This window comes from Kineosporiaceae bacterium SCSIO 59966 (assembly GCA_020881835.1).
Classification (GTDB): Bacteria; Actinomycetota; Actinomycetes; order Actinomycetales; family SCSIO-59966; genus SCSIO-59966.
In genome coordinates this window covers 2,875,922-2,933,592 of the sequence record CP052876.1, presented here as the reverse complement: position 1 = coordinate 2,933,592, position 57,671 = coordinate 2,875,922, and the positions used below count along the sequence as shown (strand labels likewise).

The following is a 57,671-nucleotide window of genomic DNA, read 5'->3' as shown; positions in this document are numbered from 1 at the left end:
CGGCGACGGCGAGCGCGGCGGCCCGGATCCGGTTGGGGAACATCTCACCGAGCAGCACCCAGACGACGGGGCCCCACGTCGTGCCGAAGGCGACGACGTAGAGGTTGGCGGCGACGAGGGCGACCACGCCCCACGGGTCGGGCAGCGACACGTCGTCCCCGGAGCCGGTGGCCTGGGAGAACGCGACCGCCATCGTCGCCAGGGTGAGCGCCATCCCCAGTGATCCGCCGAGGAGCATGGGCTTGCGGCCCACCTTGTCGACGATGGAGATGGCCACGAGGGTGACGACGACGTTGGTCACGCTCGTGATGACCGTGATGGTCAGCGCGTCGGACTCCTCGAACCCGACCGAGCGCCACAGCGACGTCGAGTAGTAGAAGATCACGTTGATGCCGACGAACTGCTGGAACACCGACAGCAGGATCCCGGTCCAGACGATCGGCGCCAGTCCGAGCCGAGGCCCGCGCAGGTCCCGGAAGGACGGCTTGTCCTCGCGACGCAGGCTGGTGCGGATGTCCGTCACCTTCTGCTGGACGGCGTCCACGCTACGGGCGCCCAGGACGTCGCGAAGCACTTCCGCCGCACGCCTCAGCTCACCCGTCGCGACGAGGAACCGGGGGGACTCGGGCACCTGGAGGGCGAGCAGACCGTAGGCGACGGCCGGGACGAGCTCGGCCAGGAACATCCACCGCCACGCCTCCAGCCCGAGCCACAGCTCCTCGGCGGCTCCGCCCGCGGAGTTGGCCAGGAAGGCGTCGGACAGCAGGGCGACGAAGATGCCGGTGACGATGGCGAGCTGCTGCAGCGACCCCAGCCGGCCCCGCACGTGCGCCGGGGACACCTCCGCGATGTAGGCCGGAGCGATGACCGAGGCGGCACCGACGCCCAGGCCCCCGACGAACCGCCAGGCGATGAGGTCCCCGACGCCGAACGCCAGCCCGGAGCCCAGCGCGCTCGCGGTGAACAGCGCGGAGGCGATGACCATGACTCGCACCCGGCCGAACCGGTCCGCCAGGGGTCCGGCGAACCACGCCCCGACCGCGCAGCCGAGCAGCGCCACGGACACGGTGAAGCCGATGAGGAAGCTGGACAGGCCGAAGTCCGCCTGGACGGCGTCGACCGCACCGTTGATGACGGCGGTGTCGAAGCCGAACAGGAACCCCCCGATCGCCGCGACCACCGAGACGAGGACGACCTTCGCCGTCGTCCTGTTCTCCAGGGTGCTCTGGCTGCTCATCGCGCCTCCCCGTGACCGGACGACGGCACCGTCGCCGCCGTGCCGGGCATCCTCCCCCCGGACGGCGGACCGCGCAGGTCGGCCGGACGACGTCCGCCGCCGGGGACGACGCCCCCCGCCGCCGGGAGCACGTCCCGCGCCGGTGGGCCGTCGTAGGCTCCGGCGTATGAGCCGACCGGGACCCCGCATCCGCTCCGCCCTCGACGCGCTGCCGGCCTACCGGCCCGGGCGCCCGCCGCAGCCGCGGGAAGGGCTGACGAGCTACAAGATCTCCTCGAACGAGAACCCGTACCCACCGCTGCCGTCGGTGCTCGAGGTGGCGCAGAAGGCCCTCGGCTCGATGAACCGGTACCCGGACATGTTCGCGACCGGGCTCGTCGACGCCCTGGCCGAGCACCTCGACGTCCCGGTGGACCACCTGGCCACCGGGACCGGCAGCGTCGGCGTCCTGGGCCAGATCCTGCAGGCCACCTGCACCGACGGCGACGAGGTCGTCTACGCGTGGCGGTCGTTCGAGGCGTACCCGATCGTCGTCGGGATCTCCGGCGCGACGTCGGTGCAGGTGCCGCTGACCGTCGACGCCCGGCACGACCTGGACGCCATGGCGGACGCGATCACCGACCGCACCCGCCTGGTCATCGTCTGCTCGCCCAACAACCCGACCGGTCCGGCGGTGCACGCCGACGAGATCGAGCGGTTCCTCGCCCGGGTGCCCGACGACGTCCTCGTCGTCATCGACGAGGCCTACACCGAGTTCGTCCGGGACCCGCAGACCCTCGACGCGCTGGAGGTCTACCGGGACCGGCCCAACGTCGCCGTCCTGCGGACCTTCTCCAAGGCCTACGGCCTGGCCGGCCTGCGGGTCGGCTACGCGGTCGCCCACCCACCGGTCGCCGAGGCGCTGCGCAAGACCGCCGTGCCCTTCGGGGTCCCCGGCGTCGCCCAGGAGGCCGCCGTCGCCTCGCTGCGAGCGGAGAAGGAGCTGCTCGAGCGGGTCGACGCCCTCGTCGAGGAGCGGGACCGGGTGCTGGCGGGGCTGCGGGCGCAGGGCTGGGACGTCCCGGACGCCCAGGGCAACTTCGTCTGGCTCGCGCTCGGCGACCAGACCGTCGACTTCGCCGCGATGTGCGAGCAGGAGGGGCTGACCGTCCGACCGTTCGACGGCGAGGGGTGCCGCTGCTCGATCGGCGAGACCGAGGCGAACAACCGGCTGCTCGCCCTGGCGGCACGGTGGCGGCAGCGCTGAGCCGCACCCGAGGCTGCGCCGCCGGCTGAGGAGCCCCGCCCGCTGACGAGCACCGCGGGCCGGACGACGTCCCGCCGGGCTCGTCCCGATTGGTGCCGACGTGGGGCTCAAGTCCGGCCCGTGAGCGGCCGAGGAGCAGGGGGAGCGGGTCCACGCACACGGATCCGAGTGGACTCCGGCGCGCCAAGGGGGAGGTCATCGTGGACGACGAGACCAGGACGTCCCGCCCGGCCACCACGCGCTCCGCTGCCCTGCCGACCACGCTGGCCGCCGCTGTCGCCTCGGGGTGCGTCGTGGCGCTCGGCCTCCTGGGCGCCGTGGCCGTCGGCGGCGGGGACCTGCCGGGCGGGACCGGGAGCCAGGCGCTGGCCGCACCCGGCGACGTCCTGCTCTTCGAGCCGCCCGACCGCGACGACGTCCCCGCCGGGCGCACACCGGCCGAGGCGCCCGCCGCCCTCGCGCCGGCCCCCGCCCCCGTGCCGGCTGCCACCTCGGTACCGGCGTCGGCGAGCGCACCGGTCGTGGCCGCCCCTGCCGCCGCGACGCCCGAGGCGGTCGACCCCACCGCGGCCCCACCCGTGGCGCGGGCCGTGCCGGCGCTGCTCACCCGGGTCGTCCCGCCCCCTGCCGCCGAGCCGGCAGCGGCTGACCCCCCTGCCGCCGAGCCGGCAGCGGCTGAGCCCCCTGCCGCCGAGCCGGCAGCGGCCGAACGAGCCGCGGGTAGGGATGACCGGAGTCGGGACCGGGGCCGGGACGACGACCGCCGCGGGCGAGGCTCCAGCGGTGAGGAGCGGACGTCGACGCCGGCGCCCTCCGGCGAGCTGCGGCTCGCCACCGCCGCCACCGGCTCCGACGCCGATGACGGCAAGCGCGGGAGCGGCAGGCCCGGGGACGGCAGGCGCTGGCACGACCGGCGCGACGACGACAAGCGCTGGGACGCCAAGGGTTCCGGCGCATGGAAGCAGCCCGCCCCCCACCGCGCGTCCGCGGGCAAGCACGAGACCCGGGGCCGGTCCTGGTCGGTGCACCGCGAGCGCTCCGACCGCGGCCACTCCGACCGGGACGGGCGCGGCCGCCGCGGCTGACGCCGGGCCAGGCCGTCGCCACCGGTGCACGCTCGCCCGGCCCGGCGCCGTCCCGGTGGGTGACGGCGCACCGGCGTTCCGTCGTCCCCTCCCGGCCGATACGGTGGGTGTGGCGCCTGTGAGCGGCGCCACGCCCCGGTCCGGCCTACCCGGCGCAGGTACGGGGCGACCGGCAGCGCCGGCCGGTGGGCGATCCCCGGGGCCGGCACCGACGAAGGAGAGCACGTGACCGACAGCGTCGTCGGCACGAGGACGGTCCGCCACGACGGACCGGAGCTCGTGCAGCTCCTCACTCCCGAGGGCGAGAGGGTCGAGCACCCGGAGTACTCCGACTACGCCGCCCACCTCGGCCCCGAGGACCTGCGCGGTTTCTACCGCGACCTCGTCCTGGTCCGACGGGTGGACGCCGAGGCGACGGCGCTGCAGCGGCAGGGTGAGCTCGGGCTGTGGGCCAGTCTTCTCGGCCAGGAGGCCGCCCAGATCGGCTCGGGCCGGGCGACCCGCCCCCAGGACTACGTGTTCCCGACCTACCGCGAGCACGGCGTCGCCTGGTGCCGCGGGGTGGACCCGGTGACCCTGCTCGGGCTGTACCGGGGGGTGAACCTCGGCGGCTGGGACCCCCACCAGAACCACTTCCAGCTCTACACGATCGTCATCGGCGCGCAGACCCTGCACGCGACCGGCTACGCCATGGGGGTCCAGCGCGACGGCGCGGTGGGCACCGGCGACCCGGACCGCGACACCGCGGTCATCGCCTACTTCGGGGACGGCGCGACCTCCCAGGGCGACGTCAACGAGGCGTTCGTCTTCGCCGCCGTGACCAACGCGCCCGTGGTGTTCTTCTGCCAGAACAACCAGTGGGCGATCTCCGAGCCGAACGAGCGCCAGACCCGGGTGCCGCTGTACCAGCGCGCCAGCGGCTTCGGCTTCCCCGGCGTCCGGGTCGACGGCAACGACGTGCTCGCCGTCTACGCGGTGACGAAGGCCGCGCTCGACCGCGCCCGCTCCGGCGACGGGCCGATGTTCATCGAGGCGTTCACCTACCGGATGGGTGCCCACACGACGTCCGACGACCCGACCCGCTACCGGATCGCCGCCGAGGTCGAGGAGTGGAAGCTCAAGGACCCGATCGCCCGGCTCAAGGCGTACCTGTCCCGCGGCGGGCACGCCGACGCGGAGTTCTTCGACGCCGTCGACGCCGAGAGCGACGAGATCGCCACCCACGTGCGCAGCGGCTGCCTGGCGCTGCCCGACCCGGAGCCCGAGTCGATGTTCGACCACGTCTACGCCGACCCCCACCCCCTGCTCGAGGAGGAGCGGGAGTGGTTCCGCGGCTACCACGCCTCGTTCGCGGCCGGTGAGGAGGTGGCCCGGTGACCCAGATGACGATCGCCAAGGCCGTCAACAGCGGACTGCGCCGGGCGATGGAGGACGACCCGAAGGTGCTCGTCATGGGTGAGGACGTCGGCAAGCTCGGCGGCGTCTTCCGGGTCACCGACGGCCTGCAGAAGGACTTCGGGGAGGACCGGGTCATCGACACCCCGCTCGCCGAGTCCGGCATCGTCGGGACGGCGATCGGCCTGGCGCTGCGCGGATTCCGCCCCGTCGCCGAGATCCAGTTCGACGGCTTCATCTACCCGGCCTACGACCAGATCGTCTCCCAGCTCGCGAAGATGGGGTACCGCTCGGCCGGCTCGGTGCGGCTGCCCGTCGTCATCCGGGTGCCCTACGGCGGCGGCATCGGCGCCGTCGAGCACCACAGCGAGTCGCCCGAGGCGTACTTCGCGCACACCGCGGGCCTGCGGGTCGTGACGTGCTCCACCCCCGCCGACGCGTACTGGATGATCCAGGACGCCATCGCCAGCGACGACCCGGTGATGTTCTTCGAGCCCAAGCGGCGGTACTGGGACAAGGGCGACGTCGACGTCGACGGCGGCTCCGACCGGGCCCCCCTGCACCGGGCGCGCGTCGTCCGGCCGGGGTCACAGGTCACCGTCGCCGCTTACGGGCCGATGGTGAAGACCGCGCTGCAGGCCGCGGAGGCCGCCGCGCAGGAGGGCAAGGACGTCGAGGTCATCGACCTGCGCTCGCTGTCCCCCCTGGACGTCGACGCGGTCGAGGAGTCGGTCCGGCGCACCGGCCGGCTGGTCACCGTGCACGAGGCCCCGGTGTTCCTCGGTCTCGGCGCCGAGCTCGCCGCCCGGGTCACCGAGCGCTGCTTCTACTCCCTGGAGGCCCCGGTGCTGCGCGTCGGCGGGTTCCACATCCCGTACCCGCCCAGCCGGGTCGAGGAGGAGTACCTGCCCGACCTGGACCGGGTGCTCGACGCCGTCGACCGCTCGCTGGCGTTCTGAGAGAGGGGGGACCGTGCCCGACATCAAGCAGTTCCGCCTCCCCGACGTCGGGGAGGGCCTGACCGAGGCCGAGATCGTCTCCTGGCGCGTCCGGCCCGGCGACACGATCAAGGTCAACCACCCCGTCGTGGAGATCGAGACCGCCAAGTCCCTCGTCGAGCTGCCCTCGCCGTACGCCGGAGTGGTCACCGACCTGCTCGTCGAGGAGGGGCAGACGGTCGAGGTCGGGACGCCGATCATCGCGATCGACGTCGACCCGGACGGCGCCCCGTCCGCCGACAGCCCCGCCGGGATGCCGGCCGCGGCCGCCGAGACCGTCCCGTCGTCCCCGTCCCAGGTGGAGACCCCGCCGGCCGAGGGGGCCGTCGAGCCGGGCATGGTCGGGGGGCCGGTGTCCGGGGGGCGGCAGTCGGTGCTCGTCGGCTACGGCCCGCGCACGACGGAGGCGAAGCGCCGCCCGCGCAACGTCGCGGCCGTCCCTGCCGCGCCGACTGCGCCCGCTGCGCCGACTGGGCCGGCGGACGGCGAAGCACCCTTCTCCGAGCAGGTCGCCGCCGAGCAGGTCGAGCCGGCGCCGTCCGGGGGCCCCCGGGTGCTGGCCAAGCCCCCGGTCCGCAAGCTCGCCAAGGACCTCGGGATCGACTTGTCTGCCGTCCGGCCCACCGGCCCGGGCGGGATCGTGACTCGGGACGACGTGCTGGCCGCCGCCGACGGCGGCGCGCCGGCGTCGTCCGGCGGTACCCCGGCCGCCGGGGGACGCCGGGAGACCCGGATCCCGGTCAAGGGCGTGCGGCGGATGACAGCCCAGGCCGTCACCCGCAGCGCGTTCACCGCCCCGCACGTCACCGAGTTCGTCCAGGTCGACGTCACCCGGACGATGAAGCTCGTCGACCGGCTGCGCGCCGACCGCGAGTTCGACGGGGTGCGGGTGTCCCCCCTGCTCGTCGTCGCCAAGGCGATGCTCATCGCCGTCCGCCGCAACCCGGACATCAACGCCTCCTGGGACGAGGACGCCCAGGAGATCGTCCTGAAGCACTACGTCAACCTCGGCATCGCCGCCTCCACCCCCCGCGGCCTCGTCGTCCCGAACGTCAAGGACGCCGACCGGATGTCGCTGCGCGAGCTGGCCGAGGCGCTCGGCGAGCTGACCCGGCGCGCCCGGGAGGGCCTCACCCAGCCGGCCGAGATGGCCGACGGGACGATCTCCATCACGAACGTCGGGGTGTTCGGCGTCGACACCGGGACGCCGATCCTCAACGCCGGGGAGGCCGCGATCCTGTGCTTCGGGCAGGTCCGGCAGATGCCGTGGGTGCACAAGGGCAAGGTCCGGCCGCGGTGGGTGACCCAGCTCGGGCTGTCCTTCGACCACCGGCTCGTGGACGGCGACCTGGGCTCCCGGGTGCTCGCCGACACGGCCGCCGTCCTGGAGGACCCCGCCCAGGCCCTCGTCTGGGGCTGACCCCCGGGCTCACCTTGTGCCCCTGTTGGTGATCATGCAATCCCGCCACCCCGCACGACCCACTCGTGATCATGCAGTCCCGCCACCCCAGGCCCCATCGCCCGCCCACAGAATGCTGGGTTGGTGGCGCGACACGCCGGCCGCGTCGGGCCAAATCCAGCATTCTGTGGGCGCGACGCGGGAGGCGCCACGTCGCAGCCCCGGGAGGGTTACGGGGTCACGGCCATCGCCTCGAGCACCCGGTTGGCGAGCGCGGTGTCACCGTCGACATCGACGGGCGTGCCGTCGGCGGGCCACCGCCCGCAGCTGCGCCGCATGAACGCCTCGGTCGTCAGGGTCAGCACCGCGTCCGGTGCCGGCGGCTCCTGCGCCAGCACGACTCCGGCCGGGCGGCCGTCGTCCCCCGCCGCGACGGTGACGGCGTCCCGGAACCCGCCGGCACCCTGGACGTCGAGGACGACCACGTGGCCCGGGTCGACCCGGGCACCGCGCGCGACGACCCGTGGCAGCCCGCGACGGATCCACTCCACCGCGACCGAGGCCGCCGCGGAGTCGAGGTCGCCGGGCCGGTCGAGCGCCCGCCGGACGTCCTGCTCGTGGGTCCACACGTCGAAGGTCCGCATCCGCAGCACGTCGACGAGCGCCATGGTGCTGCCGAGCGGGCTGACGGTGGGGGCACGCGGGTCGACGTCCGGACGGTGCAGCGCCTCGAGTCGCGCGGCGCGCACGGTCTCCAGCTCGTCGACCACCTGGGGGCCCGGGACGCCGCGGCGCAGGTCCACCGCCACCTCCACGCGCCGTCCGAGCTCGCCGTGCACGTGCGGCAGGTCGGGCACCTCGTGGTGCGGCTCGGGCTCCCCCTGCATCCAGCGCTCCACGCCGACGACGTGACTCAGCTGGTCCTTCACGGTCCAGCCGGGGCACTCGGTGGCTTGCGCGAAGTCGTCGTCGGAGCACCGGCGGCCGAGGTCCACCAGTGCTTGCGTGGCCTGGGCCCAGGCGGCGACCACGTCGTCGTACTCGCTCACGCTGGGGACGATAGTGCGCCGGCGACGTTCACGGTGCCGTGCCGCGACGTCGTAGCCTCGAGGCCATGCGCATCCGCGTGATCCAGCTGGCCTACACCGACGACGAGCCGGTCGACGAGCGCCGCGCGCGGGTCGCTGACCTGGTCCGCCAGCAGCGCGGCGCCGACCTCGTCGTGCTGCCCGAGCTGTGGGCGCCCGGCGGGTTCTCCTACCGGGAGTGGCCGGAGCGCGCCGAGCCCCTCGACGGGCCGACGGTCACCGCGGTCGCGGACGCGGCGCGGGAGATCGGCGCCGTCGTCCACGCCGGCTCGATCATCGAGCAGGCCGACGAACCCGGCCCCGAGGGCCGCGGCCGCTGGAACACCTCGGTGCTGCTCGGCCCGGACGGCAGCCGGCTGGCCGTCTACCGCAAGATCCACCGGTTCGGCTTCGGGGCCGGCGAGCCGCACCTGCTCGAGGCCGGCCAGGACGTCGTGACGGTGCCGCTGCCCGGCCACGGCCCGGACGCCGTCCTGGGCCTGAGCACCTGCTACGACCTGCGCTTCCCCGAGCTGTACCGGGCGCTGCTCGACGCCGGCGCCACCGTGCTCGCCGTCCCCGCGGCGTGGCCGGCCGCCCGGGTCGGCCACTGGTCCGTGCTGGCCCGGGCCCGGGCGATCGAGAACCAGTGCGTCGTCGTCGCCGCCAACACCGCCGGCACCCACGCCGGCACCCCGATGGGTGGCGCCAGCGCCGTCATCGGACCCCGCGGTGAGGTGCTCGCCGAGGCCGGAGACGCCGAGGAGGTCCTCGACGTCGACGTCGACCTCACCGACGTCGCCCGGGCCCGCCGGTCCTTCCCGGTGCTCGAGGACCGCCGCCTACGCTGAGCAGGTGCCGAACCGCGCCGTCCTCACGGCAGCCGCCGCGCTCGTCGTCCTGCTGCTGACGCCGTCGGCGGCCGCTGCCTCCACCACGGTGGTCGAGGTGGAGCCGGCAAACGGCGCCACCCTCGACCATGCGCCGGGCGCGGTGACCCTGACGTTCGACGCCGACCTGGACCCCGCCCGGTCCTCGGCGTCCCTCACCCCGCCCGGCCAGGACGACCGGGACGCCGTGGCAAGGGTCGACGGGCCGCGGCTCGTCGTCGAGGTGCCCACCTCCGCCGAGGGGGACTACGTCGTCTCCTACACGGTGGTCGCTGCTGGCGCGGACGCCGGGGAGGGCGAGGTGAGTGGCTCGGTGGGGTTCACCGTCGCCGCGGACGGCGCGACGGCACAGGCCGGTGGGACGGCGCCGTGGACGCTCGCGGCCGTCGCCGTCGTCGCCGGGCTGGTCGCGGTGCTGCTGCTGACCCTGCGGGGCTGGCGCACCTCCCGTGAGCGCGCCGAGGAGCCTGGGGGGCCCACGTGACCAGTCTGCGGGGGCCCCTGCTCGCCCTGCCGGCCCTGCTCGTCACCGCGTTCGTCGCGATGGCCCTCACCGGGGCCACCGCCGAGCAGCTGCTCGCCGACCCGGGCGCCGCCGTCCGTTGGGGGCTGCCCGCCGCCCGCGGCGTCGCCGACCTCGCGCTCGCCGCCACCGTCGGGGCGTTCCTGCTCGTGGCCGCCGTCCTGCCGCCCCGTTCCCCGGCAGTGCCGCGGGCGCTCACCGTCGGCCGGGCCGCGGCGGTGACGTGGACGCTGGCCTCGGTCGCGGCGCTCGTCCTCGGCTACGCCGACGTCGCGGGCCGGCCGCTCGGCGGCGCCGGGTTCGGCTCCGAGCTCGGCTTCTACCTCACCGAGATCGACCTCGGCCGGATGCTGCTGCTCGCCACGGTGCTGGCGGCGGTCATCGCCACCGCCGCGATGGCGGTCTCCGGCCCGGTCGGCTCGGCGTGGCTGCTCGCCGGCGTCGCGGTCGCGCTCGTGCCGATCGCCCTCACCGGCCACGCCGCAGGGGCCGCTGACCACGAGACGGCGGTCAGCGGCTGGTGGCTGCACCTGCTCGGCGTGTCGGCCTGGGCCGGTGGGCTCGGCGTCCTCGCGGCCCTCGCCGGCTCGCTCGGCCGCGACCTGCCCGCGGCGGCCCGCCGCTACTCGACCGTCGCCGGGTGGGCGTTCGTCGTCGTCGCGGTCTCCGGGCTCGCCAACGGCTCGCTGCGTCTCGACGGCCTCGCCGACCTGGCCACCCCGTACGGGCTGCTGCTGGCCACCAAGGTGGTCGCCACGGTCGCCCTCGGCGCCGCCGGCTGGTGGCACCGGCGCGCCCTGCTCGGACGCCTCGACCAGCCGGGGCCGCGGTCAGCGTTCTGGCGGCTCGTCACCGGCGAGGTGGTCCTCATGGCCGCCGCCGCCGGGCTCGGCGTCGCGCTGTCCCGGACGGCGCCGCCGGTGCCGCAGGCGCCGCCCACCGACCCCACCCCGGCCGAGCTGCTCACCGGCGCGCCGCTGCCCCCGCCGCTGACCGCGCAGCACTGGCTGACCGAGTGGAACCCGGACATCCTGTGGGTCACGGTCGCCGGCGCCCTCGCCGTCGCCTACCTGGTCGGCGTCCGGCGGCTGCGGGCCCGGGGGGACCGCTGGCCGGTGCACCGCACCCTGCTCTGGCTCACCGGACTGCTCGCGCTGCTCTACGTCACCGGCGGAGCCCCCGCCGTGTACGGCCGAACCCTGTTCAGCATCCACATGGTCCAGCACATGGCGCTCAGCATGGTCGTGCCGCCGCTGCTCGTCGTCGGCGCCCCGGTCACCCTCGCCATGCGTGCGCTGCCGCGGCGGCGCGACGGCTCCCGCGGACCGCGGGAGTGGCTGCTGGCCGTCGTCGAGTCCCGCTGGGTCCGGTTCGTGTCTCACCCCGTCGTGGCCGCCGTCGTGTTCGCCGGCAGCATCGTCGCCTTCTACTTCTCACCGCTGTTCGGGCTCGCGCTGTCCACCCACGTGGGGCACGAGCTGATGATGATCCACTTCCTGCTCGCCGGGTACCTGTTCGCCAACGCGCTCATCGGTGTCGACCCCGGCCCGTCGCGACCGCGCTACCCGCTGCGGATCCTGCTGCTGTTCGCGACGATGGGCTTCCACGCGTTCTTCGGCGTCGCCCTCGTCACCGGCGAGACCCTGCTGGCCGCCGACTGGTTCTCCTCGACCGGGTGGGGGATCGACGCCCTGGCCGACCAGCAGGACGGCGGTGCGATCGCGTGGGGGATCGGCGAGCTGCCGACACTGCTGCTCGCCATGGTCGTCGCGGTGCAGTGGGCCCGCAGCGACGAGCGCGAGGCCCGGCGCCGCGACCGTGCCGCCGACCGCGACCACGACCAGGACCTCGGGGAGTACAACGCCATGCTCGCCCGTCTCGCCGAGCGCGACACCGAGCGCGACACGGAGCGTGATAGGCAGTCCCTGTGAGTCCCGCAGAGCACCCCTTCGCCAGCCTCGACGACTACGTCGCCCTGCCTCGGGTCAGTGGCCTTGCGCTGTCACCGGACGGGCGACGCGTCGTCGTCGGCGTCGCCACCCTCGACCGCAAGCGGACCCGGTACGTCACCGGGCTGTGGGAGGTCGACCCGGACGGCGAGCGGCCGGCCCGCCGGCTCACCCGCAGCGCCAAGGGCGAGTCCGGGGCGGCGTTCACGCCGTCCGGGGACCTGCTGTTCGTCTCCGCCCGTCCGGACGCCGAACCGCAGGACGACGGGGACGACGAGGTGCCGGCCCTGTGGCTGCAGCCCGCCGGCGGCGGTGACGCCCGGGTGGTGGCGACCCGTCCCGGCGGGGTCGGCGGCGTCCGGGTGGCCCGCGAGGCCGGCACCGTCGTCCTGGCCTCCTCCACGCTGCCGTCGGCCACCGACGCCGAGTCGGAGCAGAAGGCCCGCAAGAACCGCAAGGACGCGAAGGTCTCCGCCGTCCTGCACGAGGAGTACCCGGTGCGGTACTGGGACCACGACCTCGGCCCCGACCGGCCCCGGTTGTTCACCGCGGAGCTGCCCGCGGACCTTGCCACCGGTGACGAGCGGCTCGAGCTGCGCGACCTCACCGGTCACGCCGGCCGCGCCCTGCAGGCCGAGGCGTCCTGGGACGTCACCCCGGACGGCGCGACCGTCGTCAGCACGTGGACCGTCCCCGAGGCGCGTGGCTCGGAGAGGTCCACGGTCGTCGCTCTCGACGTGGCCACCGGGCAGCGGCGGGTGCTGTGCGACGACCCGGACGTCGAGTACGTCGACCCCGTGGTGTCCCCGGACGGCCGGCACGTCGCGGTGGTCGCGCACCGCCGCTCGACACCTGACGTGCCGCCCGACAGCTGGCTCGCCGTCGTCCCGCTCGCTGGCGGCGAGGTGCGGGCGCTGACTCAGGAGTGGGACCGCTGGCCGCACTCGGCGCAGTGGACGCCCGACGGCTCCGCGCTCGTCGCGGTCGCCGACGACCAGGGCCGCGCCCCGCTGTTCCGCGTCGACGTCGCCACCGGCGAGGTCACTCGGCTCACCGCGGACGACGGCGCGTACAGCGACCCGCGGGTCTCCCCCGACGGGCGGTGGGTGTACGCCCTGCGCTCCGCGGTCGACGCGCCGGCCGCGCCGGTCCGGGTCCCCCTGGACGCCGGCTCCGCGGCGCCGGCGCAGCCGGAGGCGCTGCGCGGCCCGGCACCGGCGCCCACGCTGCCCGGGCGGGTCGAGGAGGTCACCACGACCGCGGAGGACGGCACCCCGCTGCGGGCGTGGCTCGCCCTGCCGGACGGGGCGTCGGCGTCGGAGCCGGCCCCGCTGCTGCTGTGGATCCACGGCGGCCCGCTCGGGTCGTGGAACGCGTGGTCCTGGCGGTGGAACCCGTGGCTCGCGGTCGCCCGCGGCTACGCCGTCCTGCTGCCCGACCCGGCGCTGTCCACCGGCTACGGCGTCGAGTTCGTCCGCCGCGGCTGGGGCGCCTGGGGCGCCGCCCCGTACACCGACCTGCTCGCCGTCACCGACGCCGCCGAGGCCCGCGACGACGTCGACGAGACCCGTACCGCGGCGATGGGTGGCTCCTTCGGCGGCTACATGGCGAACTGGGTCGCCGGCCACACCGACCGGTTCCGCGCGATCGTCACGCACGCGTCGCTGTGGGCCCTCGACCAGTTCGGGCCGACCACGGACGCGGCGTACTACTGGAAGCGTGAGATGACCGAGGAGATGGCCCTGGCCAACTCCCCGCACCGGTTCGCCGACCAGATCACCACCCCCGTGCTCGTCGTCCACGGCGACAGGGACTACCGGGTCCCGATCGGGGAGGGCCTGCGGCTGTGGTGGGACCTGGTGTCCCGCTCCGAGGACCCGGAGGGCCGCAGCCCGCACAAGTTCCTGTACTTCCCCGACGAGAACCACTGGGTGCTCACGCCGAACCACGCCAAGGTCTGGTACGAGACGGTGTTCGCATTCCTCGGCCACCACGTGCTCGGTCAGGAGTGGCAGCGGCCGGAGATGCTCGGCTGAGGCACTGCTGACCTCCCGCGGCAGGGACTGACCGATGAGACTTCTGGTCACCGGAGGGGCGGGGTACATCGGCAGCGTCGTGGCCGCCCAGCTGCTCGAGGCCGGTCACGACGTCGTCGTGCTCGACGACCTGTCCACGGGCCATGCGGACGCCGTGCCGGCTGGTGCCGAGCTCGTCGTGGGCAGTGTCGCCGACCCCGGCGAGGCCCTCGACCGGGGCGTCGACGCCGTCCTGCACTTCGCCGGCAAGTCGCTGGTCGGTGAGTCCGTGCAGCGGCCCGACCTCTACTGGCACACCAATGTCGTCGGGACCCGTCTGCTCCTGGACGCGATGCGCGTGCGCGGCGTCCGCAGGATCGTCTTCTCCTCCACGGCGGCCACGTACGGCGTCCCGCAGCACGTGCCGGTCGAGGAGAGCGAGCCGGCTGCGCCGACCAACCCCTACGGCGCCTCCAAGCTCGCCGTGGACCACATGCTCAGCGGCGAGGCGACCGCCTACGGCCTCGCGGCGGTGAGCCTGCGGTACTTCAACGTCGCCGGGGCCTGGCGCCGGTTCGGCGAGCGCCACGCCACGGAGACGCACCTGATCCCGATCGCACTGCAGGTGGCCGCCGGACGCCGGGAACGACTGTCGATCTACGGCGACGACTACCCGACGCCGGACGGCACGTGCGTGCGGGACTACATCCACGTCGCCGACCTGTCCCGGGCGCACCTGCTCGCGCTGGAGGCCCCGCAGCCCGGGCAGCACCTGGTCTACAACCTCGGCAACGGGGCAGGGTTCTCGGTGCGCCAGGTCGTCGACGTGGTGCGCGAGGTCACCGGCCACCCGGTACCGGTCGAGGTCGCGCCGAGACGGCCCGGTGACCCGCCGGTCCTGGTCGCCTCCAGCGAGCGCGCTCGGCGCGACCTCGGCTGGACGCCGGAGCGCCAGCTCGCGGCGATGGTGTCGGACGCGTGGGAGCTCGTCCGGTCGGATCCCGACTGAGCTGGCCGCCGGCGGACCTGTCGGCGACGCCGGGGAGAATCGGGGGGTGACCGCTGCTCGACGACCGCGCGTCCGCGCCCCCGAGCTCACCGGCCGGGCCTGGCTCAACACCGGCGGCGAGCCGCTGACCCTCGCCGCGCTCCGCGGCCGGATCGTGCTGCTCGACTTCTGGACCTTCTGCTGCGTCAACTGCCTGCACGTCCTGGACGAGCTGCGCCCGCTGGAACGCGAGTACGCCGACGTCCTGGTGACCGTCGGGGTGCACTCCCCGAAGTTCGCCCACGAGGCCGACCCGGACGCCCTGGCCGCCGCGGTCGAGCGCTACGCCGTCCACCACCCGGTCCTCGACGACCCCGAGCTGGTCACCTGGCGGGCCTACGCCGCCCGGGCCTGGCCCACGCTGGCCGTCGTCGACCCGGAGGGCTACGTCGTCGCCCAGCTCTCCGGCGAGGGCCACGCGCACGGGCTGCGGGTGCTGCTCGACGAGCTCGTCGCCGAGCACGAGACGAAGGGCACCCTGCGCCGCGGCGACGCCCCCTACGTGCCGCCCCCGCCGCCGCGGACCGCGCTGCGGTTCCCGGGCAAGGTGGTCCGGCTGCCCGACGGTGGACTGCTCGTCTCCGACACCGCGCACCACCAGCTCGTCGAGCTCGACGACGACCTGGAGACCGAGCGGCGCCGGATCGGCTCGGGCCGGCGGGGCCTCGTCGACGGCGCCGCGGACGTCGCCGCGTTCAGCGAGCCGCAGGGGCTCGCCGTCCTGCCTCCGGACGTCGCCGGCCGGGTCGGCTACGACGTCGTGGTCGCCGACGCCGTGAACCACGCCCTTCGCGGCGTCCGGCTCGCCGACGGGACGGTCCGCACCGTCGCCGGCACCGGCGAGCAGCTGCGTCGTCGCGGCGGCGGCGGGCCGGCCCTGGAGCAGGATTTGTCGACCCCGTGGGACGTCGCGTGGTTCGACGGGCGCGTCGTCGTCGCCATGGCGGGAGTCCACCAGCTGTGGGCGTTCGACCCCGACGCCGGCACCGTCGAGGTGCTCGCCGGCACCACCGCCGAGGGACTGCGGGACGGCGCCGCGCACGACGCGTGGTTCGCCCAGACCTCCGGCCTGGCCGCGGACCCGGACGGCCGACGGCTGTGGCTCGCCGACTCCGAGACCTCGGCGCTGCGCTGGCTGGTCCGCGGCGCCGACGGCTACGACGTCGGCACCGCGGTCGGCACCGGGCTGTTCGACTTCGGCCACCGCGACGGCCCCGCCGACGACGCGCTGCTGCAGCACCCGCTCGGCGTCGCGGTGCTGCCCGACGGCTCGGTCGCCGTCGCCGACACCTACAACGGCGCCGTCCGTCGCTACGACCCGGCCACCCGCACCGTCACCACGCTCGCCCGGGACCTCGCCGAGCCCAGCGACGTCCTCGTCGACCCGGACGGCGCGACCCTCGTCGTCGTCGAGTCCGCCGCCCACCGGCTGGTGCGTGTCGCCGTCCCGGCGCAGGCCCAGCAGGTGGACGGCGTCGCCCGGCGCACCGCCCGTCCCGAGCAGGACGTCGCACCCGGCCGGCTCGCGCTGCGGGTCGCGTTCACCCCGCCGACCGGGCAGAAGCTCGACGACCGGTGGGGCGACCCGACCCGCCTCGTCGTGTCGGCCAGCCCGCCCGGGCTGCTGCTGGCGGGCGCCGGCTCGGCGTCCGGACTGAGCCGGGACCTCGAGCTCGCCGGCGACGTCCCGGCCGGGGTGCTGCACGTCAGCGTCCAGGCGGCCGCCTGCGACGGCGACCCCGAGACCGGGGAGGTGCCCGAGCACGCCGCCTGCCACCTGTACCAGCAGGACTGGGGGATCCCGGTGCGGGTCGTCGACGGTATCGACGGTCTGGACGACGAGCTCGTCCTCGACCTGCGCGGGGTCTGACGCCGGAGCACGATGGCCGCCATGGCCGCCACCGCGGAGGATCTGGACGTCGACGGGGTCGCCGTCCGGCTGACCAACCCCGACAAGGTGTACTTCCCGGCGCTGGGCGCCGCCGGCGGCACGAAGCGGCACCTGGCCGAGTACTACCGCGCGGTCGCCGAGCAGGGCGCCATCGTCACCGCGTTGCGCAACAGGCCGACGTACCTGCAGCGATTCCCCGACGGCATCGACGGCGAGGAGATCTACCAGAAGCGGGTGCCGCGGCACGCCCCCGGCTACGTGCACACCTGCCGGGTGTCGTTCCCGTCCGGGCGGCACGCCGACGCCCTGGCCGTCGACTCGGCCGCTGCCGTGGTGTGGGCGGCCACGTCCGGCGCCGTGACCTTTCACCCGTGGCCGTCGCGGTGCGCCGACACCGAGCACCCCGACGAGCTGCGGATCGACCTCGACCCGCAGCCCGGGGCCGGGTTCAGCGAGGCCCGGCACGTCGCCCTCGAGCACGTGCGGCCGCTGCTCGACGAGCTCGGGATGGCGGGGTTCCCGAAGACGTCCGGTGGGCGCGGCGTTCACGTGTACGTGCGGATCCAGCCACGCTGGGGGCACCAGGAGGTGCGGCGGGCGGCGCTGGCCCTGGCCCGCGAGATCGAGCGGCGGGAGCCGGCCGCGGTGACGACGCAGTGGTGGACGGCGGACCGCCCGGACGGCGTGGTGTTCGTGGACTACAACCAGAACGCCCGGGACCGGACGATCGCCAGCGCCTACTCGGTCCGCCGCACCGCGCGGGCCACCGTCTCCACCCCGCTGACCTGGGCGGAGCTGGCCGACGCCGACCCCGACGAGCTGACGATGGCCAGCGTCCCGGCCCTGCTGGCCCGGCGCGGTGACCCGATGGCCCGGCTGGACGACGTCCACCACGACCTGGGTCCGCTCGTCGAACGCGCAGACGCCGACGGGCTGTGAGGCTAGGCCGCCTCACAGCCCGTCGACGGTGCTGCCCCGGGTGCCTTCCCCCGGGTGCCGCTCTGGGTTCTTGTGGCCGCCGGTCAGACCGGCGGGCGGTCGTCGTACGTGCGGCGCTCCTCGACGACCTGCCCGCGGGTCTCGCGCCGGCGCGGGCCCCACACGAAGGCAGTCATGACGAGACCGACGAGGCCGACGACGACGAGGATCCAGCCGACGACCTGGATGTCGATGCCCGCGACCTCGATCTCGACCGCCAGGGCCAGGATGAGGCCCAGGGCGAGCAGGAAGATGCTGACGCCGATTCCCATGCCTACCTCCGGTGTCCACGGGCCCGGACGGCCCGTACGCGGTGGCCATTGACCCGCGGCCACCGCGGGACCGCAACTCGAGGTGGCGGGTCAGCCGCCCCGAGTCAGCCGGAGGGTCAGCCGCCCTGGGTCAGCAGGAACGAGGGTCCGTCGGAGCCCTGCTGGGCGTCCAGGGTGCTGTCGGCGAGCAGCTCAGCGGTCTGCGGGTCGACGAAGACCCGCGCGCCGTCGTTGTCGACGACCTCGTCGCCGGGTTCTGGCGCAGGGGTGATGGAGACCTGGAGCTGCCCCGGCGTCGGGGCGGGCGCGATGCGCAGTCCGGCACCGTCCGGCACCTCCGGCTGAGCAGTCAGGTCACGGACGAGGGTCTGGGCGCTCGGGGTGAGGGTGAGCATGGTCGCTCCGATTCGCAGTCGACGGGGCCCGTGCGGGCCAGTCCTTGCGCCTCCACCGTGCCACGTCCCCGCCCCACCCCGTCAACCCACCCCTGGTCATCGAGTCGACAACCCCGTGGGTGATCAGTCGAAAATCCCCTCTTCGTGATCATGCAGTCCCGCTACCTGTGCCCCTGCCGCCCGTTCGCAGAATGCTGGGTTGGCGGCACGACACGCCGCAAAGGGTGTGACGAACCCAGCATTCTGCGACACGCCCGTGATCATGCATTCCCGTCACCCGCGGCGAAGGTGGCGGGATTGCATGATCACGGACAGGAGGCATGACGAGGGTGGCGGGATTGCATGATCACGGGCAGGTGGTGTGAGGGTGGCGGGATTGCATGATCACCGATTTAGGAGGGGTCAGAAGGCGGACTCGTCGACGTCCATGAGGAAGTTGTCGGTGCCCTCGGCGACGGCGCGGTCGGACGTGATCCGCGGCAGCACCGTCCGGGCGAAGAACCGGGCGGCGGCCACCTTGCCCTCGTAGAACTGCCGGTCCTGCGCCGACGCGCCCGGCAGCGCCGCGAGCGCCACCTCGGCCTGGCGCAGCAGCAACCAGCCGACGACGACGTCGCCGGCGGCCATGAGCAGCCGGGTGGTGTTCTGACCGACCTTGTAGACGTTGCGCGGGTCGCCGCCCTCGGCCCGCGGGTCGGACGCCATGAGCTGGCCGACCATGTAGCCGACGATGCCCTGGGTGTCCTCCAGTGCCTGGGCGAGCAGCTCGCGCTCGCGGGCCAGCTCGCCGCTGCCGCCGTCACCCTTGATGAAGTCCTGGATCTGCGCGGCGAGGTGTCCCAGCGCCGTGCCCTTGTCCCGCACGATCTTGCGGAAGAAGAAGTCCATCCCCTGGATCGCGGTCGTGCCCTCGTACAGAGTGTCGATCTTGGCGTCGCGGACGTACTGCTCGATCGGGTAGTCCTGGAGGAACCCGGAGCCGCCGAGGGTCTGCAGGCTCTCCGTGCCGAGCAGCACCCACGCCCGCTCGGACCCGACGCCCTTGACGAGGGGCAGCAGCAGGTCGTTGACCCGCACCGCCATGTCCTCGGGGCTGCCGGGCTCGAACTCCTCGTTACCGGCCGTGTGCAGCGCCCGGTCGACGACGTCCTGCTGGGTGGCAGTGAACAGCACGAGGGCACGCAGACCCTCGGCGTACGCCTTCTGCAGCATCAGCGAGCGCCGGACGTCGGGGTGGTGGGTGATGGTGACCCGGGGCGCCGTCTTGTCCGTCATCTGGGTGAGGTCGGCGCCCTGGACTCGCTCCTTGGCGTACTCCAGGGCATTGAGGTAGCCGGTGCTCAGTGTCGCGATCGCCTTGGTGCCGACCATCATCCGGGCGTACTCGATGATGCGGAACATCTGCGCGATTCCGTCATGCACGTCTCCGAGCAGGGTCCCGACCGCGGGGATGCCGTCCACCTCGCCGAAGCGCAGCTCGCAGGTAGTGGAGACCTTGAGGCCCATCTTGTTCTCGACGTTGGTGACGAAGGCGCCGTTGCGGTCGCCCAGCTCACCCGTCTCGGGGTCGACGTGGTACTTCGGCACGATGAACAGGCTCAGGCCCTTCGTGCCCGGACCGGCACCCTCGGGGCGGGCCAGGACGAAGTGGACGACGTTGTCGTAGAACGGTGCCTCGGCGCTCGTGATGAACCGCTTGACGCCGGTGATGTGCCACGTGCCGTCGGGCTGCTGGACGGCCTTGGCGCGGCCGGCGCCGACGTCGGAGCCGGCGTCCGGCTCGGTGAGCACCATCGTGGCGCCCCAGTGCTTGTCCACCATGTGACCGGCGAGCTTCTTCTGCTCCGGGGTGCCGAGCATGTACAGCACCTTGGCGAAGGAGAACCCTGCGGAGAACATGTGGACGGCGGGATTGGAGCCCAGGACGAGCTCGGCGGTCGCCCAGCGCAGCGACGGCGGGACCACGGTGCCGCCGATCTCCGCCGGGACGTCCATCCGCCACCACTCGGCGTCCAGGTACGCCTGGTAGCTCTTCACGAAGGACTCCGGCATCTCGACCTCGTGGGTGGCGGGGTCGAACCTCGGCGGACGCCGGTCGGACTCCGGCAGCGACTCGGCGAGCTCGTTCTCGGCCAGCCGGCCCACCTCGGCGAGGATCTCCCGGGCAGTGTCGGCGTCGACGTCCTCGTACGGCCCGGAGCCGAGCAGCTCCTGGCGGTTGAAGACCTCGAAGAGGTTGAACTCGATGTCGCGCAGGTTGCTCCTGTAGTGGCCCATGACCGCCGGTCCCTTCAACCAGACACACCCGTCCGCGGGCAGTTACCCGCCAGTAACACCATGATGCTACCCACGGGTAGTGAGGGCAAGACCCCGGGCCCGGCGGTGCTTGTCGATCTCGACCACGACCCAGGCGAGGACGGCGACGAGCGCGATCCGTAACCAGGTCTCGGCGTCCAGCGGGGCGGTCTGGAACAGCCGGTTCATCACCGGCAGGTACGTCAGCGCGGCCTGCAGCAGGACCTGCACGGTGACGCCGACGACGAGCCAGCGGTTGCTCAGCAGGCCGACGGTGTGCGCCGGGTGGGTCAGGGACCGGCAGCTGAACAGGTAGAGCAGCTCGACGGCGACGAAGACGTTGACCGCGGCGGTCCGGGCGGTCGCGGGGTCGGCGCCGGCGTCCAGCTCCCACTGGAACACCCACCACGAGCCGGCGACGAGCAGTGCCGACACGAGCAGGATCCGGGTGACGAGGTCCCCGGTGAGCAGCGGACGACGAGGGTCCCGCGGTGGCCGGGTCATGATGCCGGGCTCCTTGGGCTCGAAGGCCAGCATGAGCCCGAGCGCGACCGCGGTCGTCATGTTGATCCACAGGATCTGGGTCGGCAGGATCGGCAGCAGCCCGCCCGCCACGATCGCGACGAGGATGACGAGTCCCTCACCCATGTTCGTGGGCAGGGTCCACACGATGAACTTGGTGAGGTTGTCGAAGACGCCGCGACCTTCTTCGACGGCGGCCTCGATGGTGGCGAACTCGTCGTCGGTGAGCACCATGTCGGCGGCCTCCTTGGCCACCTCGGTGCCGCCGCGGCCCATCGCGATCCCGATGTCGGCCTGCTGGAGCGCGGGCGCGTCGTTGACCCCGTCGCCGGTCATCGCGACGACGTTGCGCCGTGCCTGCAGCCCGCGGACCAGGCGGAGCTTCTGCTCCGGGGTGACCCGGGCGAGCACGACGGCGCGGTCCACGGCGTCGGCGTACTCGTCGTCCGACATGGCTGCGAGGTCGGCGCCGGTCAGCACGTCGCCGGGCTGCGGCTCCCCCTCCAGCAGACCGAGCTGGCCGGCGATCGCCGTGGCGGTGGCGGCGTGGTCGCCGGTGACCATCTTGACGTCGATACCGGCGGTCCGGCAGGCGCGGACGGCTTCGACGGCGGCGGGCCGCGGCGGGTCGAGCATCGCCTGCAGGCCGGTCAGCACGAGCCGGCCGGCCAGGTCCTCCTCGGCCGGGGCCTCGGGGCCGTCGACCTCGGCGCCCGCGGTCGCGAGCACGCGCAGGCCGTCTGCGGCGAGCTCGTCGACGACCCGCAGCACCGCCTCGGCGTCCAGTGGCCGCTCGACGCCGTCCGCCCCCAGGGCGGCCCGGCACAGGGGGAGCACCCGCTCGGTCGCTCCCTTGCACAGCGCGACGTACCGGTCGTGCTCGACGTCCCGGTGCACGGTGACCATGTACTGGCGCTCGGAGCTGAACGGCGTCGTCGACGTGCGGGGCAGGCGCTCGGCGAGCTCGTCGACGTCCAGGCCAGCCTTACTGGCCACGGTCAGCAGCGCGCCCTCGGTGGGGTCGCCGATGACCGTGGTCCGGTCGTCCTCACCGCGGCTGAGCCGGGCGTCGTTGCACGCGGCGCCGGCGACCAGGCTCCAGCGCAGGGCGTGGTCGGCGTGGTGGTCGACCGTTTCGCCGTCGGGGGTCTCGACCCGGCCGTGCGGGTCGTACCCGGAGCCGGTCACCGCGAACCGGCGGTCCGGCGTCCACACCGTCCGCACGGTCATCTGGTTCTCGGTGAGGGTCCCGGTCTTGTCGGAGCAGATGACCGTCGTGCTGCCGAGGGTCTCGACCGCCGGCAGCCTGCGGACGACGGCCCGGCGCCGGGCCATCCGGGAGACCCCGATCGCCAGGGTGATGGTGACGGCGGCCGGCAGCCCCTCCGGGATCGCGCCGACCGCGAGCGCCACCGCCGCTACGAACATGTCGGCGACGTCGCGGCCCTGGGCGAGGCCAAGGGCGAACGTGCCGGCGGCCAGGCCGAGGATGATGACGGTGAGGACCTTGCTGAACTCGCCGAGCTGGCGAGTGAGCGGGGTGGCCAGGGACTCCGCCGAGCCGACCAGTCGGTGGATCTCACCGAGCTCGGTGCTCGCGCCGGTGGCCACGACGACGCCGGTTCCGCTGCCGGAGGTCAGCAGCGTGCCGGAGTACAGCATGTTGACCCGGTCGGCGACCGGCGTGCCGTCGGGCAGCGGCGGCACGGCCTTGGCGACAGGGACGGACTCCCCGGTCAGCGCCGACTCGTCGGCGGCGAGCTCGGTGACCTCGATCAGTCGCAGGTCGGCCGGCACCTTGTCGCCCGCCTCGACGAGCACCAGGTCGCCCGGGACGAGGTCGGCGGAGTCCACAGCGCGCTGGACCCCGTCGCGGACGACGCGCGCGCTGGTGCGAACCATCGACCTCAGCGCGTCGAGCGACGCCTCGGCGCGGGACTCCTGGATGAACCCGATGACGGCGTTGATGACGACGACCCCGAGGATGACGCCGGCGTCGACGTACTCGCGCAGCACGAGCGTCACGACGGCGGCCGCGAGCAGGACGTAGATCAGTGGGTGGTGGAACTGGCGCAGCAGGCGCAGCAGCGCCCCGCTGCCGGTCGTGGCGGGCAGCTCGTTGGGGCCGAAGCGCTGCAGCCGGGCCGCGGCCTCCTGCTCGGTCAGCCCGGTGCGGTGGTCGGTCTCCAGCAGCAGGACGACCTCGTGGGCCGTCATGCCGTGGTGGGTCCCGGATGTCGCCGTTGTCATGCCTCCAGGTTCGGCGTTCGGTGGCCGTAGGTGAAGGGACGATCGGCCTGCCCCGGACGGCGGCGGGTCGAGGGATGCTGCTGTGGGGATGCTCATGCGTGGCGGCGATCCGCTCCGTAACGGCGTCACGGACCGCGACCGCGCCGTGGCCAGTCAGCGGCGGGCCGTTCTTGACCGCTGCGCCGGGTCGGCGCACCCGTGGCAGGCGCGGTCGGAATTCATCAAATCTCTATCGGCACGCAGCAGGACGCAGCACTCGGCGACCTACAGTAGGGATACCCCCACGGGGTATGAGGGCGGGGGCCGTGCCGACGGCACGGCCTGGTGGTGCACCGTGCGCCTCGCCCGTGGGGGGGCCAGCTGCCGCCGGCAGAAGGCGGACGTCGAACAGGAGGTCGGACGTCATGGACGTGGTCGTGATCGCAATTGCGGTGCTGCTGACAGGGGCGCTGGGCTGGTACTTCTTCGGTCCACGCTCGTCCAGCCGGGCAGCGGTCGAAGGTGGGGTGCAGGCGCTGACGGTCGCGGTCAAGGGCGGTTACAGCCCCGACGTGATCGAGGTGGAGCAGGGTGTACCCGTCCGGCTCCTGTTCGACCGGCAGGAGGCGGGCGACTGCTCCTCGCGAGTGGTGTTCCCGGACTTCAAGGTCAACCAGAACCTTCCGGCCTACGCCACTACCGCGGTCGAGTTCACCCCGCAGCAGGTCGGCGAGTACGGATTCGCGTGCGGGATGAACATGCTGCACGGCACCGTCAAGGTGGTCGCCGGGTCCAAGGCAGCGTCGCGGACCGTGGGCTCGCCGACGGCGAGTGCTGTCACCGAGCCCCTGACATCGGCGCGCCACCCGCACGACGACACCACGCTCACCGGTCCACTCACGCCGCGCGCGCACGACACGTCCAGCGGACCTGATGACGGCGGACCGGGCGACGCGGAGGCGGCCGAGCGCGCCGCGGAGATCACTGACCTTCGCCGCCGGGTGATCGTCGGCGCGGCGCTCACCGCTCCCGTGCTGGTGGCGGTGATGGCGCACGAGCTGTTCGGCGCCACCTGGGTGCCCGAGCTCCTCATGCGGCCGTGGTTGCAGCTGCTGCTGATCGCGCCGGTGATGGTCTACACGGGGTGGCCGATTCACCGCACGGGCTGGCTGGCGCTGTCGCACCGGACCGCGGACATGAACTCGCTGATCACGCTGGGCACGATCGCCGCCTTCGGGTTCAGCCTCGTGGCAACGTTCGCCCCGAGCCTGCTGCCGGTCGACTCGCGCGAGGTGTACTACGAGGCGGTCGGGGTCATCCTCACCCTGATCCTGCTGGGCAGGCTGCTGGAGACGAAGGCGAAGGCCGGCACCGGCGAGGCGATCCGAGCCCTGATCGGCCTGCAGCCGCGCACCGCCCGCGTCGTGCGCGGCGGCGAGGAGCTCGAGCTGCCGGTGGACCAGGTCGTCGTCGGCGACACCGTGGTCATCCGGCCCGGGGAGAAGCTGCCGGTCGACGGCGAGGTCAGCTCGGGCGCTTCGGCGGTCGACGAGTCGATGGTCACCGGTGAGCCGATCCCCGTCGTCAAGACCGCGGGCGACACGGTGATCGGCGCGACGATCAACCAGACCGGCTCGTTCCGGTACACCGCCACCAAGGTCGGCGGGGACACCATGCTCGCGCAGATCATCAAGCTGGTGCGCGAGGCCCAGGGCTCCAAGGCGCCGATTCAGCGGCTGGCCGACAAGGTGTCCGGCTACTTCGTGCCCGCCGTGATCGCGATCGCCGTCTGGACGTTCGTGGCCTGGTGGCTGGTGGGACCGTCCCCGGCCGGGGTGCTGGGGCTGGTCGCGGCGGTCGCGGTGCTGATCATCGCCTGCCCGTGCGCGCTCGGGCTGGCCACCCCGCTGTCGATCACCGTCGGCACGGGCAAGGGCGCCACCGCGGGCATCCTGATCCGCTCGGCCGAGGCGCTGGAGACCGCCCACAAGCTCGACACCGTGGTGCTGGACAAGACCGGCACCATCACCAAGGGCGCCCCGTCGCTCACCGACGTGCTGCCCGCGGTGGGCTTCGAGTCCGATGAGCTGCTCGCCCTCGTCGCAGCCGCCGAACGGGACTCGGAGCACCCGCTGGCCGCGGCGATCGTCGCCGGAGCCCTCGACCGGGGGGTCGGCGTGCCGACAGCCGCTGCGTTCGACTCGGTGACCGGCCAGGGCGTGCGCGCCGGTGTCGGCGGGGTAGAGGTGCTCGTCGGGAACCGCCGGCTGTTGTCCGAGGCGGGCGTCGATGCCGCCGGGCTTCTGGCCGATCTGGACCGGCTGGCGGCCGACGGCAAGACGCCGATGCTCGTGGCGGTCGACGGCCGGCCCGCCGGGGTGATCGGCGTTGCCGACACGATCAAGGACGGCTCGATCGCCGCGGTCGCCGACCTGCGGGCGCGGGGCGTCGAAGTGGTGATGATGACCGGGGACAACCGGGCCACGGCCGCCGCGATTGCCCGCCAGGTCGGCATCGGCCGGGTCGTCGCCGAGGTGATGCCCGAGCACAAGGCTCGCGAGGTGCGGCGCCTGCAGGCCGAGGGTGGCATCGTCGGCATGGTCGGCGACGGCATCAACGACGCCCCCGCCCTGGCCCAGGCGGACGTCGGCTCGGCGATCGGCACCGGCACGGACGTGGCCATCGAGTCCTCGGACATCACCCTGATCTCGGGGAACCTGGGCGGCCTGGTCACTGCCATCGACCTGTCCCGGGCCACGATGCGCAACATCCGCCAGAACCTGGTGTTCGCCTTCGGCTACAACGCGATAGGCATCCCCATCGCCGCCGGCGTGCTGTACCCCGCCTTCGGGCTGCAGCTCAGTCCGATCATCGCCGCCCTGGCGATGGCCCTGTCCTCGCTGTCGGTGGTCACCAACGCCAACCGGCTACGCCGGTTCACCCCCGGACCCGCCGCGACCGCGAGCGCCGTCCCCGTCCGGACCACCGACCCGGTGGTCGAGATCGGACGCGACCACGAAGAAGAAGAGGAGAACCCCATGCACCACGACCACGACCAGCACGCCGCGACCACCGTCGTCGACCCGGTCTGCGGCATGAACGTCGACCCCAAGACCGCCGCCGCCACCCGCGAGCACGACGGCAGCACCTTCTACTTCTGCTCGCCCGGCTGCGCCGCGACCTTCGACGCCGACCCGCACGTCTACGGCCACCAGCACGCGCCGTCGCACTGACACCCGGCCGAGACCTGCGAGCTCCGGGACAGGAGGGACTGTCATGGCCGCCACACAGTCGGAGCGTGACGCCCTCCTGGCCCGGCTGCACCGGATCGAGGGGCAGGTGCGCGGCATCGCCCGGATGGTCGACGGGGGCGCGTACTGCATCGACGTCCTGACCCAGGTGTCCGCCACCACGCGGGCGCTGCAGTCGGTCGGGCTGCTCCTCCTCGACGATCACCTGCACCACTGCCTGGCGGAGGCCGCGCAGACCGGCGGCAGCGTCCATGAGGAGAAGGTCCAGGAAGCCTCGGCGGCCATCGCCCGGCTGGTGCGCAGCTGACCGGCCGCGGGGGCGCCGCGGCCTTGACCAGCCTGCTGCCCGAGATGTTCACGCATCGGTTCCACGTCTCACACGCGTCATCTTCCCGACGTGATCCCTGCCCAAGAAGTACTCCATGCCCAAGAAGTACTCCATGCCCAAGAAGTACTCCATGCCCAAGAAGAAGAGCCGTGTGCGACCTGCGACAAGGGTCCGAGGAGCTGGTCGGGGCGGTGGCCTCGATGCCGACGGCGTGGCGGGTGCGGGAACGGGTCGGCCCGGCGCAGCAAGCTGACGGTCCCAGTGGCGTGACGGCTGACCGTGACTCAACACGGCTGAGCAGCGGGGCGATTTTGCGAAGAGATGGTCTCCATTCTGCGACCACCGCGGAAGACGGCGGCCATCGCGGCCTCGGTGACGGCCGCGGCCGGTCGCAGGCGCGCCGTTGCGTCATCGCCCAGGCCCGTGAGGCCGGCGTCGCCTGCGGCCACGTGTCGGGTGAGGTACGAGTAGCCGTTGCCCGCCATGAGCTTGTGCAGCGACATCACCGGGAGCCACCTCCTTCCCTCGTCGACTATCGCCACCGGGAGGTGTGCGGTGGGAGCGAGAAGACGCCTCGCCCGCGCCCCCGCCGGCCCGAGTCGGGTCGAGCAGTCGACGTCAGCCTGCTCAGCGCCGATGGTCGAACCGATGACGGGAGCGCCCGGTCGCCAGAGAAGCGATGACGCGGCGCGCCGGAGCTGTCGGCGTCATCGGGCGCGCCACGCGCGTCATCGCGGTGGCGGCAGCGTCATCGGTTCGGTGCTTGCCCCTGCGCTGTGAGGACGGCCGAGTCGAGAATGCGAGCGCCCTGCACGATCAGCGCCGACGTCGAGCGTGACAGGGAGCGCTCGAGGAAGCTGTGCGGGGCCTCGCCGTGCTCCCAGTCCGTCGTGACGAGCGGCTGTCCCCCGGTGATCAGGAACGCGTCGAACGCGGCCACCCCGGTGAGGCCGGTCATGGTCGCGACGTCACGAGGGCTGAGTTCGCGCAGGATCATCGGGGCCGCACGCCCGTGGAACGGCTCTCCGTAGTGGTCGAGACGCTCCATCATCGACAGGTCGCTGCCGAGGAGGATCAGGAGAACGGGGCGTTTGCTGAGGTCGGTGTCCCATACGCCCTGGAGCTCGCCTGCGCCACTCGCGATCGCCTCCAGCAACCACGGGAGCTCGTCGATGACGACGGTGGCCGGCCCGTCCGTGGGGAGCGCGGCGCTGAGGATGCGGAGTGCGGCGGCCAGGGTGCCTGGTCCGGCGCCGTCCGCGACGGCGGCGTTCGGGAGGTTGCTGGTCGCTACCGCCTCCATGAGCGCGGCCAACTGCGCCGCCTCGGTAGCACCTCGCGCGGCTTGGAGGTGGACATGAGGGACGCGAAGCCAGACGTCATGGTTGCCGACCCTCCGTAACTGAACCCTCACAGAGAATTCTATTGCAGACGAGGGTTTGTTGCCGAGGGTCTGAACTTGGGTGGGCCCTCAGCCTTGGTGGGGATCGTCCCCGAGGTGCGCAGCGCGCCGTCGGGCCCCGTGTATACCTCGCCTGCCACCTCCCGGACGGGAGTCGGCGGACGGCGCCGGAGGCTCGGCGGTGGCGTCGGGATGCGGTCGCAGTCGTCATGGTCGGACCTCTTCGCTATGGCACGTTATGGCGCGAGCCGACCAGCAGAAGGGTCCCAGGGAGGTCCGACAGAGCCGCTGTACCGCTCTGACCTGCGAAAACGCGGAGCGGGTGACGGGAATCGAACCCGCACTGTCAGCTTGGGAAGCTGATGTTCTGCCATTGAACTACACCCGCGCGCCAACGCCCCGGGGGGCGTTGACCCCGGGCAGCATACCGGCCTGCCGCCGCGCCCTCCCACGGCCCTCCGACCGGACGTGAGCCACACCACAGGATCGCCGCAGATTGGCAATGTGACGGCCATCTCGCCTACGGTCGACAGCCGCGTGGCCACGGCTGTGCGATGCCGGGGCGCTGTCGCGGACGGCGGTGCGCGGTACCCGGCACATCGATCGAGGAGGTGTGACGGTGGCGGCGATCCGCGCCGACGGCGTCTACAAGGTCTTCGGCCGTCGGGCCGAGGAGGCGGTCCGGCGGCTCAGGGACGGCGCCACCCGCGACGAGGTGCTGCCGATGGGCGTCACGCCCGCGGTCATCGACGTCAGCTTCGAGGTCCAGCCCGGCGAGATCTTCGTCGTCATGGGTCTGTCCGGCTCCGGCAAGTCGACGCTCATCCGGATGCTCAACGGGCTGCTCGAGCCCACTGCCGGCACCGTCGAGGTCGACGGGGTCGACATCACTCGCGCCGACCCGGCCCGGCTCCGCGAGGTCCGGATGCGCCGGATGAGCATGGTGTTCCAGCACTTCGCGCTCCTGCCGCACCGGACCGTCCTGGAGAACGCCGCCTACGCCCTCGACATCCAGGGCGTCCCGCCGGCGGAACGGGCCGAACGCGCCCGTGAGGCTCTTGACCTCGTCGGCCTCACCGGCTGGGAGGACAAGTTCCCCTCCCAGCTCTCCGGCGGGATGAAGCAGCGCGTCGGACTGGCCCGCGCGCTCGCCGCCCAGACCGACATCCTGCTCATGGACGAGGCGTTCAGCGCCCTGGACCCGCTCATCCGGCGGGAGATGCAGACCCAGCTCGTCGACCTGCAGCAGCGGCTCGGCAAGACGGTCGTGTTCATCACCCACGACCTCAACGAGGCCATGTACATCGGTGACCGGATCGCCGTCATGCGCGACGGCCGCGTCGTCCAGGTCGGTACGGGCGAGGAGATCCTCACCGACCCGGCCAACGACTACGTCGCCGAGTTCGTCGCGGACGTCGACAAGTCCCGGGTGCTCACCGCCGGGTCCGTGATGGAGCCGGCGCGTGCCGTGGTGTTCTCGGGCGCCGGGCCGCGCACCGCGCTCACCGTCATGCGCGAGCACCAGAGCGGAGGCGTGATCGTCGTCGACCGGGACCGGCGGCTACGCGGCCTGGTCCGGGACAGCGACGCCATGGCCGCCGTCCGGCGCAACGAGCAGTCCCTGCAGGCGATCATCACCCCGGACGTCGCGAGCGTGTCCGAGTCGACCACCCTCGCCGAGCTGTTCGCTCCCTCGGCGGAGTCCGCCGTCCCGCTCGCCGTCGTGGACGACGACGGCCGGCTCCTCGGCGTCATCCCGCGGGTCACGCTGCTGGCCGCCATGGCCGGCAGCACCGAGGACGACCCCGCCGGCACCTCGGTCGAGCCGGTGGAGGTGGCCCCGTGAGCCTGCTGCTGGCCTTCGACCCGGCCAACCCGCGGCTCCCGCTCGGGGACTGGATCGCCGAGGCCACCGAGTGGCTGACCTCTACGTTCGAAGCCGTCTTCGACGGCATCAAGGCCGGCCTGGCACAGGTCTACGACCTGCTCAGCGGGGCCCTGGCCGCGCCGCCGTTCTGGCTGGTCATCATCGTCTTCACCGCGCTGGCCTGGTGGCTGCGCAGCTGGCGGTTCGCGCTGTTCACCGCGCTCGGTTTCTACCTCATCCGGGCCCTCGACCAGTGGCTGACCGCGATGGACACGCTGGCGCTGGTCATCATGGCCGCGACGGTGTCCGTCGTCCTGGCCGTCCCGCTCGGCATCTGGGCGGCCCGTTCGGAGACGGTGAGTCACGTCGTCCGGCCGGTCCTCGACTTCATGCAGACCATGCCGGCGATGGTGTACCTCATCCCGAGCCTGGCCGCCTTCGGCATCGGCGCCGTCCCCGGGATGGTGGCCACGGTCGTCTTCGCCATGCCGCCCGGCGTCCGGCTCACCGAGCTGGCGATCCGTCAGGTCGACCCCGAGGTGGTGGAGGCAGGGCGGGCTTTCGGCTCTCCGCCGGGCCGGATCCTGCGGCAGATCCAGCTTCCGCTGGCCCTGCCCACCATCATGGCCGGCGTCAACCAGGTGATCATGCTGGCCCTGTCGATGGTCGTCCTCGCCTCGATGGTCGGTGCCGGCGGCCTGGGCAGCGAGGTGCTCAGCGCCCTCGGTCGGGTGGACGTCGCCCGCGGCGTCGAGGCTGGCCTCGCCGTCGTCATCCTCGCCATCTACCTCGACCGCCTGCTGTCCTCGCTCGGCGACCGGGCGCCCGTGACCCGGGCCGCCCGTCTGCGCGACTGACCGGCGCCCTCTGAATGTCACACCCCAAGGAAAGGAAGTGCTCTGTGCGTCAACCGACGAAGCTCATCCGCACGACCGGCCTGCTCACGGGCGCCCTGGTGCTGAGCGCCTGCGGGGCGTCCAACACCGGCTCCGGTGACACCGAGGAGACCACCGACGCCGGCGGTGAGCAGACCGCGGCCGCCTCCCAGTGGAGCGACTGCGACATGACCGAGGGTCTCGCCCCCGTCCCGGACCCCGAGGGCACCGGTGAGGACGCCGACACCACCGTCGACATCGGGGTCTTCAGCGGCTGGGACGAGTCCTACGCCGCGTCCTACCTGTACGCCAACGTCCTCGAGGGCATGGGGTACACGGTGAACCTCACCGAGTACGAGGCCGCTCCGATGTACACCGGCCTCGCCGACGGGGACGTCGACATCAGCCTGGACACCTGGCTGCCGCTCACCCACGAGGACTACCTCGAGCGGTACGGCGAGGACATGACGAGCCTCGGCTGCTGGTACGACAACGCCAAGCTGACCATCGCCGTCAACGAGGACGCGCCGGTGGAGTCGCTGGCCGAGCTCAACGAGCACGCCGAGGAGTTCGGCGGAGTGCTGTACGGGATCGAGCCCGGCGCCGGCCTGACCCGCATCACCAAGGACGAGGCGATCCCGACCTACGAGCTCGACGACCTCGAGTTCCGCGAGTCATCCACCCCGGCGATGCTCTCCGAGCTGAAGTCGGCGACGGACTCCGGGGAGAACATCGTCGTCACCCTGTGGCGGCCGCACTGGGCCTACGACGCGTTCCCGGTCAGGGACCTCGAGGACCCCGAGGGCGCCATGGGTGAGGCCGAGTTCATCTACTCCTTCGGCCGCGGCGACATCGAGGAGGAGATGCCGAACGTCGCCCAGCTGGTCCGCAACTTCGTCTTCACCGACGAGCAGCTGGCCGAGCTGGAGAACCTCATGTTCAGCGAGGAGCACTACGCCGGCGAGGACCATGAGGCCGCCGTCGCCGAGTGGCTGGAGGCGAACCCCGAGTTCGTCGACCAGCTCAAGGCCGGCGAGCTGGGCTGACGCCCGCGTCGTCGTCCGGCGCCTGAGGTACAACCGCCGACCGTGCCGCTCCTTGGGGTGGCACGGTCGGCGCGCACCGTGGACGGTCCGGTCAGGGGCTGACGGGACGCTCCCACCTCACCCCCGGGAACCGGCTGAAGTCGTTGTCGTAGGAGACGATCTCGGCGCGGTGCTCCACGGCGAGCGCGGCCAGGTGCGCGTCGGAGACGAGGTTTCCTCCGCTGCCCACCTGCGCCAGCAAGGACCCCATGACGTCCAGGTGACGGGCGGTCGGGTGGACCACGTCGGCGCTCGGCTGGGACAGCCAGTCCTGGACGACGTCCACGGCCGCGCTCACGCTCAGCGGACGGGGAAACAGGTCCACCCGCGTGCTCAGACGCAGGAAGGCGAGTACCGGAACCCAGGCGAGGCCGACCGACGCGGCGCCGGACAGTGCGTCGTCCAGCCAGCCTCTGGCCTCCTCGTGGTGCTCGGCGTCCTCGTTGACGGCGTAGAGCAGGACGTTGCCGTCCACGAGCTTCACTTGCCGGCCCGCATCCGCCGCAGCAGCTCCTCGTCCTCGAGGTCCCCCGCCAGCTGCAGCGCCTTGTCGAGCGAGACCGTGGGGCGTCCCATCGGCGCTGTGCGCGTGCGGAACTGCCGCGGCGGGCGGCGACCCGCGAGCCCTTCACGCACCGCCTCGTTCAGGGCCTGCTTGAACGAGATGCCGCGTTCCTTCATCCGCTGCCGGAGCAGCTGCTCGGTGTCGGCATCCAGGGTGACCGTCGTGCGCATGTGACAGCCTAACATCATCGGGCGTGATGCCATGGCATCACTCGACGTCCCGCCGGGGGCCCCCTCCGCCTCGGTCGACTGGGTAGGTTGTCGGCGTGCTGCTGTCCGACCGCGACATCCGGACCGAGATCGACGCCGGACGGGTCGTCCTCGACCCGTTCGACCCGGCGATGGTCCAGCCGAGCAGCATCGACGTCCGGCTCGACCGGTACTTCCGGCTGTTCGACAACCACAAGTACCCGGTGATCGACCCGGCCCTCGAGCAGCCCGACCTCACCCGACTCGTCGAGGTGGGCCCGGACGAGGCGTTCGTGCTGCACCCCGGCGAGTTCGTCCTCGCCTCCACCTACGAGTACGTCACCCTCCCGGACGACCTGTCCTCGCGGCTCGAGGGCAAGAGCTCGCTCGGCCGGCTGGGCCTGCTCACCCACTCCACCGCCGGGTTCATCGACGCCGGCTTCTCCGGTCACGTGACCCTCGAGCTGTCGAACGTGGCCACCCTGCCGATCAAGCTGTGGCCCGGCATGAAGATCGGCCAGCTGTGCTTCTTCCGGCTCTCCAGCCCGGTCGAGCACCCCTACGGCAGTGACCGGTACGGCTCGCGCTACCAGGGCCAGCGCGGTCCGACCGCGAGCCGGTCCTACCTCAGCTTCCACCGCACCCGGGTCTGACCCGTGCCGGCCGCGCGCCGCCGCCCCACGCCGTCCGGCCGCCCCGACGGCTTGGACCGCAGCCGTGCCCACGTGCTCGTGCTCCCGGGCGGCATCGACGTCGAGGACGTCGAGCCGCTCGTCCGCCAGCGGGAGCCCGCGGTCGCCGCCGACCCGGGCGGCGGCCTGCGGATCGGGCGGCACACCAGGCTGCTCGGCCCCTTCGCAGCGGACGACGTCCTGCCCGCAGGGGCCCACCCCGACTGGGCCCTCGCCTGGGTGCTGGACTGCCCCGCCGAACGCGGGGACCCGCCGCTGCCCGGGATCACCGACCCCGACGGCCTCTACCGCGCCTTCCCGCACGGGCTCCCGGTGCGGGCCGAAGGACGGGCCGTGGGCCTGCTCGTCGCCCTCGCCCGCCGGTTGCGTGGCGCCGTCCGGGTCGCCGGCAGCGGACTGCTGCTGCGTCCCGACCCGGACGTCGCCGTCGACGTCGTCGTCCACGCGGCGCACCGGCTGGACCGGGACACCTTGCGCGCCGCCCTGGTCGCCGCCGGGGTCCCGGCGACGGAGCCGGACCCGGGGGCGCCGTGGGCCGGTCCCCCGCCGGACCTCGTCGAGCACCCCCCGGACGAGGCGGTCGCCGCCCTCCCGACCGAGGAGCGCGCGGCGCTGCACGCCCGCGCCGACCGGCTGGACGCCGAGGTGCTCGCCGCCGAGCAGGCCGTCCGGATCGGTGGCGAGCGGGCCGCCGGGACCGCGGATGCAGCGCCGTACGCCCTCGTCGTCGACATGGCCCGATCGGTGGACGACGCGGAGTCCGGGATCGTCGAGGTGCTCGTGCACCCCGCCGAGGACCTGCCGCCGGCGGTGGCGGGTCATCCGTGGGCGGGGCGGGCGACGACGTACGAGGTCCGCTGGGCGCCGGAGGACCCCGCCGTCGCCGCCCTCGAGGCGCCGGGAGGTGCACTGGTGGCTGCCCGCCGGCGGGCGGCGGCCGTCGTCCGGTCGGCGGCGCGGGTCGTCACCGAGGCGGCCGAGGGCATCCCGGTGGACGCCGACGGGTTCCTGCTGGACCGCTACTCCCTCTGACCAGCCGGGCCCTCGATCGCTCGGCCTCTCGTCGCTCGGCAGCCCGAGGGCCGTGCCGGGACCTCCACCGCTCAGGAGTCTCGGCGGAGTGTCCACGGCAGGTCGGGGTCGGCGCCCTGGATCTCGAGCGCCTCGACGGTGATGCGCGCAAGACCTTCGGCGTCGGACTGCGGCCACTCGAGGACCGTGTAGTCGGGCGCGTACGGCTCGACGTGCCCGGGGTCGCCAGGACGCCGCCAGCCGAGGTCCCGGATCCGCCGATCCTGTTCCTCGGTGACCTCCACGTGCCCGCCGGCGAGGGCGGCGCCTCCCAGGATGCCGAGGACGACCCCCTGCCCCTGGCCGGCGAACTGCGCGACGAAGCCGGAAGGGAGCCGGACGGGAGGTTTCGTACCGAAGAGGCCTCGGCGCGGTTGGGACCAGCGCTGCTGCTCCGGTGGGACCTCGTGATCGAAGATCAGGAACTCGGTCTCGGTGAGGGTCGCGAGCTCGCTGGCGAGCCGCTCCCTCCATCTGTCCCAGCGCGGGTCTGGCATGACGCTGCTCTCCGGGAAGGCCTCGGGACGAGGATGCTCACCAAATCCGGTGAATTAACCCGACGAATCGGACCGTCCGGAGGTTACATGCGGCACATGAGCAGGGGTTACGCGCTGGACTCCTCTGATCTGGACGCCAGTGTGCGCTTCCTCAGCGCCGCACGGACCGAGCTGACCGATGTGGATTCACTGTCAGCGTCCCCGGACCCGGCCGCAGCTCCGACGAGGTAAGGCATTCTCGGCGCTCTCCGGGCCACAGAATGCTGGATCCGCGACGGCATTGCCGGCGTGTCGCGCCACCAACCCAGCATTCTGCGAGAGGCGGCTGGGTTGTGTGGGGTGGCGGGATTGCATGATCACGGACGGGGAGGCACTGGGGCGGTGGGGTCGGTCAGGAGGCGGGCTGCGGCTCCGGGTCAGGAGCGCGCTCGCCGGCGTCGGCACCGGACCCGGGCTCGCCGCCGCGCCTGACCGCTGCGAGCAGCATCTGCGCGACGTCCAGGACCTGGACCTCCTCGCGGGCCTCGCCCTTGCCCTGCGCCTCGGTCAGGCCGTCGGAGAGCATGACCCGGCAGAATGGGCAGCCGATGGCGATGGTGTCCGCTCCGGTGGCCACGGCCTCGGCGGTCCGGTTGGCGTTGATGCGGGTGCCGATCTTCTCCTCCATCCACATCCGTGCCCCGCCGGCGCCGCAGCAGAACGACCGCTCCTTGCTGCGCTCCATCTCCCGGTACTCCACGCCGGGCAGGGCGCCGAGGAGGTCGCGCGGCGGGGAGTACACGCCGTTGTGCCGGCCGAGGTAGCACGGGTCGTGGTAGGTGACGCTGGGCGCCGACGCCCCGGCCTTGGACAGCCCGAGCCCCGACACCGGCTGCTCGGGCGGCGTGACCGGGACGAGCCGCTTGTCGCGCACCAGCCGGTTGAGCAGCTGGGTGTGGTGGACGACCTCGTAGTGCCCGCCGAGCTGCGGGTACTCGTTGGCGAGGGTGTTGAAGCAGTGCGCGCAGGAGACGACGACCTTGGTCGCCTTCATCTCGTTGAGCGCCTCGACGTTCGCCTGGGCGAGCATCTGGAAGAGGAACTCGTTGCCGGCGCGGCGGGCCGGGTCACCGGTGCAGGACTCGGCGTCGCCGAGGACGGCGAAGTCGACGCCCGCGGTGTGCAGCAGCTCGGCGACGGCCTGGGTGGTCTTCTTCGCCCGGTCCTCGAACGCCCCGGCGCACCCGACCCAGAACAGGTACTCGACCTCGGAGAGGTCCTCGACGTCCACGCCGACCTGCTTGACCTCGAACGGCAGGTCCTTCGCCCACTCCAACCGGGTCCGCGCGTTCATCCCCCACGGGTTCTGCTTGGTCTCCAGGTTCCGGAACAGCCCGCCGAGCTCGCTGGGGAACGCCGACTCGATGAGCACCTGGTTGCGGCGCATGTCGACGATGTGGTCGACGTGCTCGATGTCGACCGGGCACTGCTCGACGCAGGCGCCGCAGGTGGTGCACGCCCACAGCACGTCCGGGTCGATGACACCGCCGCCGGAGGGCCGCCACGGGTCGCCCTCGGTCGCCCCGACGAGCGGCCGCTCGGCCTCCGCCCGGGCCATCGCCAGCACGTCAAGCGGGCCTGACGTGCCGTCGGGCGCGGCACGCTCCTCCTCGGTGGCCAGCAGGTACGGCGCCTTGGCCCAGGCGTGGTCGCGCAGCGACAGGATCACCTGCTTGGGGCTCAGCGGCTTGTCCGTCGTCCAGGCCGGGCACTGCGACTGGCAGCGGCCGCACTCGGTGCAGGTGCTGAAGTCCAGCAGGCCCTTCCAGGTGAAGTCCTCGACCTTGCCGACGCCGAGCGCGGTGTCCTCGTCGAGCTCCTCGAGGTTCTCGAAGTCCAGCGGGGCGCCGCCGACGAGAACCGGCTGCAGCTCCCCGAGGGAGGTCCGACCGTCCGCGTGCCGCTTGAACCAGATGTTGGGGAACGCCAGGAACCGGTGCCACGCGACACCCATCGTCGGGTTCAGCGCGACGGTGACGAACCACGCCATCGAGATGAGGATCTTCACCGCCGCGATGACCACGATCGCGGTCTCGATCGCGCCCAGGCTCAGCCCGGTGAACAGCTCGCCCAGCCACGCCGTGAGCGGGAAGTGCACGAGCGTCGCGTACTGCCCGTCCGTGGCCGCGCTCTGGGCGTACTCCAGCCCGCGCAGGGCGATGACGGCCAGGACGACGCCGAGGATCGTGGCCTCGACGTAGTAGGCCTGCCAGAAGCTCGACAGGTAGAAGCGGGACCCGCGCTCGCCCGAGGCCCGCCGGCCGTCCCGCTGGCGCCCGGCGTACCGGCGGGGGTGCTGGCGCTGGCGGATGACGATGAGCACGACGATCCCCACCAGGGACAGCCAGGCCACCACCTCGGTCAGCCACTCCAGCGGCACGAAGTGCCCGATCAGCGGCAGGACGAACCCGGGGTCGAACAGCTGGCCGTAGGCGGTCAGCAGGCTGAAGAACAGCAGACCGAAGCTCACCATGACGAACCAGTGCGCCACCGCGACGACCGGCAACCTGGCCATCCGGGTGTGGCCGAGGAACTCGCGCACGAGGGTCGCGGTCCGCCGGCCCGGCTCGTCGGTGCGCCCGACGACGGGTTGCCCCAGGCGGATCGTCCGCACGATCTGCCCGACGGTTCGGGCGAACAGCGCGACGCCCACGGCGGTGGCGGCCAGGGACACGACGATCGCGATGACCTGCATGGGCGCGGAGTCTACGGACGGGCGACGTCCCCGGGAGGGTGACCTCGCCCACCGATCCTGCGGGTCAGCTCCGCGGCGGCCGCCCGCACCCGGACGACGAGCCCGGCCTCGGCGTCCGCAGTCACCTCGTCGGCCGGGAAGGTGAGGGCCACCCCCGCCACCGGGTGACCGGTGTGGTCGTGGACCGCCGAGGCCACGGACGCGAACCCCGGCGTGACCTCGCCGTCCTCGCGGGCGACGCCGTCGCGCCGGACCGTCACGAGCAGCTGGCGCAGCGCCGACGGCGAGCGCGGTCCGCGGCCGTGCCGGTCGACGAACGCGGCGGCGCCGGGGAACAGGGCGCGGACCTGCCCGGCCGGCAGGGCGGCCAGCACCGCCCGGCCGCTCGCGGTGAGCGGCGCGGGCAGCCGGACGCCGACGTCGGTGACCAGCGGCGGCCGCCCCGGGGCGCGCTCCTCGACGACGTAGACCACCTCGCGGCCGTGCAGGACGGCCAGGTGCGCGGAGTGTCCGGAGGCGTCGACGAGACGGGCGAGCACGGGGCGGGCCAGGCGCGCCAGCGGCTCCTGACGCAGGTAGGCGGTGCCGATCTCGTACGCGGTCACCCCGAGCCCCCAGCGTCGTTCCTCGGGCAGGTGGACGACGAACCCGTCCCGGGCCAGGACGGTCAGCAGGTGGTACGTGGTCGAGCGCGGCAGCCCGAGGTCCCGCGCGATCGCCGCCGCAGGCACCGGGGCGGCCTGGCTGGCCAGGTGCCGCAGCACGGCCAGGGCCTGCTCGGCGGCCGGGACGCGGCTCGAGCGGCCCCGGGCGTCACGGTGCGCCATGTCTGGCATCCCAGACAGCATCCCAGGCCGGCCGGTACCGGCGGGACGCCGCCGGGTGTGCGATGGGCAGGTGAGCGAGTACCAGGTCAGCGGGCATCAGGTGAGCGGACACCAGGCGAGCGGACGGCTGGACGGACGGCGGGCGAGCGAGCAGCACGTCGTCCGGGTCGGTGTCGGCCCCGTCTCCCCGGCGGAGGTCGTCGCGGTGGCCCGCGGTGACGCCGGCGTGGAGCTGACCGCCGAGGCCGTCACCGCGATCGAGCGCAGCCGGACCGTCGTCGAGGACCTCGCCGGCGACACCCGTGCGCACTACGGGGTGTCGACCGGGTTCGGCGCGCTGGCCACCCGGCACATCCCGGTCGGGCTGCGGGCGCAGCTGCAGCGCAGCCTCGTGCGCTCCCACGCCGCGGGGGCCGGCGAGCCGGTCGAGCGGGAGGTCGTCCGGGCGATGATGCTGCTGCGGCTGTCCACGCTGGCCACCGGCCGCACCGGCGTCCGGCTGCAGACAGCGCAGGCCTACGCCGCCCTGCTCACCGCCGGCCTGACCCCCGTCGTGCCCGAGCACGGGTCGCTCGGCTGCTCCGGTGACCTCGCGCCGCTGGCCGCCGTCGCCCTCGCCGTCATGGGTGAGGGGGAGGTCACCGACGCCGACGGCCGCACCCGTCCGGCGGCCGAGGCGCTGCCAGAGCACGGGATCGAGCCGGTCGCCCTCGCCGAGAAGGAAGGCCTGGCGCTCATCAACGGCACCGACGGGATGCTCGGCCAGCTGGTCCTGGCCGCCGAGGACCTGCGCCGGCTGCTGCGCACCGCGGACGTCGCCGCCGCGATGAGTGTCGAGGCGCTGCTGGGCACCGACGCGGTGTTCGCCGCGGACCTGCAGGCGCTGCGTCCGCACCCCGGCCAGGCGGACGCCGCGGCGAACCTGCGCGCCGTCCTCGCCGGGTCGGGGGTGATGGCCAGCCACCGGGACCCGTTCGAGTGCACCCGGGTGCAGGACGCCTACTCCCTGCGCTGCGCCCCCCAGGTGCACGGCGCCGCGCGCGACACCCTCGCCCACGCCGAGGCGGTCGCCGGCCGGGAGCTGGCCAGCGCCGTCGACAACCCGGTCGTCACCGTCGACGGGCGGGTGGAGTCCAACGGCAACTTCCACGGCGCCCCCGTCGGGTACGTGCTGGACTTCCTCGCCGTCGCGGTCGCCGACGTCGCGAGCATGAGCGAGCGGCGCACCGACCGGTTCCTCGACCGGGCCCGCAACGGGGGCCTGCCGCCGTTCCTCGCCGACGACCCCGGGGTCGACTCGGGCCTCATGATCGCCCAGTACACGGCCGCCGGCGTCGTCAGCGAGCTCAAGCGGCTCGCCGTCCCGGCCAGCGTCGACTCCATCCCCTCCTCGGCGATGCAGGAGGACCACGTGTCGATGGGGTGGGCGGCGGCCCGCAAGCTGCGCCGGGCGCTCGACGGTCTCACCCAGGTGCTCGCCGTCGAGGTGCTCACCGCCGCCCGGGCCCTGGAGCTGCGCGCCCCGCTCGAGCCGGCCCCCGCGACCGCCGCCGTGCTGCGCGCCGTCCGGGCCGCCGGGGCCGGCGGACCTGGACCGGACCGCCACCTGGCGCCCGAGATCGCCGCCGTCGCCCGCGCCGTCCGGGACGGCACCGTCGTCGCCGCCGCCCAGACCGTCACCGGACCCCTCCACTGACCCGACCTCCTGCCCCACCGACCCGATCTCTGGAGGGTTTCCGGGCTCTCGGAGCCCGGCCAGACCCCGGAAAGCCTCCAGAGAACGCACCGAAAGGACCGTGAGCACGACATGGACGGAGCACGACCGGTCCGCGCGCCGCGCGGCACGACGCTGACCGCCCGCAGCTGGCAGACCGAGGCGCCGTTGCGGATGCTGATGAACAACCTCGACCCGGAGGTGGCCGAGCGCCCCGACGACCTCGTCGTCTACGGCGGCACCGGCCGCGCCGCCCGCGACTGGGCCAGCTTCGACGCGATGGTGCGCACCCTGACCACCCTCGCGGACGACGAGACGATGCTCGTGCAGTCCGGCCGGCCGGTCGGCGTCCTGCGCACCCACGAGTGGGCCCCGCGGGTGCTGATCGCCAACGCCAACCTGGTGGGCGACTGGGCGACCTGGCCGGAGTTCCGCCGTCTGGAGCACCTGGGCCTGACGATGTACGGCCAGATGACCGCCGGGTCGTGGATCTACATCGGCACCCAGGGCATCCTCCAGGGCACCTACGAGACGTTCGCCGCGGTCGCGGAGAAGAGGTTCGGCGGCACCCTGGCCGGCACCCTGACGCTGACCGGCGGCTGCGGCGGGATGGGCGGTGCGCAACCACTGGCCGTCACCCTCAACGGCGGCGTCTGCCTCGTCGTCGACGTCGACCCGGCGCGGCTGCGGCGCCGCGTCGAGCACCGCTACCTCGACGAGATGACCGACGACCTCGACGTCGCCGTCCAGCGGTGCCTGGCCGCCAAGCGCGAGCGGCGCGCCCTGTCCGTCGGGCTCGTCGGCAACGCCGCCACCGTGGTCCCGGAGCTGCTGCGCCGTGGGGTCGAGGTCGACATCGTCACCGACCAGACCAGCGCGCACGACCCGCTGAGCTACCTGCCCGAGGACGTCGACCTCGCCGACTGGCACGACTACGCCGAGGCCAAGCCCGAGGAGTTCACCGACCGGGCGCGCGCCTCGATGGCCAAGCACGTCGAGGCGATGGTCGGCTTCATGGACGCCGGCGCCGAGGTCTTCGACTACGGCAACTCGATCCGCGACGAGGCCCGCCTCGGCGGCTTCGAGCGCGCCTTCGCGTTCCCCGGTTTCGTCCCGGCGTACATCCGGCCGCTGTTCTGCGAGGGCAAGGGCCCGTTCCGGTGGGCCGCGCTGTCCGGTGACCCGGCCGACATCGCCGCCACCGACCGCGCCGTCCTGGACCTGTTCGGGGACGACGAGAAGCTGGCCCGGTGGATCCGCGCGGCCGGCGAGAAGGTCGCCTTCCAGGGCCTGCCGGCGCGGATCTGCTGGCTGGGCTACGGGGAGCGGCACCTGGCGGGTCTGCGGTTCAACGAGATGGTCGCCTCCGGGGAGCTGTCCGCCCCGGTCGTCATCGGCCGCGACCACCTCGACGCCGGCTCCGTCGCCTCCCCCTACCGGGAGACCGAGGCGATGGCCGACGGCTCCGACGCGATCGCGGACTGGCCGCTGCTCAACGCCCTGGTCAACACGGCGTCCGGGGCGACGTGGGTGTCGATCCACCACGGCGGCGGCGTCGGCATCGGACGGTCCATCCACGCCGGGCAGGTCACCGTCGCCGACGGCACCCCGCTCGCGGCGCTCAAGCTCGAGCGGGTGCTGACGAACGACCCGGGCACCGGTGTGCTCCGGCACGTCGACGCCGGGTACCAGGCCGCCGAGCGGGTCGCGGCCGAGCGGGGGGTGCGGGTGCCGATGCGGGAGACGCCGTGACCGGTCCCGATCCGCTGGCCGCGATGTGGGCGGACCTCGAACCGGTGGGCCGCGACCGGCGGACCGGCGGCTACCGCCGGTTCGCCTGGACCGCCGAGGACGCCGAGCTGCGCGCGTGGTTCACCGACCAGGCCCGGCGGCGCGGCCTGGACGTCACCGGGGACCGGGCCGGCAACCTGTGGGCCTGGTGGGGTGACCCGGACGCCGCGGCGGACGCCGGCCGGCCCGGCGTCGTCCTCGGCTCGCACCTGGACTCGGTACCCGACGGCGGCGCGTTCGACGGCCCGCTCGGCGTCCTCAGCGCGTTCGCCGCGCTCGACCGGCTGCGCTCGGACGGCTGGACGCCGGATCGCCCGGTCGCGGTCGCGTGCTTCGCCGACGAGGAGGGCGCCCGGTTCGGCGTCGCCTGCGCCGGGTCCCGGGTGCTCACCGGGGCGCTGCACCCCGACCGGGCCCGGGGGCTCACCGACGCCGACGGCACGACCTGGGCGCAGGCCGCCGCCGCGCACGGCGTGGACGTCGCCGCCCTCGGCCGCGACGAGCAGGCCCTGCGGCGGGTCGGGGTGTTCGTCGAGCTGCACGTCGAGCAGGGCCGCCACCTCGCCGACCTGGACGACGCCCCGGTCGGGGTGGCCGGCGCGATCTGGCCGCACGGGCGGTGGCGGTTCGACCTGCCCGGCCGCGCCGACCACGCCGGCACCACCCGGCTCGCCGACCGGGACGACCCGATGCTGCGGCTTGCCGCCGCCGTCACCACGGCCCGGGCCGCCGCCGAGCGGCACGCGGCCCTGGCCACCGTCGCCCGGGTGCGGGTGGAGCCCAACGGGGTGAACGCGATCCCGTCGGCGGTCACCGCCTGGCTGGACGCCCGCGGCCCGGACGCCGACGCCGTCCGCCGGGTCGTCGCGGACGTCGCGAGCGCGGCCGGGGCCGGCCCGGTCGAGGAGTCCTGGACGCCGCCGACCACGTTCCCCGTCCGGCTGCGCGACGAGCTGGCCGCCGTCGTCGGCCGGACCCACGGGGACGGCCGGCCGGCCCCGGTGCTGGCCACCGGCGCCGGGCACGACGCCGGGATCCTCGCCGCCGCCGGGGTGCCCGCCGCGATGCTGTTCGTCCGCAACCCCACCGGCGTGTCCCACTCACCCGCGGAGCACGCCGAGCCGCAGGACTGCGGGGCGGGGGTGCAGGCCCTCGCCGCCGTCCTGTGCCACCTGGCCGGGGACAGCCACCTGGCCGGGGACAGCCACCTGGTCGGGGACAGCCACGCCGCCGGGCAGCGCGGCCGACCGGACGACGGTGGTGCCCGGTGACGGCGTTCTGGTGCGAGCGCGCCTGGCTCACCGACGGCGTCCGGGACGCCGTCCGGGTGCAGACGGACGCCGGCCGGGTCACGGCCGTCACCACCGGGGCACCCGCCCGCCCCGGCGACGTCCGGCTGACCGGGCTCGTCCTGCCCGGCCTGGCCAACGCGCACAGCCACGCGTTCCACCGGGCCCTGCGCGGACGCACCCACGACGGCGGCGGCACGTTCTGGAGGTGGCGGGAGCGGATGTACGCGGTCGCCCGCCGGCTCGACCCGGACTCCTACCTCGCTCTCGCCCGCGCCGTCTACGCCGAGATGTCCCTGGCCGGGGTCACCGCGGTCGGGGAGTTCCACTACCTGCACCACCCCGGCGGCGGCCGCCGCTACGCCGACCCGAACGCGATGGGGGAGGCGCTGCGCCAGGCCGCCCGTGACGCCGGCGTCCGGCTCACCCTGCTCGACACCGTCTACCTCGCCGGCGGGCTGGGCGACGACGGGTACCTCCCCCTCGACGAGGTGCAGCAGCGGTTCTCCGACGGTGACGTCGACGCGTGGGCGGCCCGGGTCGCCGACCTGCCCGGCGACGAGGACACCGTCGTGGGGGCCGCCGTGCACTCGGTGCGCGCCGTCCCCGCCGACCGCCTCGCCGCCGTCGCCGAGGCGGCCGCCGGCCGCCCGCTGCACGTGCACCTGTCCGAGCAGCCGGCCGAGAACGACGCCTGCCGCGCCGCGCACGGCCGCACCCCGACCGCTCTGCTCGCCGACCACGGCGTCCTGGGGCCGCGGACCACGGCCGTGCACGCCACCCACCTGAGCGTCGCCGACGTCGCGGCCCTGGGGGCCAGCGGCACGGCCGTGTGCGTGTGCCCGAGCACGGAGGCCGACCTCGCCGACGGGATCGGCCCGGCCCGCCGGCTCGCCGACGCGGGGTCCCCGCTGTGCCTGGGCAGCGACCAGCACGTGCTCGTCGACCTGCTCGCCGAGGCCCGGCTGCTCGAGGCCCACGAGCGACTGGCCGCCGGTCAGCGCGGCCGGTTCACCCCCGGCGAGCTGGTCGCCGCGCTCACCGCCGACGGGCACGCGGCCCTGGGCCGTCCGGACGCGGGCCGGATCGCCGCCGGTGCGCCCGCCGACCTCGTCGCCGTCCGGCTGGACACCGTCCGCACCGCCGGCGCCGACCCGGAGCAGGCCGTGCTCGTGGCCGGCGCCCCCGACGTCGACACCGTCGTCGTCGGCGGGCAGGTCGTCGTCGAGGGCGGCCGGCACCGGCTCGGGGACGTGGCCGCGCTGCTCGCCGGCGCCGTCGCACCGCTGTGGGAGGACCGGTGAGCACGCTGGTCACCGGTGTCGCCGAGCTGGTCACCCAGCACGCCTCGCTCGGCACCCTCACCGACGCCGCCCTCGTCGTCGACGCCGGGCGGGTCGCGTGGGTGGGTCCGGCGTCCCGTGCCCCGGACGCCGACGAGCGGGTGGACGTCGGCGGCCGGGCCGTCGTCCCCGGGTTCGTCGACTCCCACACCCACCTGGTGTTCGCCGGGGACCGCTCGGCCGAGTTCGCCGCCCGGATGCGCGGTGAGCGGTACGACGGCGGCGGCATCGCCTCCACCGTGGCCGCCACCCGGGCGGCCGGCGAGGAGGAGCTGCGCGGCCGGCTGCTGGGCCTGGTCGCCGAGATGCGCCGGCAGGGCACGACGACCGTCGAGGTCAAGAGCGGCTACGGGCTGACGACCGCCGACGAGGTCCGGGCGCTGCGGCTCGCCCGGGAGGTGACGCCGGAGACGACGTTCCTGGGCGCCCACGTCGTCCCGCCGGAGCTGGCCGGCCGGCGCGAGGAGTACCTCGCCCTCGTCACCGGCGACATGCTCGCCGCCTGCGCGCCGCACGCCCGGTGGGTGGACGTGTTCTGCGAGCCGTCGTCCGCGCACGCCTTCGACGCCGAGGAGTCCCGGGCCGTGCTGCAGGCGGGCCGGGCCGCCGGGCTCGGGCTGCGGGTGCACGCCAACCAGCTCGGCCACGGCCCGGGGGTGCGGCTCGCGGTCGAGCTGGGCGCCGCCAGCGCCGACCACTGCACGTACCTGTCCGCCGCCGACGTCGACGCCCTGGCCGGGTCGGCCACGGTCGCGACCCTGCTGCCCGGGGTGGAGTTCTCCACCCGCTCGCCGTACCCGGACGCCCGCCGGCTGCTGGACGCCGGGGTGGTCGTCGCGCTCGCGACCGACTGCAACCCGGGCACGTCGTTCACCTCCTCGATGCCGCTGTGCATCGCGCTCGCCGTCCGGGAGATGGGGATGACGCCGAGCGAGGCGCTGTGGGCGGCCACCGCAGGCGGGGCCCGGGCCCTGCGCCGGGACGACGTCGGGCACCTCGGCGTCGGCGCCCGGGCCGACCTCGTCGTCCTGGACGCGCCGAGCCACGTGCACCTCGCCTACCGCCCCGGCGTCCCGCTGGCCACCCCCCTGCTCGGGCCGTGACGGCGCTGCGGCGGCTGGCCGTGGGAGGATGCCGAGGTGCTGCGTGCCCTGCGTCGACCGCGCCCCGGGGAGCCGTCGCTGCTGGTCCGGGCGCTCGCCGTGCTCGTCGTCGTCGGGATGGTGCTGGCCGCGGCGCCGGTGCTCGTCCCGGTGCTGCGCTGGGTGGTGTCCCTGTTCTGAGTCTCTCCCCGGATTCTGAGTCTCGTCGGGACGCCCAGGGTCAGCCGACCTCCTCCAGCCCCTTCGGCAGGTGCCCGGTGGACTTGCGGTAGTAGTCGGCCGCCTTGCGGGTGGCGAGCATCCGGGCCAGGCCGACCAGGGCCCCTGACGCGGCCGCCCAGGCCACCGCCTCCTGCCACGACGTCGTCGGGGACTCGGGGTTGTTCGGCGGCTGGTGGCCGGTGCCCTTCACCCAGGCGGTCGAGAGCACCTTGCGGGCTGCGACGCCGGCGAGGACCGCGGACAGCAGACCCATGAGCTTCCACATCATGGGGCCACGGTGCCGCAGGCCTGCCCGGCCGGCAACCGGCGGTGTAGCGTGGACGGCGTACGACAGGGGAGCGCCGAGAGGCGCTGAGAGTGCGGACCCTCCGCAGACCCTTCGAACCTGAGCCGGTTAGCACCGGTGGAGGGAGTCGGGCATCTCGAGCAACCCCGCCGTCGCGGGCTCCTGCCCGCCGCCGGCGGGCGCGTTCCCCCTCCTGTGACCCACGGGAGGACACTCGATGAGCACCACGCACGAGCGGCGCCGCGACGCGCGGGCGCCGCAGGACGGCCCCAGCGGGCTGCGGCCCGCGACCGTCGTCGCCGTCCTCGCCGGCGCCCTGCTGTGCGCCGTCATCTGGGCCGTCGGCCTGCCGGAGGACCGGGCCCTGTTCGGCACCCCGCTGTCCGACCTGACCGTCCCGGCGGCCCTGCTCGCCGTCCTCGTCGGCGCCTGGCTGGCGGGCTGGACCTCCGCTCCCCGGCCGCGGTGGCGGGTGGTCGACATCGTCGTCGCCAGCGTCCTGGGCGTGGCCGGCGGGTTCCTGTTCGTCGCGTGGAACGCCGGCTGGGAGCCGATCTCCCGGGCGCTGGCGTTCTTCCCGCCGGCGTCCGGTCTGCTCGTCGGTGTCTGGCTGCTGCCCGCGGTCCTCGGCGCCCTCGTCGTCCGCCGCCCCGGTGCCGCGGTCTACACCGAGCTCGTCGCGGCGACGGTCAGCGCGCTCGTCGGCAACCAGTGGGGCTTCGCGACCGTCTGGTACGGCCTGCTCGAGGGCCTCGGCCCGGAGGTCGTGTTCGCGCTGCTGCTCTACCGCCGGTGGGGGTTGCCGACCGCGCTGCTGGCCGGCGCCGCCGCCGGCGTCGTCGTCGGCCTGCTCGACTCCTTCGTCTACTACCCGGAGTTCAGCGCCGCCTACAAGCTGGTCTACACCGGGTTGACGACGGTGTCCGGCGTGGTCATCGCCGGGCTGGGTGGGTGGCTGCTCACCCGTGCGCTGGCCGCCACCGGGGCGCTCGCGCCGCTGGCGTCGGGCCGGGACGCCGAGCGCGTCTGATGCCCTCGATCCGCGCCCGTGGCTGGGGGTGGCGGCACCCCGGCCGCCGCGCCTGGGCGCTGCGCGGCGTCGACCTGGACGTCGCGGACGGCGAGCGGGTGCTCCTGCTGGGCCCCAGCGGGGCCGGCAAGTCCACCCTGCTCGCCGGCATCGCCGGCCTGCTCGACGCCGGACCCGACACCGGCGGGGACGCCGAGGGCGAGCTGCTCGTCGACGGCGTCCCGGCCGGGCAGGCGCGGGTCCGCGCGGTCGAGGCCGGCCGCGGACTGGCACCGACGGGGCTGCTGCTGCAGGACCCGCAGGCGCAGACGGTGCTGGCCCGCTGCGGCGACGACGTCGCCTTCGGCCTGGAGAACCACGGCGTCCCGCGCGAGGAGATCTGGCCGCGGGTTCGCCGCGCCCTGGACGACGTGGGGCTCGGTGTCGCCCTCGACCGGCCCACGGCCCGGCTGTCCGGGGGGCAGCGGCAGCGTCTCGCGCTCGCCGGGGTGCTGGCGCTGCGACCCGGCGTGCTGCTGCTCGACGAGCCGACCGCGATGCTCGACCCGGACGGCGCCGCAGGTCTGCGCCGGGTGGTCGCCGACCAGCTCGCCGCCACCGGCGCCACCGCCGTGGTCGTCGAGCACCGGGTGCAGGAGTGGCTCGACGTCGTCGACCGTGTCGTCGTGCTCGAACCGGGAGGCGGCGTCGTGGCCGACGGTCCCGCCGCGCGGGTCCTCGCCGAGCACGGCGAGCGTCTCGCCGCCGCCGGCGTCTGGGTGCCCGGCCGACACCCGCTGCGGCTGGGTCCTGCCGGTCCTGCCGGTCCTGCCGGTCCAGCCGGGCCGGCCGGTTCACCCCAGGCGGCGGGTCCGCCCGCGGCCTCGGGTGCGGCGTCCGGGCCGGTGCTGCTGCGCGCGGAGGGCCTCGCCGTGCACCGGCGCGGCCTGCCCGAGCCGGTGCTCACCGACGTCGACCTGACCTTGCGGGCCGGCCGGGGCGCCGCCCTCGTCGGGCCGAACGGCTCCGGCAAGTCGACCCTCGCGCTGGCCCTCGGTGGCTTGGTGCGCCCCGGCGCCGGCCGGGTGCGGGCTGAGCCGCCCCTGGCCGACGGGGCCGCGGACGAGCCGTACCGGTGGCGACCGCGCGAGCTCGTCGCCCGGATCGGGTCGGTGTTCCAGGACCCTCGCCACCAGCTCGTCGCGGCCACCGTCACCGAGGAGCTCGCGGTCGGACCGCGACGGCTCCGGCTGCCCGAGGACGTCGTCCGGGCCCGGGTGGACGAGCTGCTCGAGCGGCTGCGGCTGACCCACCTGGCGCGCGCCAACCCGTTCACGCTGTCCGGCGGGGAGCAGCGGCGGCTGTCCGTGGCCACCGCGCTGGCCACCCGCCCGCGGCTGCTCGTCCTCGACGAGCCGACGTTCGGGCAGGACGCCCGCACCTGGGCGGAGCTCGTCGGCCTGCTCGGCGACCTGCTCGCCGCTGGGACCGGCCTGGTCACCGCGACCCACGACGAGGAGCTCGTCGCCGCGCTGGCCGGCGACGTCTGGCGGGTGGGCGCAGGCGTCGTCCGCTCGCAGGTCCCCGCCGCGACGGCGGCGGCCCGGTGAGCGCCGTCGACCTCGGTGCCGGCGCGGCCGCCGCCGACCGGACCGCGCCGGTGGCTCGCGCCAACCCCGTCGCCAAGCTGGCCGTCGCCACCGTGCTGTCGTTCGGCCTGCTGCTCACCGTCGACGTCGTCACCGCCGGGACGGCGCTGCTGCTCGAGGTGCTCCTCCTCCCGCTGGCCGGGATGGGCCCGCTGGCCCTGGCCCGGCGCGGCTGGATCGTCCTGGTCGCCGCGGTGCCGGCCGCCGTCGTCACCGCCTGGTTCGGGGTCGACTCCGGCGCCGTGCTCCTGGGACTGGGACCGGTGACCGTCACCGAGGGGTCGCTCACGGCCGGTGCCGCGATCGGGCTGCGGATCCTGGCGATCGGTCTGCCGGGCGTCGTCCTGCTGGCGACCACGGACCCCACCGAGCTCGCCGACGCCCTCGGCCAGGTGCTCCGGCTGCCGCACCGCTTCGTCCTCGCCGCGCTGGCCGCGATGCGGCTGCTCGGCGTGCTCGCGGAGGAGTGGCAGCAGCTGTCCCTGGCCCGCCGTGCCCGCGGACTCGGCGACGACCGGCTGCTCGGCCGGCTGCGCACCGCGCTCGGCCAGGTCTTCGCCCTGCTCGTGCTGTCGATCCGCCGGGCCACGACGCTCGCCACCGCGATGGAGGCGCGCGGCTTCGGGGTCTCCACCCAGCGGACCTGGGCCCGGCCGAGCCGGCTGCGCGCCGGGGACCTCCTCGTCGTCCTCGGCGGCGTCCTCGTCGTCGCGGCCGCGACCGCCGCCGGAGTTCTCGCCGGGACCTGGGAGCTCGTCCTGGCCTGACGGCCCCGGCGCCAGGTCCGGGAATGCGACCGTCCACGCCGTAGTTGAGCCCAGCAGGCTCAGGTTTGGCCAGCCGGATTTGACACCGGATCGGCAGGGACCAGACTTGAGCGAGGACGACTCAAGGCAGCTCGACCGCCCCGGCCCGGGTCGGAGGGCGCCGCAGACGCGAAGGAGAGCACATCCATGGCACGAGCGGTCGGTATCGACCTCGGCACGACCAACTCCGTGGTCGCCGTCCTCGAGGGCGGCGAGCCCACCGTCATCGCGAACGCCGAGGGCGGCCGGACCACGCCGTCCGTCGTCGCGTTCGCCAAGTCCGGCGAGCCGCTCGTGGGCGAGATCGCCAAGCGGCAGGCCGTGACCAACGTCGAGCGGACCATCCGGTCGGTCAAGCGCCACATGGGTACCGACTGGACGGTCGAGATCGACGGCAAGAAGTACACCCCTCAGGAGATCTCGGCCCGGATCCTGCAGAAGCTCAAGCGGGACGCCGAGGCCTACCTCGGCGAACAGGTCACCGACGCGGTCATCACGGTGCCCGCGTACTTCAACGACGCCCAGCGGCAGGCGACCAAGGAGGCCGGGGACATCGCGGGCCTGAACGTCCTGCGGATCATCAACGAACCCACCGCCGCGGCGCTCGCCTACGGCCTCGACAAGGGCAAGGAGGACGAGCTCATCCTCGTCTTCGACCTCGGCGGCGGCACCTTCGACGTCTCGCTGCTCGAGGTGGGCAAGGACGCCGAGGACGGCTTCTCCACCATCCAGGTGCGGGCGACCAGCGGTGACAACCACCTCGGCGGCGACGACTGGGACCAGCGGATCGTGGACTGGCTGGTCGACCGGGTGAAGAACACCGCCGGCGTCGACCTGTCCAAGGACAAGATCGCCATGCAGCGTCTCCGGGAGGCAGCCGAGCAGGCCAAGAAGGAGCTGTCCTCGGCGACGAGCACGAGCATCAGCCTGCAGTACCTGTCGATGACCGAGAACGGTCCGGTGCACCTGGACGAGAAGCTCACCCGGGCGCAGTTCGAGCAGATGACCGCTGACCTGCTGGAGCGGACCAAGGAGCCGTTCCGCAACGTCATCAAGGACGCCGACATCACGGTCTCCGACATCGACCACGTCGTGCTCGTCGGTGGTTCCACCCGGATGCCCGCCGTCGCCGACGTCGTCCGCGAGCTGACCGGCGGCAAGGAGCCGAACAAGGGCGTCAACCCTGACGAGGTCGTCGCCGTCGGCGCCGCGCTCCAGGCCGGGGTGCTCAAGGGCGAGCGCAAGGACGTGCTGCTCATCGACGTCACGCCGCTGTCCCTCGGCATCGAGACCAAGGGCGGCATCATGACGAAGCTGATCGAGCGGAACACGGCCATCCCCACGAAGCGGTCCGAGGTCTTCACCACCGCCGAGGACAACCAGCCCAGCGTGCTCATCCAGGTGTTCCAGGGCGAGCGCGAGGTGGCGGCGCACAACAAGCCGCTGGGCACCTTCGAGCTGACCGGCATCGCGCCGGCGCCGCGGGGGGTGCCGCAGATCGAGGTCACCTTCGACATCGACGCCAACGGCATCGTCCACGTCTCGGCGAAGGACCGCGGCACCGGCAAGGAGCAGTCGATGACGATCTCCGGCGGCAGCGCGCTGCCCAAGGAGGAGATCGAGCGGATGATCCGGGACGCCGAGCAGCACGCCGAGGAGGACCGCCGGCGGCGCGAGGAGGCCGAGACCCGCAACGCCGCCGAGCAGCTGGTCTACTCGACCGAGAAGTTCCTCTCGGACAACGAGGACAAGCTGCCCGAGGACGGCCGCGCCGAGGTGCGCACCGCCATCGACGACCTGAAGAAGGCGGTCGAGGGCGAGGACATCGAGGCGGTCAAGTCCAAGCAGGAGGCGCTCGCTGCCGCCAGTCAGAAGCTGGGTTCCGCGATGTACGAGCAGTCGCAGACCGCCGACCAGGCGGGTGCCGGCGCGGCCGGCGCCGGTGCCGCCGGGGGAGCGGCCGCAGGGTCGCAGGGCGGCGGTGACGAGGACGTCGTGGACGCCGAGGTCATCGACGAGGACGAGAACAAGTGACGGACCAAGTACCCGACCCGACCCGACAGGTCGACGTCGAGGGCGCGGACGGCGAGACCCAGCAGGGTCCCGTCGTCCGCGACCGGCGGCGCCTCGACCCCGAGACCGGTCAGGTGCGTCAGCACCCGGACGACGCCGGCGCCGGTGCGCCGGACGCCGCCGCCGGGGGGACCGCCGGCGACGGGACGCAGGCCGGGCAGGCTGGGCAGGCTGAGCAGGGCGCGCAGGCTGAGCTCGTCGAGGAGCTGCGCGGCGACCTGCAGCGGCTGCAGGCGGAGTACGTCAACTACCGGCGCCGGGTGGACCGGGACCGGGACGTGGCCCGGGACGCCGGCGTGGCCGACGTCCTGGAGGCGCTGTTCCCGGTGCTGGACGACCTGTACTTCGCCCGTGAGCACGGCGAGCTGACCGACGGCCCGTTCGCCGCCATCGCGGACAAGCTGCACGCCGCCCTGGCCCGGTTCGGCCTCGAGCAGTACGGCTCCGTCGGCGAGCCGTTCGACCCGGCTGTGCACGAGGCGCTCATGCACAGCCACTCGGCGGAGGTCACCGAGACCACCGTCGTCCAGGTGCTGCAGCCCGGCTACCGGCAGGGTGCGCGGGTGCTGCGGCCGGCCCGCGTCGGGGTCGCCGACCCCGAGTGAGCCACCCGTGTGACGCAGGACGAGACAGAGCAGGACGAGACAGAGCAGGACGAGACAGAACGGAGAGGAGGGAGCGGCGATGACGGGCCAGGACTGGCTGGAGAAGGACTTCTACGCGACGCTCGGCGTCGCCAAGGACGCCTCTCCGGCCGACATCAAGAAGGCCTACCGCAAGCTCGCCCGCACCCTCCACCCCGACGCCAACCCCGGCGACCCGCAGGCCGAGCAGCGGTTCAAGGAGGTCGGCGAGGCCTACGCGGTGCTCTCCGACCCCGAGAAGCGCGAGCAGTACGACGCCGTCCGCGCGATGGCCGGCGGGGCCCGGTTCACCGCGGGCACCGGCGGCTCGGCCGGGGGCTTCGAGGACCTGTTCGGCGGCCTGTTCGGTCAGCACGCCGGCGGGGGCCAGCGAGTGCGGTTCACCACCAGCGCCCCAGGCGGGGGCGGGGTGCCGCCGAACCTCGAGGACCTGCTCGGCGGGGTGTTCGGCGGCGGTGGCGCCGGCTACGGCGGGTACCGCGCCCCACGGGGACCGCGGCGCGGCGCCGACGTCCAGGCCACGACGACCTTGCCGTTCACCGACGCGGTGCACGGGGCGACCGTGACCCTGCGCACCGCCGATGGCCGGACCGTCACCGCCCGCATCCCCTCCGGGGTGCGTGACGGGCAGCGGATCCGGTTGCGCGGCAAGGGTGAGCCGGGCGAGGCCGGAGCGCCCGCCGGAGACCTCGTCATCACCGTCGAGGTCGCCCCGCACCCGGTGTTCGAGCGCGACGGTGACGACCTGCGCGTCACCGTGCCGGTGTCCTTCCCGGAGGCCGCGCTCGGCGCGGAGATCCCGGTGCCGACCCTCGACGGCGGGACCGTGCGGGTCAAGGTCCCGGCCGGGACGCCGTCCGGGCGCACCCTGCGGGTCCGGGGCCGCGGCGTCCGGACCGCCAAGGGCACCGGCGACCTGCTCGTGACCGTCCAGGTGGCGGTGCCGCGCCGGCTGGACGGCGAGGCCCGCCGGGCAACCGAGGCGCTGCGCGACGCGCTGGCCGGTGAGGACCCGCGCGCTGACCTGATGGCTCGGGCGGCGCGGGCGGCGAGGGGGTGAGCCGTGCCGGGGCGGGAGCGCGCAGAACGCCGGCCGGACCGGTTCGACCCGGACGCGCCGGTGTTCGTCATCTCGGTGGCCGCCGAGCTCGCCGGCATGCACCCGCAGACCCTGCGCCAGTACGACCGGCTGGGACTGGTCCGGCCCCGGCGCACCGCGGGCCGGGGCCGGCGCTACTCGGCTCGTGACGTGGCGCTGCTGCGCGAGGTGCAGCGGCTGTCCCAGGAGGAGGGCGTCAACCTCGCCGGGATCAAGCGGATCCTGGAGCTCGAGCAGCAGGTCGGCGCGCTGTCCCGTCGGGTCGCCGAGCTGAGCGAGGAGCTGGACGGCGCGCTGGCCGAGCTGCAGCGCAGCCGCCGGGTGTTCGCCGCCGGGCCGGCCGGTGAGGTGGTCGCGGTGCCACGCGGTCGCCGCCCGGAGCGGTCCGTGCTGCGGACCGAGTCGGCCCTCGTCCTGTGGCGCCCCCGGCCCTGACTCGCCTCGACGACGACCGGGGTCGGTACCCCGAACCACGGCGACGCCATGACACCGGCCGTTGCCGCCAGGCGGTCAGGCGCGACCGTGGGTACGGCGGCTGCGCCGCGACAGCGAGTCGATGGTGACGGCGAGGAGGAGGACCGCGCCCGTCACCATGTACCGCACGGAGGAGTCGAGGTTGAGCAGCGTGAGGCCGCTCGCGATCGACTGGATGACGAGGATGCCGAGCAGGGCGGAGTACGCGCTGCCGCGGCCACCGAACAGGCTGGTGCCACCGATGACTGCCGCGGCGATGGCGTTGAGGTTCGTGTCCGCGCCGCCGGAGCTCTGGTTCGCGGCGGCAACGCGGCTCGCGGCAAGCACCCCGCCGAGGGCGGCCAGCGTGGAGGCGAGGGCGAACACGCTCACGTAGATGCGGTTCACGGCGATACCCGCGCGGCGCGCGGCCTCCACGCTCCCGCCGACAGCGAAGACCGCGCGTCCCCACCGGGTACGACGCAGGGCCAGGTCCATCACGACGACGAGCAGCGCGAACAGCAGGAACATCGCCGAGACACCGCGGTCCAGGCCGAGGTACCAGACGGTGAGCAGCAGGACGGCGGCCAGCAGCCCCGAGCGGAGCGCGACGTCCAGCACCGGCGGGGCGGACAGGCCGGCGGCGGCGCGGCGGCGTCCGTGGGCGAGCCGCGCCACGGCATACGCCGCGGGCACCGCGACGGCCAGCGCGTAGGCGAGCGGCGCCGGCAGGAAGGCCTGCTGCGCGAACTGGACGACCGCGGAGTCGAACGGCAGGTTGATCGAGCCGGTGTCGCCGAGCACGTAGAGCTGCAGGCCGAGGAAGCCCAGCAGCCCGGCCAGCGTGATGACGAAGCTCGGTACGCCGAACCGCACGTACAGCGCTCCGTAGAGCAGGCCGACGAGGGTGCCGGTCCCGATGGCGAGCAGGAGCGCCACCGCCAGGGGCAGCGAGTTCTGCACGAACGTCACGGCCAGCACCGCGGAGGCGAGGCCGCTGACCGAACCGACCGACAGGTCGATCTCGGCGAGCAGCAGCACGAGCACGATGCCGAGCGCGATCGTGCCGATCGCGGCTGACTGGAGGGTGAGGTTCACCAGGTTCCGGCTGGACAGGAACACCGGGTTGAGGGCGTAGAACACGGCCCAGATGACGGCGAGCCCGACCACGACGGGCAGGGCGCCGAGGTCACCGGAGCGCACCCGGAGGACGAAGGGGGTGACGTAGCCACGAAGGCCGTGCTCTCGGACGGGCCGGTCGTCGGCGAGGTCGGCGGGTACCGGCGGGGCGCTGGACGAGGTCACGACGTGCCCTCCTCGGGCGAGGCTTCTCCGGGTGTGCCGAGCGCGTTGCGCGCCGCGCGCTCGGTGACGGCATTGTTCGAGGCGCCGGTGATGGCAGCGACGATCTGCTCGTGAGACGTCGTGCTGACGTCGAACTCGCCGTTGTTGCGACCGAGCCGCAGGACGACGACGCGGTCGGCCACCGCCATGACGTCGGCCATGTTGTGGCTGATGAGGATGACCGCGTGGCCCTGGTCGCGCAGCGTCTCCACGAGGTTGAGCACCTCGGCGGTCTGCGCGACGCCGAGCGCCGCCGTGGGCTCGTCGAGCATCACCACCTTCGGTGACCCGAGCAGCGAGCGGGCGATCGCCACCGTCTGGCGCTGGCCGCCGGACAGGCTCGCCACCGGGATGCGGACCGACGGGATCTTTGCGGACAGTCGACGCAGCAGCTCCCAGGAGCGGCGCTCCATCTCGATCTCGTCGAGCACGCCGTGGGCGGTGATCTCGTTGCCGAGGAACAGGTTCGCGACCACGTCGAGGTTGTCGCACAGCGCGAGGTCCTGGAAGACGGTGGCGATGCCGGTGCGTTGCGCGGCGGCCGGGCCGTCGATGGTGACCTCGCGCCCTTCGAACCGGATCGTGCCGGAGTCGGGTGGGTGCACACCGGCGATCACCTTGACCAGGGTGGACTTGCCGGCCCCGTTGTCCCCGACCAGGGCGACGACCTCGCCGGCTCGAGCATCGAGGTGGACGTCGGTCAGGGCGTGCACCGCGCCGAACCTCTTGGAGACGCCCGTCAGGGACAGGACTGGCTCACGTCGGCCGGCCGTCCCGGCCGCCGGCGCGTGGGTTGCGGTGGTCATACGTGCTCTCCCGGCTCCCTCGGGTCGCTCCGCTACCGATCGTGCACCCGGGGACGCCGGAGGGCACGGGCCCGTCCGGCGTCCCGGGGGCTCACGACGTCAGGCCTGCTGCGGCGCACGCCTCGGCGTACTCCGCGGTGCAGATCTCCTCGACCGTGTAGAACTCGTCGGCCACGATCGTGTCGGCGAGGTTCTCCACCGTCACCGCGACCGGCTCGAGCAGCACCGAGGGCACACCGTCGACCTCACCCTCGACGGACGGGCTCTCGCCGCGGGCGAGAGCGACGGCCAGCTCAGCGGCCTGCTCGGCCTCGGGCTTGATGGCCTTGTACACGGTCATGTACTGCGAGCCGTCGACGATCCGCTGGATGGCGGTCAGCTCGGCGTCCTGACCGGTCACCGGGGGCAGGGGGTCGACGCCGCCGCCCTTCATCGCTGCGATCGCTCCGCCTGCAGTGCCGTCGTTCGCCGCGTACACGCCGACGATGTCGGTGGACTGGGCGAGCTGTCCCTCCATCCACGCCTGGGCCTCGTCCGGGCTCCAGTCGGGGGTGTCGAACTCTGCCGCGATGGTGTAGCCGCTGTCGTCCAGCACCGAGTGGGCGCCGGCCTTGAACAGCGTGGCGTTGTTGTCGGTCGGCGACCCGTTGATCATGACGATGTTCCCGGACGTCACGCCGTCGGACTGCAGCTTCTCGACGAGCGACTCGCCCTGCAGCTGACCGACCTTCTCGTTGTCGAACGAGATGTAGAAGTCGATCGGTGCGTCGCTGATGAAGCGGTCGTAAGCGATCACCGGCACGTCCTGGTCCTTGGCGGACGTGACGATGGATGCGGCGGCCTTGGAGTCGACGGGGTCGAGCACCATCACGTCGACGCCTTCGGTCAGCGCCGCCTCAGCCTGCTGGAGCTGCTTGGCCTGGTCCTGGTCTGCGTTGGAGTAGAGCACCTCGCACTCCTCGCAGATCTCCGCGACCTTCGCCTCGAACAGCGGCCGGTCGAAGGCCTCGTACCGGGTGGTCTTGGACTCCGGCAGCAGCAGCGCGATCTTCAGCGCCTCGCCACCACCGTCGCTGCCGTCGTCCCCGGCGGTGCTCTCGGCATCGTTGGCGCCGCAGGCGGCGAGCCCGACGGCGAGCAGCCCGGCCAGGGTGGCGGTCACTGACCGCCGCAAGAGGGTGGTGGACACGAGAACCTCCGTGGATCGACGAGAGGCCGCTGGGA

At 73.8% G+C, this 57,671-nt stretch carries 49 protein-coding genes, 1 tRNA gene and 1 riboswitch (2 of these 51 running past the window's edge); of the genes, 32 read left to right on the top strand and 18 right to left on the bottom strand.

The features are described from left to right. Window positions 1–1,237, bottom strand: partial view of a sugar porter family MFS transporter gene (locus tag HJG43_13730; protein UER55424.1) — the 5' portion only. Its footprint begins 176 nt before the window's first position; 1,237 of the gene's 1,413 nt are visible here — the first part of the coding sequence; the start codon lies at window positions 1,235–1,237; its stop codon lies off the left edge, out of view. A 166-nt stretch (window positions 1,238–1,403) separates the two neighbouring features. Here HJG43_13730 and hisC point away from each other — a divergent pair, with 166 nt between their 5' ends. The 5 genes from hisC to HJG43_13705 all read left to right on the top strand — a co-directional run bounded on the left by hisC (window position 1,404) and on the right by HJG43_13705 (window position 7,381). Beyond that, window positions 1,404–2,483 (top strand): histidinol-phosphate transaminase, encoded by a 1,080-nt coding sequence (hisC, locus tag HJG43_13725; GenBank protein ID UER55423.1) that lies wholly within the window; start codon window positions 1,404–1,406, stop codon window positions 2,481–2,483. A 200-nt stretch (window positions 2,484–2,683) separates the two neighbouring features. After that, window positions 2,684–3,568 carry a hypothetical protein gene (locus HJG43_13720; protein UER55422.1) on the top strand — a complete coding sequence of 295 codons (885 nt, stop codon included), beginning with the start codon at window positions 2,684–2,686 and terminating at the stop codon, window positions 3,566–3,568. 225 nt (window positions 3,569–3,793) lie between these two features. Next, complete coding sequence (pdhA, locus tag HJG43_13715) at window positions 3,794–4,945, top strand: pyruvate dehydrogenase (acetyl-transferring) E1 component subunit alpha (protein UER55421.1); 1,152 nt, start codon at window positions 3,794–3,796, stop codon at window positions 4,943–4,945. 5 nt (window positions 4,946–4,950) lie between these two features. Further along, window positions 4,951–5,922: an alpha-ketoacid dehydrogenase subunit beta gene (locus tag HJG43_13710; protein UER55983.1), complete on the top strand. Its 972-nt coding sequence runs from the start codon at window positions 4,951–4,953 to the stop codon at window positions 5,920–5,922. Window positions 5,923–5,935: 13 nt separating this feature from the next. Continuing rightward, the gene (locus HJG43_13705; protein ID UER55420.1) at window positions 5,936–7,381 is read left to right on the top strand and encodes a 2-oxo acid dehydrogenase subunit E2; all 1,446 of its coding nucleotides are present in this window, start codon (window positions 5,936–5,938) and stop codon (window positions 7,379–7,381) included. A 209-nt stretch (window positions 7,382–7,590) separates the two neighbouring features. Here HJG43_13705 and HJG43_13700 read toward each other — a convergent pair whose 3' ends face one another. After that, window positions 7,591–8,409, bottom strand: a complete 819-nt coding sequence (locus tag HJG43_13700; GenBank protein UER55419.1) for a maleylpyruvate isomerase family mycothiol-dependent enzyme — start codon at window positions 8,407–8,409, stop codon at window positions 7,591–7,593. 65 nt (window positions 8,410–8,474) lie between these two features. On the opposite strand from HJG43_13700, the gene HJG43_13695 reads away from it, so the two are divergent. The 7 genes from HJG43_13695 to HJG43_13665 are packed head-to-tail and all read left to right on the top strand — an operon-like array spanning window position 8,475 to window position 17,682. After that, a complete protein-coding gene (locus HJG43_13695; protein UER55418.1) occupies window positions 8,475–9,278 on the top strand; it encodes a carbon-nitrogen family hydrolase in 804 nt (267 codons plus the stop codon). Window positions 9,279–9,282: 4 nt separating this feature from the next. Further along, entirely contained in the window at window positions 9,283–9,801 is a 519-nt protein-coding gene (locus HJG43_13690; GenBank protein UER55417.1) for a copper resistance protein CopC, read from the top strand. Further along, window positions 9,798–11,771 (top strand): bifunctional copper resistance protein CopD/cytochrome c oxidase assembly protein, encoded by a 1,974-nt coding sequence (locus HJG43_13685; protein ID UER55416.1) that lies wholly within the window; start codon window positions 9,798–9,800, stop codon window positions 11,769–11,771. Before HJG43_13690 ends, HJG43_13685 begins: the two co-directional genes overlap by 4 nt. Then, window positions 11,768–13,825, top strand: coding sequence for a S9 family peptidase (locus HJG43_13680; protein UER55415.1), 2,058 nt, complete (start codon window positions 11,768–11,770; stop codon window positions 13,823–13,825). The genes HJG43_13685 and HJG43_13680 overlap by 4 nt, the downstream gene beginning before the upstream one ends. A gap of 34 nt (window positions 13,826–13,859) precedes the next feature. After that, a complete protein-coding gene (galE, locus tag HJG43_13675; GenBank protein ID UER55414.1) occupies window positions 13,860–14,813 on the top strand; it encodes a UDP-glucose 4-epimerase GalE in 954 nt (317 codons plus the stop codon). 46 nt (window positions 14,814–14,859) lie between these two features. After that, window positions 14,860–16,722 carry a redoxin domain-containing protein gene (locus HJG43_13670; protein ID UER55413.1) on the top strand — a complete coding sequence of 621 codons (1,863 nt, stop codon included), beginning with the start codon at window positions 14,860–14,862 and terminating at the stop codon, window positions 16,720–16,722. A gap of 21 nt (window positions 16,723–16,743) precedes the next feature. Further along, window positions 16,744–17,682, top strand: coding sequence for an ATP-dependent DNA ligase (locus HJG43_13665; protein UER55412.1), 939 nt, complete (start codon window positions 16,744–16,746; stop codon window positions 17,680–17,682). A gap of 83 nt (window positions 17,683–17,765) precedes the next feature. Here HJG43_13665 and HJG43_13660 read toward each other — a convergent pair whose 3' ends face one another. From HJG43_13660 to HJG43_13645, 4 genes are all read right to left on the bottom strand, one after another. Next, window positions 17,766–17,993 carry a hypothetical protein gene (locus HJG43_13660; GenBank protein ID UER55411.1) on the bottom strand — a complete coding sequence of 76 codons (228 nt, stop codon included), beginning with the start codon at window positions 17,991–17,993 and terminating at the stop codon, window positions 17,766–17,768. A 116-nt stretch (window positions 17,994–18,109) separates the two neighbouring features. After that, complete coding sequence (locus tag HJG43_13655; GenBank protein ID UER55410.1) at window positions 18,110–18,388, bottom strand: hypothetical protein; 279 nt, start codon at window positions 18,386–18,388, stop codon at window positions 18,110–18,112. 402 nt (window positions 18,389–18,790) lie between these two features. After that, window positions 18,791–20,665 (bottom strand): acyl-CoA dehydrogenase, encoded by a 1,875-nt coding sequence (locus tag HJG43_13650; protein UER55409.1) that lies wholly within the window; start codon window positions 20,663–20,665, stop codon window positions 18,791–18,793. Between the two features lie 66 nt (window positions 20,666–20,731). Next, the gene (locus HJG43_13645; GenBank protein UER55408.1) at window positions 20,732–23,455 is read right to left on the bottom strand and encodes an HAD-IC family P-type ATPase; all 2,724 of its coding nucleotides are present in this window, start codon (window positions 23,453–23,455) and stop codon (window positions 20,732–20,734) included. A gap of 404 nt (window positions 23,456–23,859) precedes the next feature. Between HJG43_13645 and HJG43_13640 the strand changes: the two genes are divergently transcribed. Then, window positions 23,860–26,667 (top strand): heavy metal translocating P-type ATPase, encoded by a 2,808-nt coding sequence (locus HJG43_13640; protein ID UER55407.1) that lies wholly within the window; start codon window positions 23,860–23,862, stop codon window positions 26,665–26,667. 43 nt (window positions 26,668–26,710) lie between these two features. Beyond that, the gene (locus tag HJG43_13635; GenBank protein UER55406.1) at window positions 26,711–26,992 is read left to right on the top strand and encodes a metal-sensitive transcriptional regulator; all 282 of its coding nucleotides are present in this window, start codon (window positions 26,711–26,713) and stop codon (window positions 26,990–26,992) included. A gap of 305 nt (window positions 26,993–27,297) precedes the next feature. Here the strand turns inward: HJG43_13635 and HJG43_13630 are convergent, their stop codons facing one another. The 3 genes from HJG43_13630 to HJG43_13620 form a co-directional block, all read right to left on the bottom strand. Beyond that, window positions 27,298–27,519: a hypothetical protein gene (locus HJG43_13630; GenBank protein ID UER53206.1), complete on the bottom strand. Its 222-nt coding sequence runs from the start codon at window positions 27,517–27,519 to the stop codon at window positions 27,298–27,300. Window positions 27,520–27,761: 242 nt separating this feature from the next. Then, window positions 27,762–28,328, bottom strand: a complete 567-nt coding sequence (locus HJG43_13625) for a hypothetical protein (protein ID UER55405.1) — start codon at window positions 28,326–28,328, stop codon at window positions 27,762–27,764. A gap of 404 nt (window positions 28,329–28,732) precedes the next feature. After that, window positions 28,733–28,803: transfer RNA gene (locus HJG43_13620), tRNA-Gly, on the bottom strand. 231 nt (window positions 28,804–29,034) lie between these two features. On the opposite strand from HJG43_13620, the gene HJG43_13615 reads away from it, so the two are divergent. The 3 genes from HJG43_13615 to HJG43_13605 are packed head-to-tail and all read left to right on the top strand — an operon-like array spanning window position 29,035 to window position 32,203. Beyond that, on the top strand, window positions 29,035–30,261 hold the full coding sequence (locus HJG43_13615; GenBank protein UER55404.1) for a glycine betaine/L-proline ABC transporter ATP-binding protein: 1,227 nt from the start codon (window positions 29,035–29,037) through the stop codon (window positions 30,259–30,261). Window positions 30,262–30,263: 2 nt separating this feature from the next. Next, on the top strand, window positions 30,264–31,139 hold the full coding sequence (locus HJG43_13610) for a proline/glycine betaine ABC transporter permease (GenBank protein ID UER55982.1): 876 nt from the start codon (window positions 30,264–30,266) through the stop codon (window positions 31,137–31,139). Between the two features lie 14 nt (window positions 31,140–31,153). Next, the gene (locus HJG43_13605; GenBank protein UER55403.1) at window positions 31,154–32,203 is read left to right on the top strand and encodes a glycine betaine ABC transporter substrate-binding protein; all 1,050 of its coding nucleotides are present in this window, start codon (window positions 31,154–31,156) and stop codon (window positions 32,201–32,203) included. A gap of 91 nt (window positions 32,204–32,294) precedes the next feature. Here the strand turns inward: HJG43_13605 and HJG43_13600 are convergent, their stop codons facing one another. Both HJG43_13600 and HJG43_13595 read right to left on the bottom strand, forming a co-directional pair. After that, window positions 32,295–32,726: a type II toxin-antitoxin system VapC family toxin gene (locus tag HJG43_13600; protein UER55402.1), complete on the bottom strand. Its 432-nt coding sequence runs from the start codon at window positions 32,724–32,726 to the stop codon at window positions 32,295–32,297. Beyond that, the gene (locus HJG43_13595) at window positions 32,723–32,977 is read right to left on the bottom strand and encodes an antitoxin (protein UER55401.1); all 255 of its coding nucleotides are present in this window, start codon (window positions 32,975–32,977) and stop codon (window positions 32,723–32,725) included. Before HJG43_13595 ends, HJG43_13600 begins: the two co-directional genes overlap by 4 nt. Before the next feature lie 95 nt (window positions 32,978–33,072). Here HJG43_13595 and HJG43_13590 point away from each other — a divergent pair, with 95 nt between their 5' ends. Continuing rightward, window positions 33,073–33,648: a dCTP deaminase gene (locus HJG43_13590; GenBank protein UER55400.1), complete on the top strand. Its 576-nt coding sequence runs from the start codon at window positions 33,073–33,075 to the stop codon at window positions 33,646–33,648. 3 nt (window positions 33,649–33,651) lie between these two features. Next, a complete protein-coding gene (locus HJG43_13585) occupies window positions 33,652–34,719 on the top strand; it encodes a hypothetical protein (GenBank protein ID UER55399.1) in 1,068 nt (355 codons plus the stop codon). Between the two features lie 71 nt (window positions 34,720–34,790). Here HJG43_13585 and HJG43_13580 read toward each other — a convergent pair whose 3' ends face one another. The 3 genes from HJG43_13580 to HJG43_13570 all read right to left on the bottom strand — a co-directional run bounded on the left by HJG43_13580 (window position 34,791) and on the right by HJG43_13570 (window position 38,825). Further along, the gene (locus tag HJG43_13580) at window positions 34,791–35,255 is read right to left on the bottom strand and encodes a hypothetical protein (GenBank protein ID UER55398.1); all 465 of its coding nucleotides are present in this window, start codon (window positions 35,253–35,255) and stop codon (window positions 34,791–34,793) included. A 391-nt stretch (window positions 35,256–35,646) separates the two neighbouring features. Beyond that, window positions 35,647–37,989: a (Fe-S)-binding protein gene (locus HJG43_13575; GenBank protein UER55397.1), complete on the bottom strand. Its 2,343-nt coding sequence runs from the start codon at window positions 37,987–37,989 to the stop codon at window positions 35,647–35,649. An 11-nt stretch (window positions 37,990–38,000) separates the two neighbouring features. Next, window positions 38,001–38,825 carry an IclR family transcriptional regulator gene (locus tag HJG43_13570; GenBank protein UER55396.1) on the bottom strand — a complete coding sequence of 275 codons (825 nt, stop codon included), beginning with the start codon at window positions 38,823–38,825 and terminating at the stop codon, window positions 38,001–38,003. On the opposite strand from HJG43_13570, the gene hutH reads away from it, so the two are divergent. The 6 genes from hutH to HJG43_13540 all read left to right on the top strand — a co-directional run bounded on the left by hutH (window position 38,815) and on the right by HJG43_13540 (window position 46,236). Then, a complete protein-coding gene (gene hutH, locus HJG43_13565) occupies window positions 38,815–40,512 on the top strand; it encodes a histidine ammonia-lyase (protein ID UER55395.1) in 1,698 nt (565 codons plus the stop codon). The genes HJG43_13570 and hutH overlap by 11 nt on opposite strands. A gap of 111 nt (window positions 40,513–40,623) precedes the next feature. After that, the gene (locus HJG43_13560; protein ID UER55394.1) at window positions 40,624–42,282 is read left to right on the top strand and encodes a urocanate hydratase; all 1,659 of its coding nucleotides are present in this window, start codon (window positions 40,624–40,626) and stop codon (window positions 42,280–42,282) included. 23 nt (window positions 42,283–42,305) lie between these two features. Next, the gene (locus HJG43_13555; GenBank protein UER55981.1) at window positions 42,306–43,592 is read left to right on the top strand and encodes an allantoate amidohydrolase; all 1,287 of its coding nucleotides are present in this window, start codon (window positions 42,306–42,308) and stop codon (window positions 43,590–43,592) included. Then, on the top strand, window positions 43,589–44,914 hold the full coding sequence (locus HJG43_13550) for a formimidoylglutamate deiminase (GenBank protein UER55393.1): 1,326 nt from the start codon (window positions 43,589–43,591) through the stop codon (window positions 44,912–44,914). Before HJG43_13555 ends, HJG43_13550 begins: the two co-directional genes overlap by 4 nt. After that, on the top strand, window positions 44,911–46,056 hold the full coding sequence (locus tag HJG43_13545; protein ID UER55392.1) for an imidazolonepropionase: 1,146 nt from the start codon (window positions 44,911–44,913) through the stop codon (window positions 46,054–46,056). The genes HJG43_13550 and HJG43_13545 overlap by 4 nt, the downstream gene beginning before the upstream one ends. 36 nt (window positions 46,057–46,092) lie before the next feature. Beyond that, window positions 46,093–46,236 (top strand): hypothetical protein, encoded by a 144-nt coding sequence (locus tag HJG43_13540; protein UER55391.1) that lies wholly within the window; start codon window positions 46,093–46,095, stop codon window positions 46,234–46,236. Between the two features lie 40 nt (window positions 46,237–46,276). Here the strand turns inward: HJG43_13540 and HJG43_13535 are convergent, their stop codons facing one another. Then, window positions 46,277–46,546 (bottom strand): DUF4235 domain-containing protein, encoded by a 270-nt coding sequence (locus HJG43_13535; protein UER55390.1) that lies wholly within the window; start codon window positions 46,544–46,546, stop codon window positions 46,277–46,279. A gap of 54 nt (window positions 46,547–46,600) precedes the next feature. Further along, a riboswitch (TPP riboswitch) is annotated at window positions 46,601–46,707 on the top strand. A gap of 290 nt (window positions 46,708–46,997) precedes the next feature. Here HJG43_13535 and HJG43_13530 point away from each other — a divergent pair. The 7 genes from HJG43_13530 (at window position 46,998) to HJG43_13500 (ending at window position 54,279) form a co-directional block, all read left to right on the top strand. Further along, a complete protein-coding gene (locus HJG43_13530; protein UER55980.1) occupies window positions 46,998–47,594 on the top strand; it encodes a hypothetical protein in 597 nt (198 codons plus the stop codon). Next, on the top strand, window positions 47,594–49,183 hold the full coding sequence (locus HJG43_13525) for an ABC transporter ATP-binding protein (GenBank protein ID UER55389.1): 1,590 nt from the start codon (window positions 47,594–47,596) through the stop codon (window positions 49,181–49,183). Before HJG43_13530 ends, HJG43_13525 begins: the two co-directional genes overlap by 1 nt. After that, complete coding sequence (locus HJG43_13520; protein ID UER55388.1) at window positions 49,180–49,989, top strand: energy-coupling factor transporter transmembrane protein EcfT; 810 nt, start codon at window positions 49,180–49,182, stop codon at window positions 49,987–49,989. The genes HJG43_13525 and HJG43_13520 overlap by 4 nt, the downstream gene beginning before the upstream one ends. A gap of 186 nt (window positions 49,990–50,175) precedes the next feature. Continuing rightward, a complete protein-coding gene (gene dnaK, locus HJG43_13515; GenBank protein UER55387.1) occupies window positions 50,176–52,062 on the top strand; it encodes a molecular chaperone DnaK in 1,887 nt (628 codons plus the stop codon). Next, on the top strand, window positions 52,059–52,706 hold the full coding sequence (gene grpE, locus HJG43_13510; GenBank protein ID UER55386.1) for a nucleotide exchange factor GrpE: 648 nt from the start codon (window positions 52,059–52,061) through the stop codon (window positions 52,704–52,706). The genes dnaK and grpE overlap by 4 nt, the downstream gene beginning before the upstream one ends. Window positions 52,707–52,785: 79 nt before the next feature. Continuing rightward, entirely contained in the window at window positions 52,786–53,805 is a 1,020-nt protein-coding gene (locus HJG43_13505; GenBank protein ID UER55385.1) for a DnaJ domain-containing protein, read from the top strand. 96 nt (window positions 53,806–53,901) lie between these two features. Next, a complete protein-coding gene (locus tag HJG43_13500; protein UER55979.1) occupies window positions 53,902–54,279 on the top strand; it encodes a MerR family transcriptional regulator in 378 nt (125 codons plus the stop codon). Window positions 54,280–54,354: 75 nt separating this feature from the next. On the opposite strand, the gene HJG43_13495 is transcribed toward HJG43_13500, so the two are convergent. The 3 genes from HJG43_13495 to HJG43_13485 form a co-directional block, all read right to left on the bottom strand. Beyond that, window positions 54,355–55,602, bottom strand: coding sequence for a sugar ABC transporter permease (locus HJG43_13495; protein UER55384.1), 1,248 nt, complete (start codon window positions 55,600–55,602; stop codon window positions 54,355–54,357). Next, a complete protein-coding gene (locus HJG43_13490) occupies window positions 55,599–56,447 on the bottom strand; it encodes a sugar ABC transporter ATP-binding protein (GenBank protein ID UER55383.1) in 849 nt (282 codons plus the stop codon). Before HJG43_13490 ends, HJG43_13495 begins: the two co-directional genes overlap by 4 nt. A 91-nt stretch (window positions 56,448–56,538) precedes the next feature. Then, window positions 56,539–57,671 carry the 3' portion of a sugar ABC transporter substrate-binding protein gene (locus HJG43_13485; protein UER55382.1) on the bottom strand. The gene runs 121 nt beyond the window's last position, so 1,133 of the gene's 1,254 nt are visible here — the last part of the coding sequence; its start codon lies off the right edge, out of view; it ends in the stop codon at window positions 56,539–56,541.

What these genes read in the sequence shown, in the direction of transcription:
- HJG43_13595 (UER55401.1), bottom strand. Translation starts at nt 32,977, where the DNA reads ATGCGCACGACGGTCACCCTGGATGCCGACACCGAGCAGCTGCTCCGG.
- HJG43_13635 (UER55406.1), top strand. Translation starts at nt 26,711, where the DNA reads ATGGCCGCCACACAGTCGGAGCGTGACGCCCTCCTGGCCCGGCTGCAC.
- HJG43_13505 (UER55385.1), top strand. Translation starts at nt 52,786, where the DNA reads ATGACGGGCCAGGACTGGCTGGAGAAGGACTTCTACGCGACGCTCGGC.
- HJG43_13695 (UER55418.1), top strand. Translation starts at nt 8,475, where the DNA reads ATGCGCATCCGCGTGATCCAGCTGGCCTACACCGACGACGAGCCGGTC.
- HJG43_13665 (UER55412.1), top strand. Translation starts at nt 16,744, where the DNA reads ATGGCCGCCACCGCGGAGGATCTGGACGTCGACGGGGTCGCCGTCCGG.
- HJG43_13570 (UER55396.1), bottom strand. Translation starts at nt 38,825, where the DNA reads ATGCCAGACATGGCGCACCGTGACGCCCGGGGCCGCTCGAGCCGCGTC.
- HJG43_13525 (UER55389.1), top strand. Translation starts at nt 47,594, where the DNA reads ATGCCCTCGATCCGCGCCCGTGGCTGGGGGTGGCGGCACCCCGGCCGC.
- dnaK (UER55387.1), top strand. Translation starts at nt 50,176, where the DNA reads ATGGCACGAGCGGTCGGTATCGACCTCGGCACGACCAACTCCGTGGTC.
- HJG43_13575 (UER55397.1), bottom strand. Translation starts at nt 37,989, where the DNA reads ATGCAGGTCATCGCGATCGTCGTGTCCCTGGCCGCCACCGCCGTGGGC.
- galE (UER55414.1), top strand. Translation starts at nt 13,860, where the DNA reads ATGAGACTTCTGGTCACCGGAGGGGCGGGGTACATCGGCAGCGTCGTG.
- HJG43_13535 (UER55390.1), bottom strand. Translation starts at nt 46,546, where the DNA reads ATGATGTGGAAGCTCATGGGTCTGCTGTCCGCGGTCCTCGCCGGCGTC.
- HJG43_13605 (UER55403.1), top strand. Translation starts at nt 31,154, where the DNA reads ATGTCACACCCCAAGGAAAGGAAGTGCTCTGTGCGTCAACCGACGAAG.
- HJG43_13490 (UER55383.1), bottom strand. Translation starts at nt 56,447, where the DNA reads ATGACCACCGCAACCCACGCGCCGGCGGCCGGGACGGCCGGCCGACGT.
- HJG43_13560 (UER55394.1), top strand. Translation starts at nt 40,624, where the DNA reads ATGGACGGAGCACGACCGGTCCGCGCGCCGCGCGGCACGACGCTGACC.
- HJG43_13660 (UER55411.1), bottom strand. Translation starts at nt 17,993, where the DNA reads ATGGGAATCGGCGTCAGCATCTTCCTGCTCGCCCTGGGCCTCATCCTG.
- HJG43_13710 (UER55983.1), top strand. Translation starts at nt 4,951, where the DNA reads ATGACGATCGCCAAGGCCGTCAACAGCGGACTGCGCCGGGCGATGGAG.
- HJG43_13500 (UER55979.1), top strand. Translation starts at nt 53,902, where the DNA reads ATGCACCCGCAGACCCTGCGCCAGTACGACCGGCTGGGACTGGTCCGG.
- hutH (UER55395.1), top strand. Translation starts at nt 38,815, where the DNA reads ATGTCTGGCATCCCAGACAGCATCCCAGGCCGGCCGGTACCGGCGGGA.
- HJG43_13580 (UER55398.1), bottom strand. Translation starts at nt 35,255, where the DNA reads ATGCCAGACCCGCGCTGGGACAGATGGAGGGAGCGGCTCGCCAGCGAG.
- HJG43_13640 (UER55407.1), top strand. Translation starts at nt 23,860, where the DNA reads ATGGACGTGGTCGTGATCGCAATTGCGGTGCTGCTGACAGGGGCGCTG.
- HJG43_13645 (UER55408.1), bottom strand. Translation starts at nt 23,455, where the DNA reads ATGACAACGGCGACATCCGGGACCCACCACGGCATGACGGCCCACGAG.
- HJG43_13650 (UER55409.1), bottom strand. Translation starts at nt 20,665, where the DNA reads ATGGGCCACTACAGGAGCAACCTGCGCGACATCGAGTTCAACCTCTTC.
- hisC (UER55423.1), top strand. Translation starts at nt 1,404, where the DNA reads ATGAGCCGACCGGGACCCCGCATCCGCTCCGCCCTCGACGCGCTGCCG.
- HJG43_13555 (UER55981.1), top strand. Translation starts at nt 42,306, where the DNA reads ATGTGGGCGGACCTCGAACCGGTGGGCCGCGACCGGCGGACCGGCGGC.
- HJG43_13655 (UER55410.1), bottom strand. Translation starts at nt 18,388, where the DNA reads ATGCTCACCCTCACCCCGAGCGCCCAGACCCTCGTCCGTGACCTGACT.